51 protein-coding genes and 1 pseudogene (1 of these 52 running past the window's edge) are annotated in these 56165 nt (G+C 70.2%); 22 read left to right on the forward strand and 30 right to left on the reverse strand.

Going from position 1 to position 56165, the window contains the following annotated elements; genetic code table 11:
- Window position 1: 1 nt before the first annotated feature.
- Entirely contained in the window at window positions 2–505 is a 504-nt protein-coding gene (locus tag AC0IWM_RS12575; protein WP_471755417.1) for a hypothetical protein, read from the reverse strand.
- A gap of 443 nt (window positions 506–948) precedes the next feature.
- On the opposite strand from AC0IWM_RS12575, the gene glyA reads away from it, so the two are divergent.
- The 8 genes from glyA to AC0IWM_RS12615 all read left to right on the forward strand — a co-directional run bounded on the left by glyA (window position 949) and on the right by AC0IWM_RS12615 (window position 9485).
- Window positions 949–2253 (forward strand): serine hydroxymethyltransferase, encoded by a 1305-nt coding sequence (glyA, locus tag AC0IWM_RS12580; protein WP_471755419.1) that lies wholly within the window; start codon window positions 949–951, stop codon window positions 2251–2253.
- A 123-nt stretch (window positions 2254–2376) separates the two neighbouring features.
- A complete protein-coding gene (gene nrdR / locus AC0IWM_RS12585; protein ID WP_471755421.1) occupies window positions 2377–2958 on the forward strand; it encodes a transcriptional regulator NrdR in 582 nt (193 codons plus the stop codon).
- A gap of 41 nt (window positions 2959–2999) precedes the next feature.
- A complete protein-coding gene (ribD, locus tag AC0IWM_RS12590) occupies window positions 3000–4127 on the forward strand; it encodes a bifunctional diaminohydroxyphosphoribosylaminopyrimidine deaminase/5-amino-6-(5-phosphoribosylamino)uracil reductase RibD (RefSeq protein ID WP_471755423.1) in 1128 nt (375 codons plus the stop codon).
- 1 nt (window position 4128) lies between these two features.
- Window positions 4129–4773, forward strand: coding sequence for a riboflavin synthase (locus tag AC0IWM_RS12595; protein WP_471755425.1), 645 nt, complete (start codon window positions 4129–4131; stop codon window positions 4771–4773).
- A 207-nt stretch (window positions 4774–4980) separates the two neighbouring features.
- Window positions 4981–5487 (forward strand): 6,7-dimethyl-8-ribityllumazine synthase, encoded by a 507-nt coding sequence (gene ribH, locus AC0IWM_RS12600; protein WP_471755427.1) that lies wholly within the window; start codon window positions 4981–4983, stop codon window positions 5485–5487.
- 23 nt (window positions 5488–5510) lie between these two features.
- The gene (gene nusB / locus AC0IWM_RS12605; RefSeq protein WP_056474401.1) at window positions 5511–5987 is read left to right on the forward strand and encodes a transcription antitermination factor NusB; all 477 of its coding nucleotides are present in this window, start codon (window positions 5511–5513) and stop codon (window positions 5985–5987) included.
- Between the two features lie 5 nt (window positions 5988–5992).
- Entirely contained in the window at window positions 5993–6982 is a 990-nt protein-coding gene (gene thiL, locus AC0IWM_RS12610; protein ID WP_471755429.1) for a thiamine-phosphate kinase, read from the forward strand.
- Between the two features lie 355 nt (window positions 6983–7337).
- Window positions 7338–9485: a sodium-translocating pyrophosphatase gene (locus AC0IWM_RS12615; protein ID WP_471755431.1), complete on the forward strand. Its 2148-nt coding sequence runs from the start codon at window positions 7338–7340 to the stop codon at window positions 9483–9485.
- A gap of 563 nt (window positions 9486–10048) precedes the next feature.
- Here the strand turns inward: AC0IWM_RS12615 and AC0IWM_RS12620 are convergent.
- From AC0IWM_RS12620 to paoA, 5 genes are all read right to left on the reverse strand, one after another.
- Entirely contained in the window at window positions 10049–10981 is a 933-nt protein-coding gene (locus AC0IWM_RS12620) for a VOC family protein (protein ID WP_471755433.1), read from the reverse strand.
- A 12-nt stretch (window positions 10982–10993) separates the two neighbouring features.
- A complete protein-coding gene (wrbA, locus tag AC0IWM_RS12625; protein ID WP_471755435.1) occupies window positions 10994–11593 on the reverse strand; it encodes an NAD(P)H:quinone oxidoreductase in 600 nt (199 codons plus the stop codon).
- Between the two features lie 401 nt (window positions 11594–11994).
- Window positions 11995–14214 carry an aldehyde oxidoreductase molybdenum-binding subunit PaoC gene (gene paoC, locus AC0IWM_RS12630; protein WP_471755437.1) on the reverse strand — a complete coding sequence of 740 codons (2220 nt, stop codon included), beginning with the start codon at window positions 14212–14214 and terminating at the stop codon, window positions 11995–11997.
- Between the two features lie 3 nt (window positions 14215–14217).
- Window positions 14218–15168, reverse strand: coding sequence for an FAD binding domain-containing protein (locus AC0IWM_RS12635; RefSeq protein ID WP_471755439.1), 951 nt, complete (start codon window positions 15166–15168; stop codon window positions 14218–14220).
- Window positions 15165–15764 (reverse strand): aldehyde dehydrogenase iron-sulfur subunit PaoA, encoded by a 600-nt coding sequence (paoA, locus tag AC0IWM_RS12640; RefSeq protein WP_471755622.1) that lies wholly within the window; start codon window positions 15762–15764, stop codon window positions 15165–15167. The genes AC0IWM_RS12635 and paoA overlap by 4 nt, the downstream gene beginning before the upstream one ends.
- 606 nt (window positions 15765–16370) lie before the next feature.
- On the opposite strand from paoA, the gene AC0IWM_RS12645 reads away from it, so the two are divergent.
- A complete protein-coding gene (locus AC0IWM_RS12645) occupies window positions 16371–16787 on the forward strand; it encodes a hypothetical protein (protein WP_471755441.1) in 417 nt (138 codons plus the stop codon).
- Window positions 16788–16799: 12 nt separating this feature from the next.
- On the opposite strand, the gene AC0IWM_RS12650 is transcribed toward AC0IWM_RS12645, so the two are convergent.
- The 5 genes and pseudogenes from AC0IWM_RS12650 to AC0IWM_RS12670 form a co-directional block, all read right to left on the reverse strand.
- Window positions 16800–17060 (reverse strand): hypothetical protein, encoded by a 261-nt coding sequence (locus AC0IWM_RS12650; protein WP_471755443.1) that lies wholly within the window; start codon window positions 17058–17060, stop codon window positions 16800–16802.
- Between the two features lie 269 nt (window positions 17061–17329).
- Window positions 17330–18014 (reverse strand): annotated as a pseudogene (locus AC0IWM_RS12655) (MgtC/SapB family protein).
- Between the two features lie 43 nt (window positions 18015–18057).
- Window positions 18058–19068: an inorganic phosphate transporter gene (locus tag AC0IWM_RS12660; RefSeq protein WP_056473703.1), complete on the reverse strand. Its 1011-nt coding sequence runs from the start codon at window positions 19066–19068 to the stop codon at window positions 18058–18060.
- Between the two features lie 8 nt (window positions 19069–19076).
- Window positions 19077–19733, reverse strand: coding sequence for a DUF47 domain-containing protein (locus tag AC0IWM_RS12665; RefSeq protein WP_471755445.1), 657 nt, complete (start codon window positions 19731–19733; stop codon window positions 19077–19079).
- Between the two features lie 99 nt (window positions 19734–19832).
- Window positions 19833–20273 carry an Lrp/AsnC family transcriptional regulator gene (locus AC0IWM_RS12670; RefSeq protein WP_056473707.1) on the reverse strand — a complete coding sequence of 147 codons (441 nt, stop codon included), beginning with the start codon at window positions 20271–20273 and terminating at the stop codon, window positions 19833–19835.
- A gap of 198 nt (window positions 20274–20471) precedes the next feature.
- Here AC0IWM_RS12670 and AC0IWM_RS12675 point away from each other — a divergent pair, with 198 nt between their 5' ends.
- Window positions 20472–21728 (forward strand): D-amino acid dehydrogenase, encoded by a 1257-nt coding sequence (locus AC0IWM_RS12675; RefSeq protein WP_471755447.1) that lies wholly within the window; start codon window positions 20472–20474, stop codon window positions 21726–21728.
- 5 nt (window positions 21729–21733) lie between these two features.
- Here AC0IWM_RS12675 and AC0IWM_RS12680 read toward each other — a convergent pair whose 3' ends face one another.
- Entirely contained in the window at window positions 21734–22663 is a 930-nt protein-coding gene (locus AC0IWM_RS12680) for an AEC family transporter (RefSeq protein ID WP_471755449.1), read from the reverse strand.
- A 285-nt stretch (window positions 22664–22948) separates the two neighbouring features.
- On the opposite strand from AC0IWM_RS12680, the gene AC0IWM_RS12685 reads away from it, so the two are divergent.
- From AC0IWM_RS12685 to uraD, 4 genes are read left to right on the forward strand one after another with little or no spacing between them, the layout of a single operon-like run.
- A complete protein-coding gene (locus AC0IWM_RS12685; RefSeq protein WP_471755451.1) occupies window positions 22949–24289 on the forward strand; it encodes an MFS transporter in 1341 nt (446 codons plus the stop codon).
- Between the two features lie 18 nt (window positions 24290–24307).
- Window positions 24308–24799: a hydroxyisourate hydrolase gene (uraH, locus tag AC0IWM_RS12690; RefSeq protein WP_471755453.1), complete on the forward strand. Its 492-nt coding sequence runs from the start codon at window positions 24308–24310 to the stop codon at window positions 24797–24799.
- Window positions 24800–24850: 51 nt separating this feature from the next.
- The gene (gene uraH, locus AC0IWM_RS12695) at window positions 24851–25204 is read left to right on the forward strand and encodes a hydroxyisourate hydrolase (protein ID WP_471755455.1); all 354 of its coding nucleotides are present in this window, start codon (window positions 24851–24853) and stop codon (window positions 25202–25204) included.
- A gap of 5 nt (window positions 25205–25209) precedes the next feature.
- On the forward strand, window positions 25210–25740 hold the full coding sequence (uraD, locus tag AC0IWM_RS12700) for a 2-oxo-4-hydroxy-4-carboxy-5-ureidoimidazoline decarboxylase (RefSeq protein ID WP_471755457.1): 531 nt from the start codon (window positions 25210–25212) through the stop codon (window positions 25738–25740).
- A 6-nt stretch (window positions 25741–25746) separates the two neighbouring features.
- Here the strand turns inward: uraD and fghA are convergent, their stop codons facing one another.
- Together fghA and AC0IWM_RS12710 are read right to left on the reverse strand one after the other, a co-directional pair.
- Window positions 25747–26580, reverse strand: coding sequence for an S-formylglutathione hydrolase (gene fghA, locus AC0IWM_RS12705; RefSeq protein ID WP_471755459.1), 834 nt, complete (start codon window positions 26578–26580; stop codon window positions 25747–25749).
- 190 nt (window positions 26581–26770) lie between these two features.
- Entirely contained in the window at window positions 26771–27907 is a 1137-nt protein-coding gene (locus AC0IWM_RS12710) for an S-(hydroxymethyl)glutathione dehydrogenase/class III alcohol dehydrogenase (protein WP_056473718.1), read from the reverse strand.
- A 216-nt stretch (window positions 27908–28123) separates the two neighbouring features.
- Between AC0IWM_RS12710 and AC0IWM_RS12715 the strand changes: the two genes are divergently transcribed.
- The 3 genes from AC0IWM_RS12715 (at window position 28124) to AC0IWM_RS12725 (ending at window position 31822) form a co-directional block, all read left to right on the forward strand.
- On the forward strand, window positions 28124–28759 hold the full coding sequence (locus AC0IWM_RS12715) for a DUF938 domain-containing protein (protein WP_471755461.1): 636 nt from the start codon (window positions 28124–28126) through the stop codon (window positions 28757–28759).
- Window positions 28759–29778, forward strand: a complete 1020-nt coding sequence (locus AC0IWM_RS12720) for an arsenic resistance protein (protein ID WP_471755463.1) — start codon at window positions 28759–28761, stop codon at window positions 29776–29778. Before AC0IWM_RS12715 ends, AC0IWM_RS12720 begins: the two co-directional genes overlap by 1 nt.
- Window positions 29779–30157: 379 nt before the next feature.
- The gene (locus AC0IWM_RS12725) at window positions 30158–31822 is read left to right on the forward strand and encodes an OFA family MFS transporter (RefSeq protein ID WP_471755465.1); all 1665 of its coding nucleotides are present in this window, start codon (window positions 30158–30160) and stop codon (window positions 31820–31822) included.
- A gap of 57 nt (window positions 31823–31879) precedes the next feature.
- Here the strand turns inward: AC0IWM_RS12725 and AC0IWM_RS12730 are convergent, their stop codons facing one another.
- Complete coding sequence (locus AC0IWM_RS12730) at window positions 31880–33148, reverse strand: EAL domain-containing protein (RefSeq protein WP_471755467.1); 1269 nt, start codon at window positions 33146–33148, stop codon at window positions 31880–31882.
- Between the two features lie 177 nt (window positions 33149–33325).
- Between AC0IWM_RS12730 and AC0IWM_RS12735 the strand changes: the two genes are divergently transcribed.
- Window positions 33326–35452, forward strand: a complete 2127-nt coding sequence (locus tag AC0IWM_RS12735) for a CHASE2 domain-containing protein (protein WP_471755469.1) — start codon at window positions 33326–33328, stop codon at window positions 35450–35452.
- Window positions 35453–35481: 29 nt separating this feature from the next.
- On the opposite strand, the gene AC0IWM_RS12740 is transcribed toward AC0IWM_RS12735, so the two are convergent.
- The 10 genes from AC0IWM_RS12740 to AC0IWM_RS12785 all read right to left on the reverse strand — a co-directional run bounded on the left by AC0IWM_RS12740 (window position 35482) and on the right by AC0IWM_RS12785 (window position 45381).
- Complete coding sequence (locus AC0IWM_RS12740) at window positions 35482–35877, reverse strand: DUF3307 domain-containing protein (protein WP_056474413.1); 396 nt, start codon at window positions 35875–35877, stop codon at window positions 35482–35484.
- 122 nt (window positions 35878–35999) lie between these two features.
- Window positions 36000–36647 carry a FecR family protein gene (locus AC0IWM_RS12745; RefSeq protein ID WP_471755624.1) on the reverse strand — a complete coding sequence of 216 codons (648 nt, stop codon included), beginning with the start codon at window positions 36645–36647 and terminating at the stop codon, window positions 36000–36002.
- Window positions 36648–36967: 320 nt separating this feature from the next.
- A complete protein-coding gene (pyk, locus tag AC0IWM_RS12750) occupies window positions 36968–38389 on the reverse strand; it encodes a pyruvate kinase (RefSeq protein ID WP_056473733.1) in 1422 nt (473 codons plus the stop codon).
- 372 nt (window positions 38390–38761) lie between these two features.
- A complete protein-coding gene (locus AC0IWM_RS12755; protein ID WP_471755471.1) occupies window positions 38762–39004 on the reverse strand; it encodes a hypothetical protein in 243 nt (80 codons plus the stop codon).
- Between the two features lie 256 nt (window positions 39005–39260).
- Window positions 39261–39821, reverse strand: coding sequence for a helix-turn-helix transcriptional regulator (locus AC0IWM_RS12760; RefSeq protein ID WP_471755473.1), 561 nt, complete (start codon window positions 39819–39821; stop codon window positions 39261–39263).
- A gap of 236 nt (window positions 39822–40057) precedes the next feature.
- On the reverse strand, window positions 40058–40588 hold the full coding sequence (locus AC0IWM_RS12765) for a gamma carbonic anhydrase family protein (RefSeq protein WP_471755475.1): 531 nt from the start codon (window positions 40586–40588) through the stop codon (window positions 40058–40060).
- Between the two features lie 30 nt (window positions 40589–40618).
- The gene (locus tag AC0IWM_RS12770; RefSeq protein WP_471755477.1) at window positions 40619–41404 is read right to left on the reverse strand and encodes an enoyl-CoA hydratase; all 786 of its coding nucleotides are present in this window, start codon (window positions 41402–41404) and stop codon (window positions 40619–40621) included.
- Window positions 41401–42636 carry a CaiB/BaiF CoA transferase family protein gene (locus AC0IWM_RS12775; protein ID WP_471755479.1) on the reverse strand — a complete coding sequence of 412 codons (1236 nt, stop codon included), beginning with the start codon at window positions 42634–42636 and terminating at the stop codon, window positions 41401–41403. Before AC0IWM_RS12775 ends, AC0IWM_RS12770 begins: the two co-directional genes overlap by 4 nt.
- 64 nt (window positions 42637–42700) lie before the next feature.
- On the reverse strand, window positions 42701–43993 hold the full coding sequence (locus AC0IWM_RS12780) for an MFS transporter (RefSeq protein WP_471755481.1): 1293 nt from the start codon (window positions 43991–43993) through the stop codon (window positions 42701–42703).
- A gap of 212 nt (window positions 43994–44205) precedes the next feature.
- Window positions 44206–45381, reverse strand: a complete 1176-nt coding sequence (locus AC0IWM_RS12785) for a pyridoxal-phosphate-dependent aminotransferase family protein (RefSeq protein ID WP_471755483.1) — start codon at window positions 45379–45381, stop codon at window positions 44206–44208.
- Window positions 45382–45631: 250 nt separating this feature from the next.
- On the opposite strand from AC0IWM_RS12785, the gene AC0IWM_RS12790 reads away from it, so the two are divergent.
- On the forward strand, window positions 45632–46360 hold the full coding sequence (locus tag AC0IWM_RS12790; protein WP_471755484.1) for a GntR family transcriptional regulator: 729 nt from the start codon (window positions 45632–45634) through the stop codon (window positions 46358–46360).
- A 40-nt stretch (window positions 46361–46400) separates the two neighbouring features.
- Here the strand turns inward: AC0IWM_RS12790 and AC0IWM_RS12795 are convergent, their stop codons facing one another.
- Entirely contained in the window at window positions 46401–47447 is a 1047-nt protein-coding gene (locus AC0IWM_RS12795) for a threonine aldolase family protein (RefSeq protein WP_471755486.1), read from the reverse strand.
- A gap of 133 nt (window positions 47448–47580) precedes the next feature.
- Between AC0IWM_RS12795 and AC0IWM_RS12800 the strand changes: the two genes are divergently transcribed.
- Together AC0IWM_RS12800 and AC0IWM_RS12805 are read left to right on the forward strand one after the other, a co-directional pair.
- A complete protein-coding gene (locus tag AC0IWM_RS12800) occupies window positions 47581–50574 on the forward strand; it encodes an FAD-binding and (Fe-S)-binding domain-containing protein (RefSeq protein ID WP_471755488.1) in 2994 nt (997 codons plus the stop codon).
- A 109-nt stretch (window positions 50575–50683) separates the two neighbouring features.
- Window positions 50684–51514, forward strand: a complete 831-nt coding sequence (locus AC0IWM_RS12805) for an oxidoreductase (RefSeq protein WP_471755490.1) — start codon at window positions 50684–50686, stop codon at window positions 51512–51514.
- A 32-nt stretch (window positions 51515–51546) separates the two neighbouring features.
- On the opposite strand, the gene AC0IWM_RS12810 is transcribed toward AC0IWM_RS12805, so the two are convergent.
- Window positions 51547–52608 carry a hypothetical protein gene (locus AC0IWM_RS12810; protein ID WP_471755492.1) on the reverse strand — a complete coding sequence of 354 codons (1062 nt, stop codon included), beginning with the start codon at window positions 52606–52608 and terminating at the stop codon, window positions 51547–51549.
- Window positions 52609–52883: 275 nt separating this feature from the next.
- Here AC0IWM_RS12810 and AC0IWM_RS12815 point away from each other — a divergent pair, with 275 nt between their 5' ends.
- The gene (locus AC0IWM_RS12815; RefSeq protein WP_471755494.1) at window positions 52884–53171 is read left to right on the forward strand and encodes a hypothetical protein; all 288 of its coding nucleotides are present in this window, start codon (window positions 52884–52886) and stop codon (window positions 53169–53171) included.
- A 26-nt stretch (window positions 53172–53197) separates the two neighbouring features.
- On the opposite strand, the gene AC0IWM_RS12820 is transcribed toward AC0IWM_RS12815, so the two are convergent.
- The 3 genes from AC0IWM_RS12820 to AC0IWM_RS12830 all read right to left on the reverse strand — a co-directional run.
- A complete protein-coding gene (locus AC0IWM_RS12820; RefSeq protein WP_471755496.1) occupies window positions 53198–53917 on the reverse strand; it encodes a spermidine synthase in 720 nt (239 codons plus the stop codon).
- A 474-nt stretch (window positions 53918–54391) separates the two neighbouring features.
- Entirely contained in the window at window positions 54392–55828 is a 1437-nt protein-coding gene (locus AC0IWM_RS12825; RefSeq protein WP_471755498.1) for an MATE family efflux transporter, read from the reverse strand.
- Window positions 55821–56165: the 3' end of a monovalent cation:proton antiporter-2 (CPA2) family protein gene (locus tag AC0IWM_RS12830; protein ID WP_471755500.1), read on the reverse strand. The gene runs 1569 nt beyond the window's last position; the window shows 345 of its 1914 coding nt (coding positions 1570–1914); its start codon lies off the right edge, out of view; its stop codon occupies window positions 55821–55823. The genes AC0IWM_RS12825 and AC0IWM_RS12830 overlap by 8 nt, the downstream gene beginning before the upstream one ends.

The following is a 56165-nucleotide window of genomic DNA, read 5'->3' on the forward strand; positions in this document are numbered from 1 at the left end:
GTCATCTTCCCATCACCGACAGATAATCGATAATCGCGTAGATATAGCTCTTCGCGTCTAGACCTTTGACAATATGAAGCTCAATAACGGGGATATCGTCGCCGACGCCAAGACTTCGGCGGATATCCGCAGCGCGTTTCGGCTCGAGTTTTGCCCCACCAGTCTTGATGTCCCAAATGTCCAAGATAGGTGCCGCGATTTTCCGGCCATCCCGCAAGATAATATCGGTCCTGATACTTCCGGCAAATCCATACCGCACGGTATCACCGAGACTGAAACTCTGTTCGACGCCGCGTCGTCCAATTCCGGGCAAATCATAATCTGTTATGAGCCTGGCTGACTCGCTGTGAATGGCCATTCCGTAAAGAGGCCCCCGTCCCGTCCCGACATTGGCCACGGCCTCCTTGACGACCTCTATGAGGCGATCGGACGTCAGGTCGATCTTCGGATGACCGGTCCCGATCCCGGCGAACGACGACGACGCCCGGTCCACCGCGTCCGCCATTCCAGCGCCCTCTCTCGTCGCGAGGCTGGTCGGCGTTGAAGCCGGCCTTCACGGGATCGTAGGCGCTTCTCAACAGCGCCGGTCGCAAGCGGACGGCGGCGATCTCGCACCTTTGGAGAACAATCCGGGAATGCCGCGACATCATGCGCATCTCCGATTCATATGGACTAGTATTCCTATACCATCCCGAAAAATGCAACCTCTGCGTGCCGTCCGGCGCGTTTTCAAGCCCGTCCAGCGGTACATGGGTGGCATCGCGTCTTGTTTCGGGACTGTCTCCCTTGGACTTGCGGGGCGGGTGAAAGTTTTTTTGTAGGACACGCCAAATTCGTGTGCCTTGGCCTCGTCCGCCCGCGCGTGTAGTAAATTGCGCATTGCGCGTCCGCCCGCCTTACGCCAGCGGATAACGGACGCCTTCGCCCGTTCAACAATCGAGGCTTTCCATGAGCGCCGGTACTGCTGCCGACAAGCATTTCTCCAACTCGTTCTTCGCAGCCCCCCTCACCGAGGCGGATCCGGAGATCGCGCAGGCGGTGGCCCAGGAACTCGGCCGCCAGCAGCACGAGATCGAGCTGATCGCCTCCGAGAACATCGTCTCGCGCGCCGTGCTGGAAGCGCAGGGCTCGGTGCTCACGAACAAGTACGCCGAGGGCTATCCGGGCCGTCGCTACTACGGCGGCTGCCAGTTCGTCGACATCGCCGAGAATCTGGCCATCGAGCGCGCCAAGCGCCTCTTCAACTGCGGCTTCGCCAACGTGCAGCCGAATTCCGGCAGCCAGGCGAACCAGGGCGTGTTCCTCGCCCTCATGCAGCCGGGCGACACCTTCCTCGGCCTCGACCTCGCGGCCGGCGGCCACCTGACCCACGGCGCCCCCCCGAACGTCTCGGGCAAGTGGTTCAAGCCGGTCTCGTACACCGTGCGCCGCGACGACCAGCGCATCGACATGGAGCAGGTCGAGGCCCTCGCCCACGAGCACAAGCCCAAGGTGATCATCGCCGGCGGCTCGGGCTACCCGCGCCACTGGGACTTCGCCAAGTTCCGTGAGATCGCCGATGCCGTCGGCGCGTACTTCTTCGTCGACGCGGCTCACTTCGCGGGCCTGATCGCGGCGGGCGTCCACCCGTCGCCGTTCCCGCACGCCCACGTCGTCACCACGACCACTCACAAGACCCTGCGCGGCCCGCGCGGCGGCATGATCCTTACGAACGACGAGGCGCTGGCCAAGAAGTTCAACTCGGCGATCTTCCCCGGCATCCAGGGCGGCCCGCTCATGCACGTCATCGCCGGCAAGGCCGTGGCCTTCGGCGAGGCCCTGAAGCCCGAGTTCAAGATCTACGCTAAGCAGGTGATCGAGAACGCCAAGGCGCTGGCCGACACCCTGATGTCGAGCGGCTACAACATCACCTCGGGCGGCACCGACAACCACCTCATGCTGGTCGACCTCACCAGCAAGGGCCTGACCGGCAAGGCGGCGGAAGCGGCGCTGAGCCGCGCCGACATCACCTGCAACAAGAACGGCGTGCCGTTCGACACGCAGAAGCCCACCATCACCTCGGGCATCCGCCTCGGGACCCCGGCCGGCACCTCGCGCGGCTTCGGCGTCGCCGAGTTCAAGCAGATCGGCGGCTTCATCGTCGAGGTGCTCGATGGTCTCGTGGCCAAGGGCGAAGGGGGCGATGCCGCCGTCGAGGCGAACGTGAAGCAGCGGGTGCACGCCCTCACCGACCGGTTCCCCATCTACGGCTGAGGCGCAACGCCTCGACCGGGGGCGCTTGAACCGGCGCCCCTCACCATGCCATGCAACGGCCGCGGACCATCGGGTCCGCGGCCGTTGTCCGTTCCAACGTCCCCCTCCCCAGGTGTCCGTCCGATGCGGTGTCCCTATTGCGGCGGTCCCGACACCCAGGTGAAGGATTCGCGTCCCAGCGACGACGCGGCGGCGATCCGCCGGCGCCGGGTCTGCCCGGATTGCGGGGGCCGCTTCACCACCTTCGAGCGCGTGCAGTTGCGCGAGCTCACGGTGCTCAAGCGCTCGGGCAAGCGCGTCCCGTTCGACCGCGACAAGCTCCAGCGCTCCATCGGCGTGGCCCTGCGCAAGCGCCTCGTGGACCCGGAACGGATCGAGCGCCTCGTCAGCGGAATCACCCGGCAGCTGGAAAGCAGCGGCGAGGCCGAGATCGGCAGCGAGGCCATCGGCGAACTGGTGATGGAGGGCCTGAAGGGTCTCGACGACGTCGCCTATGTCCGCTTCGCCTCGGTCTACAAGAACTTCCGCGAGGCCAGCGACTTCAAGGCTCTGCTCGGGACGCTCTCGGACCCGGCCGCGCTCCCGTCCGAAGCGACCTCCGACGCGCTTATCGTCGAGGACGAGACCGACGAGCCGGCCGCCGCGGACCACGCGGCGAAGGTCACGCCCCTTCGCCCGAAGCGACAGCCGAAGTCCCGGCCGTGACGCGCGTCGGCTTACGGAACACGGGCATAGGGAGCACGGCCATGGGGAGCGCGTCGATGGGCGAGACCGACCGGCGCTACATGCGCCTCGCGCTCGCCCTCGGGCATCGCAACCTCGGCCGGACCTGGCCGAACCCCTCCGTCGGTGCGATCGTGGTCGCGGGCCCGCCCGGCGCGGAGCGGATCATCGGGCAGGGCGTCACCACCCCCGGCGGGCGGCCGCATGCCGAACCCCTCGCCCTCGCCATGGCGGGCGAGGCAGCGCGCGGCGCCACGCTCTACGTCAGCCTGGAGCCGTGCTCCCATCACGGCCGCACGCCCCCTTGCACCGACGCCATCGTCGCCGCCGGCATCGCCCGCGTCGTCACCGCCCTGGAAGACCCCGATCCGCGGGTGGCCGGGCGCGGCCACGGCCTCCTGGCCGCCGCCGGCCTCGCGGTGACCACCGGTCTCCTGGCGCCGGAGGCCGCACGGGACCATCGCGGCCACGTCACCCGGGTGACGCAGGGGCGCCCGAGCCTGCACCTCAAGCTCGCCCAGACCCAGGATGGCTTCGCCGGAGCCCCCACCGAGCGCCTGCGGATCACCGGCCCCGTCGCCGACGGCGCCGTGCATCTCTGGCGGGCGCACGCGGATGCGATCCTGGTCGGCATCGGCACCGCGCGCGCCGACGATCCTTCGCTCACGGTCCGGCTGCCCGGCCTGGCCGACCGCTCGCCCCTGCGGGTCGTGCTCGATTCGAACCTGCGCCTGCTGCCCTCCGCCACCCTGGTGCGCAGCGCCCGCGACGTCCCGACCCTCGTGCTCACCACACGCCGGGCTCCGGTCCATGCCAGGCGCATGCTGGCCTCCTTCGGCGTCGAGGTGATCGGCGTCGATGCCGACGGCGCCGGACAGGTCGACCTGCGCGCCGCGCTGAGGGCGCTGGCCGAGCGTGGCGTGACGCGGCTCTGCTGCGAGGGCGGCCCGCACCTCGCCGATGCCCTGGCGGACGCCGACCTCGTCGACGTCTTCACGCTCATCACCGGCCCGGGCACCCTCGGCGATACGGGCGGCCTTCCGGCCATCGGCCCGGTCCTGCGCGACCGGCTCGCGGGCGGCCACCTCCGGATCGTCGAGACCCGGATCCTCGGCCCCGACCGGGCCGTCACCCACGAGCGGAGTGCCTGAGATGTTCACCGGTCTCGTCACGGATGTCGGGGAAGTCGTGTCGGTCGCGGGCGACGACCGCCTGCGCCGCATCCGCATCCGCTCCCACTACGATCCCGCCACCATCGCGCTGGGCGCCTCGATCGCCTGCTCCGGTCCCTGCCTGACGGCGGTGGTGGTCGAGCCGGCGGAGGGCGGCTGCATCTTCGCCGTGGACGCGGCGGCCGAGACGCTGGCCCGCACCCATGTGGGGTCGTGGCGCGAAGGGCGGCGCCTGAACTTGGAGCGCTCCCTGAAGATCGGCGACGAACTCGGCGGCCACCTCGTCACCGGCCACGTCGACGGCCTCGCCGAGCTCGTGGCCCGTGATCCCGTCACGGGCGGCGACGACGATCCGCAATGGGCGCCCTCCGACCGCTTCACCCTGCGGGCGCCGCCTCAGCTGGCGCGCTTCATCGCCGAGAAGGGCTCCGTCTGCCTCGACGGGACCTCGCTCACCGTCAACACGGTGGAGGGCGACCTCTTCTCGGTGCTGCTCATCCCGCACACCCTAGCGGTGACCACCTGGGGCGAGCGCCGGGCCGGGGACCGGCTGAACCTCGAGGTCGACCTCATCGCCCGCTATGCCGCGCGCCTGTCCGAGAGCCGCGCCGCGGTCGAGCGCTGAGCGGCGGCCTGCCCGCGAATGCAGGTTCGATAGGCGGGCACCGCGCTTGTCGCCACGCCGCCTTCGGTCTATCGCTCGCGCCTGCGGGCGCAGGGCACGTCCGGCCGGTCGAGTCTTGCGCGCCGACGGAACCCCGCGGGTCCCGGCAAGCGCGTCCGGTCCCGGCCGCTGCGCCGTCCGCCGACCGCGTCCCGTGAAGGCCCCTCGATGGTATCGCTCGCCTACGCTTCCCGCACCGCTCCCGAGAACGTCAGGGGCGCGCGCGTCCTGGTGGTCGAGGCCCGCTACTACGAGGATCTCGCCGACGAGCTCCTGGCCGGCGCGGAGGGCGCCCTGGCGGCGGCCGAGGCGGTGGCCACGGTGGTGACCGTGCCGGGTGCCCTGGAGATCCCCGCCGCGATCGCGATCCTGGTCGAGGCCGCCACCCGCGCCGGCCAGCCCTACGATGCCGTCGTGGCGCTCGGCTGCGTCATCCGCGGCGAGACCGGGCATTACGACATCGTGGCGGGCGAGAGCGCGCGGGCGCTGATGGACCTGTCCGTCACCCTGCGCCTGCCGCTGGGCAACGGCATCCTGACGGTGGAGACCGAGGCCCAGGCCCAGGCGCGCGCGCGGGTCGCCGAATTGAACAAGGGCGGCGGTGCCGCCGAGGCCGCGCTCGCGGTGCTGTCGCTGAAGCGCGACGCGTCGGCGGCGTCGGTCGGAGAGGATTGAGCATCATGGCCAACGAACCCGGGATGAAGACCGCAGAGCGCAGCGGCGCACGCCTCTCCGTGGTGCAGGCGCTCTACGACATGGAGATCTCGGGCAAGGGCGTGATCGAGGCGCTCGCCGAGTTCGAGACCTTCTGGATCGGCCGTGAGGTCGACGGCATCGAACATCCGGCCGCCGAGATCGCCTTCTTCCGCGATCTCCTGCGCGGGGTCGTCGACGAGCAGCGCGCGATCGATCCGGTCCTCGACGGGGCGTTGGCGGCCGGATGGCCCCTCAAGCGCATCGAGGCGGTGCTGCGCGCCATCCTGCGGGCCGGCGCCTACGAGCTGATGTCCCGTCGCGACGTGCCGGCGCGGGTCGTGATCTCCGAATACGTCGACGTCGCCCACAGCTTCTACGGCGGCGACGAGCCCGGCATGGTCAACGGCGTCCTCGACAAGGTCGCCCGCGACGTGCGCGGCAACGAGTTCGCCGGCCTGCCGGCCTCCGGCCGGGCCTGAGCCCCGTGGCCCGGCCCGACGAGGACGGGCTGATCGCGCGCTACTTCGCGCCCCTCGCCGGACCGGGGGCGGATGGCCTGCGCGACGACGCCGCGACCCTGACGCCGAGCCCCGGCTGCGACCTCGTCCTGACCGCCGACGCCATCGTGGCCGGCGTGCATTACTTTCCCGACGATCCACCGGGCTCGATCGCCCGAAAGGCCCTCGGCGTGAACGTCTCGGACCTCGCCGCCAAGGGCGCGCGCCCGCGCGGCATCCTGCTCACCCTGGCCCTGCCCGACGACTGGACCGAGGCGTGGCTCGCCGGGTTCGCGGCCGGCCTCGGCGACGGTCTCGCGGATTTCGGCCTCGACCTCCTGGGCGGCGACACGGTGCGGGCCGCCGGACCGGCGCTGATCGGCGTGACCGCCATCGGCGAGGTGCCTGCGGGGGGCCTGGTCCGGCGCGGAGCCGCACGGGCCGGCGACCGGATCTGCGTCAGCGGCACGATCGGGGACGCTGCGCTGGGGCTGCGCCTGCGCGGCCCCCGGCCACCGGACTGGGGCCAGGCGCTCGCCGCGACGGACCGCGACGCGCTCGTCGACCGCTACTGGCATCCCCGCCCGCGCATCGCCCTGGCCCCGGTCCTGCGCCGGCACGCCCGGGCCGCCATGGACGTCTCGGACGGCCTCGCCGGCGATCTCACCAAGATGCTGAAGGGGGAGGGGCGCTCCGCCGAGATCGACCTGGCCCGCGTCCCGCTTTCCCCTGCCGCCGCCCGGGCTCTGTCGCTGGAGCCCGCCCTCATGACCCCGATCGTCACCGGCGGCGACGATTACGAGATCCTCTGCGCCGTGGCGCCCGAGAACCTGGACGCCTGCCTGGCCGAGGCCGCCGCGGCCGGCACGCCCCTGACCTGCATCGGCAGCGTCACGACCGGCTCGACGCCACCGGTCTTCCGTGAGGCGGACGGGTCCGCGCGCGCCCTTGGTCCCGGGTCCTTCAGCCACTTCTGAGACGGGCCGAGGCCTCTCGCATGTGCGTGCGAGGGGACCTTCACCGCAGTTTCCGGCCTGTCCCAGCCGCCAGCGGCAGCCCCATACCCTTGCGAAAACTTGCGCCAAGCTCGGCCGATGCTGCGTCGCACAACTATTCGTCGCGCAAAAAGCTAAGCAGCATTTGCAAGCGGGGGTGAAGTTTGGCACTCAGAGCAGGCATTCCTTGGGAGGAGATGCACAACCACGAAAAGTTCGGCGCGCGGCGCGAGACGCCTGCGCGAACGATCCGCGTCGCACTGACGGAAAGCACGGCCACAAAGTCCAACAACGCCACGACAGACCCGCACGGGCATCGCCAATCAAGGACGGTCGAATGACAGCTTTGTTGCTTATCATCCTGGGCGGGCTGTGCGCCGTCGCCTATGGCATCATCACGATCAACGACGTCATGAAGCGCGACGCCGGCACCCAGCGCATGCAGGAGATCGCGGGGGCGATCGCCGAGGGCGCGCAGGCCTATCTCCGGCGCCAATACGCCACCATCGCCATCGTCGGGGTCGTGCTGTTCGTGGCGCTCGCCTATTTCCTCGGGCTGAAGGTCGGCATCGGCTTCCTGATCGGCGCCGTGCTGTCGGGAGCGGCCGGCTTCATCGGGATGAACGTCTCGGTGCGCGCCAACGTGCGCACCGCCCAGGCGGCCTCGACGTCGCTCGGCGGCGGGCTCGACGTGGCCTTCAAGTCGGGCGCCGTCACCGGCATGTTCGTGGCGGGCCTCGCGCTCCTCGGGGTGGCGCTCTACTACGGCTATCTCACCCGCGTCGCCGGCCTGTCGCCGGCCAGCCGCGACGTCATCGACGCCCTGGTGGCGCTGGGCTTCGGCGCCTCGCTGATCTCGATCTTCGCCCGTCTCGGCGGCGGCATCTTCACCAAGGGCGCCGATGTCGGCGGCGACCTCGTCGGCAAGGTCGAGGCCGGAATTCCGGAGGATGACCCGCGCAACCCCGCCACCATCGCGGACAACGTCGGCGACAACGTCGGCGATTGCGCCGGCATGGCGGCCGACCTGTTCGAGACCTACGCGGTGACCGTGGTCGCCACCATGGTGCTCGCCGCGATCTTCTTCTCCGGCCAGACCGAGGTCGGCGGCCGCAACGTCCTCGAGGCGATGCTGCTCTATCCGCTGGCCATCGGCTCGGCCTGCATCCTCACCTCGATCGCCGGCACCTACGCGGTGCGACTCGGGGCCAACCAGTCGATCATGGGCGCGCTCTACAAGGGGCTGGTCACCGCCGGCGCCCTCTCGATCGTGGCCATCGCGGGCGTGAACTACGCCCTGTTCGGCGGCTTCGGCACGGCCTTCACCACCAATGCCGGCGTGACCTTCACCTCCGGCGGCCTCCTCGGCTGCGCGGTCATCGGCCTCGTCATCACCGCGCTGATCGTGGTCATCACCGAGTACTACACCGGCACCAACTTCCGGCCGGTGAAATCCATCGCCGACGCTTCCGTGACCGGCCACGGCACCAACGTGATCCAGGGCCTGGCGATCTCGCTCGAATCCACCGCGCTGCCCGCACTGGTCATCGTCGCGGGCATCATCAGCACCTACTCGCTGGCCGGGCTGTTCGGCATCGCCATCGCGGTCACCGCGATGCTGGCGCTCGCCGGCTTCATCGTGGCCCTCGACGCCTTCGGACCGGTCACCGACAACGCCGGCGGCATCGCCGAGATGGCCGGACTGCCGCCGGACGTGCGCAAGTCGACCGACGCCCTCGACGCCGTCGGCAACACCACCAAGGCGGTCACCAAGGGCTACGCCATCGGTTCGGCCGGCCTCGGTGCCCTGGTGCTGTTCGCCGCCTACACCTCCGACCTGAACTACTTCATCGCCCATGCGAGCCCGACCCAGTACCGCTTCTTCCAGGGCGTGACCGTCGATTTCTCGCTCTCCAACCCCTACGTCGTGGTCGGCCTGCTCCTCGGCGGCCTGATCCCGTTCCTGTTCGGCGGCATGGCGATGACCGCGGTCGGTCGGGCGGCCGGCGCGGTCGTCGAGGAAGTCCGCCGCCAGTTCCGCGAGAAGCCCGGCATCATGCAGGGGACCGACCGGCCGGATTACGGCCGCGCCGTCGACATGCTGACCCGGGCGGCGATCAAGGAAATGATCATCCCGTCCCTGCTGCCGGTGCTGTCGCCGATCGTGCTGTTCTTCGTGATCCAGGCGATCGCCGGCAAGAGCCAGGCCTTCGCCACGGTGGGGGCGATGCTGCTGGGCGTCATCATCACCGGGCTCTACGTCGCGATCTCGATGACCTCGGGCGGCGGCGCCTGGGACAATGCCAAGAAGTACATCGAGGACGGGCATCACGGCGGGAAGGGCTCCGAGGCTCACAAGGCCGCGGTGACCGGCGACACCGTCGGCGACCCCTACAAGGACACAGCCGGCCCGGCCGTGAACCCCGCGATCAAGATCACCAACATCATCGCCCTGCTGCTGCTGGCGGTGCTGGCCCATAGCTGAGCGACAGCCGATCCCAGGGTCCGCTCTCGAACAGCAGAGTTCCGTAGCGGATCAACCGAGAGCGAAGCAGGATGGCCCGGTGAGCGGGCCATCCTGTCCAAGCTGGGCCGATCGAACGGCATCCGCATAGGCGGCGTGGGTCCGATCCGTTCCGCATCCGGGACGCCGCGGCGCTGATCGAGAAGGATGCCGAACGCACGGCCTCCTACGCCGAGAGTCGCTCGTTCTAAATGCGGGCTTCGGACGAACAACCGGCAAAAAACGGACGCTCCACGATCGGCTGGACCCGGCCGCCGACAAGCGGACCGGTTCGGAGAATATCCGCCGCAAGAGCGCTGGTCGCTCGCCGCTGTCCCAAGGGCCGGGTGCAAGGCATTCCGGGGCTGACAGGCTTGGCCTCCGCCGGGCACGGCGGGAGGGCCGCCGCACGGATCGCACCCAGAGCCGAGCTTCCGCTCGCAGCCCCTGAACCGCTGATCTCAGGATGCGCGGAAGGGAGAGAGTCTCGTCGACGGCAGGCCGGCGTGTCCCGGACCTGTCGTCGCGTTCGATCCCCTGGCGCCTCAACGCGTGTCGCTGGGCCGAGCCTCGCTCCCCCGCGGCACCAAGCGAAGGCGGGTGCCCCAGGGATCCTGAAGCTCGAGGGCACCGTCGCCCTCGTCCGGCGTCAGACCGGCCTCCCGGCAGCGATCCCGGACCGCCGCCAGCGTCGGCGCATCGGCCAGCAACTCGACCTCGGCGAGGCCGGCCGTCTCGGTGGGCCGCCGGGGGGCGCCCCGGCTGTGCCAGACGTTGGTCGCAAGCTGGTGATGGTACCCGCCCGCGCCAAGGAAGGTCGCCCCCGGAAGGCGGATCATCACGTCGAACCCGAGCAGCCCCGCATAGAAGCGATCCGCCGGTTCGATCTCGCCCACCTGCAGGTGAACGTGCCCGACCCGGCCGCCCGGCGGCATACCGGTCCAGCGTCCCGCTGCGGCCTGCATGAGCGCGGCAGGGTCGAGGCGGTCCCTCTTCATGACGATCGAGCCGTCGTCCCACGTCCACACCGAACTCGGGCGGTCGGCATAGACCTCGATGCCGTTGCCCTCCGGATCGTCGAGGTAGACGGCCTCGCTGACGAAATGGTCGGACGCCCCCGACAGGCGGATGCCAAGCTCCGCCGCATGCGCGAGCCACGCGCCGAGATGCGCACGGCTCGGCAGCAGGAAGGCCGTGTGGTGGAGCCCCGCCTCCCGCGGGCTCCCGGGATGGGCGGCCGCGTTGTGCCGGAGTTCGAGCAGCACCGTAGGCCCCACGCCGAGGCGCACGACGCCTGCTTCCTGCGAGACGGTCACGAGGCCGATGACGTCGCGGTAGAAGCTGGCGAGGCCGTCGAGGTCCCGGACGACGAGGGTGACGCTCCCAATGCGGTAGGGCGCCGTGTCGAGCAGCGAGGCGGAAGCCGGATCGGCTTCCTCGCCGGAAGCCCGCGTCGGCGTGACGATGCTCTGGGCCATGCCGGGACCTCCTCAGGCGCGGAGTTTCGCTGCGGTCTCGGCGATGCGCTTGCCCTGGTGGCGGGCGCCGGCCAGCTCGACCGGGCTGGGCTGGCGGCTGCCGTCGCCCGCGATCGTGGTCGCGCCGTAGGGCGAACCGCCGCGGACCTCGTCGACACCCATCTGGCCCTGGAAGCCGTAATCCAGGCCCACGATGGTCAGGCCGTGATGCAGCAGGTTGGTGATGATCGAGAACAGGGTCGTCTCCTGCCCGCCATGCTGGCTGGCCGTCGAGGTGAAGGCGCCCCCGACCTTTCCGATGAGCTTGCCCTGGAACCAGAGGCCGCCCGTAGTGTCCCAGAAGCTCGCCATCTGGCTCGGCATCCGGCCGTACCGGGTCGGCGCGCCGACGACGATGGCGTCGTAGGCGGCGAGGGCGTCAGGCCCCTCGATCAGGGGATGCGCGGAATCCGTCTTGAAGTGCGCAGCTTCGACGACTTCCTTCGGTGCCGTCTCGGGAACGCGGCGGATGTCGACCTCGGCTCCGCCCTCGCGCGCGCCTTCCGCGACGGCATCCGCCATCTGCGCGATATGGCCGTAGGACGAGTAGTAGAGCACCAGCACCTTGGTCATCGCATGTCTCCTGTGGGGTCCGTCGTTCGGCCGACCCGGGTGTAGACGGCCGCCGCCGGCACGAGGGCCGGCGGGCGCCGTAGCAACCGACCCAGCACGTAGCCTCGCTCGCAGCTGGGTTTGAGCCCGATATCCGGCACTTCATGGTTGCGAGAACGGAAACCTCCGGGGGGCACCCTGGACGATCTGCGCGGATTCTGCGCGGTCGTCGATCTGGGCACCGTTGCGGCGGCGACAAGGGTCGTCCGCGGCGATCGGCGCGGGCGCGGTCGGTGGCCTGTGACGGACAACACCGGATCTCATCGTTCGCGATCCAGCCCTCCGGCTGGAGAGCGAGACGATGCGGTCGGTCGCCCGGGCAGCCCGGCGCGTCAGCGGATCATCGCTGCTTGGCGGTTCCGTCAGGCCGCGTCGGGCATCTGGCCGAGGAGCTTGTCGAGGGTGATCGGATAGCTCCGCACCCGCACGCCCGTGGCGTTGTAGACCGCGTTGGCCACGGCCGCGCCGACGCCGCAGATGCCGAGCTCGCCCACGCCCTTGGCCTTCATGGGCGAAGATTGCGGATCGACCTCGTCAAGGAAGATCACCTCTTGATGCGGGATGTCGGCGTGGACCGGCACCTCGTAGCCGGCCAGATCGTGGTTGACGAAGAAGCCCCGCTTGGTGTCGACGGCGAGTTCCTCCATCAGCGCCCCGCCGACCCCCATCGTCATGCCGCCGATGACCTGGCTGCGCGCCGATTTCGGGTTGAGGATGCGTCCCGCCGCGCAGACGGCCAGCATTCGCCGCACCCGGATCTCGGCGGTGTCGACGTCGACGCCGACCTCGACGAAATGGCCCGCGAAGGTCGATTGCTGCTGCTTCTTGGCGAGGTCGCCGTACTCGATCGAGTCCTCGGCCACGAGTTCGCCGTCGCTGGCCGCCTTCGCCAGCGCCTCGGTTCGGTTGCCGGAGCGGACCTGCCCTTCCGCGAACACGACGTCGGCCGAGTTGAAGCCGAGGCGCTGCGCCACCGCCTCGCGGAGCTGGACGCACGCGGCGTAGACGCCGGCGGTGGAGTTGTTCGCGCCGAACTGGCCCCCCGAACCGGCCGAGACCGGGTAGGACGAATCGCCGAGGCGCACCACGACCTTGTCGAGACCGACGCCCATCATCTCGGCGGCCGTCTGCGCGATGATGGTGTAGGAACCGGTGCCGATGTCGGTCATGTCGGTCTCGACCGTGACGATGCCGTCGCGCCCGAGGCGGACGCGGGCGCCCGACTTCATCAGCAGATTGTTGCGGAAGCCCGCCGCCATGCCGATGCCGACGAGCCAGCGCCCGTCGCGAACCTGGCCGGGCTTCGCGTTGCGGGCCGACCAGTTGAATCTCTCGGCACCGAGCTCGAGGCAGCCGACGAGGTTGCGATGGGAGAACGGCCGCTCGGGATGCCCCGGATCGACCTGGGTGTCGTTGCGGACGCGGAAGGCGACCGGGTCCATGCCGAGCTTCTCGGCCATCTCGTCCATGGCGATCTCGAGCGCCATCAGGCCCGGCGCCTCGCCCGGCGCCCGCATCGAATTGCCCTCGGGCAGGTCGAGATGGGCGAGCTTCATCGCCGTCAGGCGATTGGCCCCGGCGTAGAGGAGCTTGGTCTGATCCACCGCCGTCTCAGGCTTGCCCTTCGGCAGGTTGCCGGAGGTGCTCTCGTGCGCGATGGCGGTGATCGTCCCGTCCGGCGTCGCGCCGATGCGGATGCGCTGGATCGTGGCCGGCCGGTGCGTGGTGTTGTTGGCCACCAGCGGCCGGGTCAGCGCGACCTTGACCGGGCGACCGGCGGCCTTGGCGGCCAGCGCCGCCACGACGGCATCGGAGCGCACGAAGAGCTTGCCGCCGAATCCGCCGCCGATATAGGGCGAGTCGACGCGGATCGACTCCTCCGGGATGCTGAGGATCTTGGCGATGCTGCCCTTGGTCCAGGCGATCATCTGGTTGGACGTCCACAGGGTGAGCGTGTCGCCCTCCCAGGCGGCGATGGTCGCGTGCGGCTCCATCATCGCGTGGCTCTCGTCGGGGGTCGTGTAGGTCTCGTCGAACGTGACGGCGGCCGACGCGAAGGCGCCCTCGAAATCCCCATGCCGATCCTCGCCGCCGCCGCCGCTTCCCTCGCCGCTGTCGCCGGGCACGGGCTTGGCGGACGACGCCACGGCGGCGAGGTCGAACTGACCGGCCTCGCGGGCATAATCGACCTTGACGAGGAAGGCCGCGGCCCGGGCCTGCTCGAAGGTCTCCGCCACCACGATTGCGACGGCCTGGTGGTAATGCTGGACCACGTTCCCGCCGAAGAGGTTCGCGGCGTTCATCCGGCCGAGGCCGAGGGCGGGCATGTCGAGGGTGGTGACGATGGCGACGACGCCGGGCGCAGCCTTCGCGGCTTTCGTGTCGATGGCGCGGATGCGGCCCTTGGCGATGCCGGCGCCGAGGACGTAGCCGTAGGCCTGGTTCGCCACGACGTCGTGGCGCTCGTAGGCGTAGGGCGCGGTGCCCGTGGTCTTGAACTTGCCGTCGATGCGGTCCGTGGCCTTTCCGACGAGCTTCAGCTGGTCGATCGGGTTCTGGCCGGCGGGGGTGTCGAACTTCATGGCTCAGGCCCTCGCTTCGGTCAGCGCCGCGCCGAGCGTGCGCTCGGCCAACGTGAGCTTGTAGGCATTGTCGTGGGTCGGCTTGGCACCGGCGAAGGCCTGCGTGGTCACCGCCTTGGCGCCCCTCGCCATCTCGCCCTCGGCCGCCTCGACCCGCCAGGGCTTGTGCGCCACGCCGCCGAAGGCCGCCCGGCCGCTGCCGTCGGGCTGTACCACCGCCGCCACCGAGACCAGGGCATAGGCGTAGGAGGCCCGGTCGCGGACCTTGCGGTAGATGTGCGCGCCGCCCAGCGGCTCGGGCAACGTCACCGCCGTGATCAGCTCGCCCGGCGCGAGCGTGGTGTCGACCTCCGGCCGGTCGCCCGGCAGGCGGTGGAACTCGGCGATCGGGATCTTGCGCGTCCCGCCCTTGGCATCGACGGTCTCGACGGTGGCGTCGAGCACCCGCATGGCCACCGCCATGTCGCCAGGATGCGTGGCGATGCAGGCCTCGCTGGCGCCGATGACGGCGAGTTGGCGCGAGACGCCGTCGAGGGCCGAGCAACCGGAGCCCGGCTGGCGCTTGTTGCAGGCCTGGGCAGTGTCGTAGAAGTACGGGCAGCGGGTACGCTGCAGGAGGTTTCCGGCGGTGGTCGCCTTGTTGCGCAGCTGGCCCGAAGCACCCGCGAGCAGGGCGCGGGAGAGCACGGCGTAGTCCTTGCGGACGCGGGCATCGGCCGCGAGGTCGGTGTTCCGGACCAGCGCACCGACGCGCAGCCCGCCTTCCGGCGTGGCTTCGATCCGGTCGAGCCCGAGGCCGTTGACGTCCACGAGATGCGTCGGCGTCTCGATCTGCAGCTTCATCAGGTCGAGGAGGTTGGTGCCGCCGGCGATGAACTTGGCGTTCGGATCACGGGACACGGCAGCGGCGGCTTCCGCGGGCGAGGTCGGGCGCTCGTAGGTAAAGGACTTCATGCGGGCCTCCCGGCGACCTCGGTCATCGCCTCGACGATGTTGGAATAGGCGCCGCAGCGGCAGATGTTGCCGCTCATGCGCTCGCGGATCTCGGCATCCGTGACCTGCATCGGGGCGTTGAGGTCGGCGGTGACGTGGCTCGGAATACCGGCCTTGATCTCGGCGAGCACCGCGACGCCGGAGCAGATCTGGCCCGGGGTGCAGTAGCCGCACTGGTAGCCGTCGTGCTTGATGAAGGCGGCCTGCATCGGATGCAGGTTCTCGGGCTGGCCCAGGCCCTCGATGGTGGTGATCTCCGAATCCTGGTGCATGACCGCGAGGGTCAGGCAGGAATTGATGCGCCGGCCGTCGACGATCATCGTGCAGGCGCCGCACTGGCCGTGGTCGCAGCCCTTCTTGGAGCCGGTCAGGTGCAGGTGCTCGCGCGCGGCGTCGAGCAGGCTGGTCCGGGTGTCGAGCTCGAGCTCGCGGTGCTGCCCGTTCACCGTGAGCGACACCTTGGCGAGCACAGGCTGGTCGGGGCCGGCGGCGTCGGGGCGACCTTCGGCCCGCGCCGGGACCGCCGCGAGGGCCGCACAGGCCGTCGCGCCGGCCATGACGTCACGTCGACTCAATTCGTTCTCTCCGAAAACTGGCATGGCGTTCTCTGAACCTGTTGCGGGAGGAGGCTGCCAGCGGACGGGCGCCCGGAGACGTCGCAGGCCAGGAGAACGCATGACGAGGCGAACTTGGTCCGAGGCGTGACACGGCACCACGCAGGTTCCGTCCAGGCGTGCACCTGCCTTCTGCGAGGCGCGCTGACGGGAGAACGCGGAACGGCGGATACCGGTCCCTGGAATTTCTCCAGTCTGACTGCGCTCGCGTCTTCGTGTGCGCACGAACACTTCGCGGCGTCGCACACGGTCGCCGAATCGCGCGCTCGATCTTAACGAAATCGGCTCTGCATCGTCGGAACGAGAGCGAGGATCGCGCCTCGCGAGCGACGGACGCATCGGCCGGCTGAACACCCTGGAAACCCTCGGCATCATCCGCACGCCGATGCCGCCGATCGCGACCCGACGCGGCCTCGCCCTGACGGATGGGGCGCCCTAGCTCCTTGCGCAGGATCTCGAAGCAAGTCGTCCTGGCAGCAAGTCGTCCTGGCAGCAAGCCGTCCTGGCAGAAGGTGCATGATGCGAAACGGAATTCGGTTTTTCGTCCGGATGGCGCTGCCCGTCGGCGCGCTGATGGTCGGCGCAGGCGCGGCGAGCGCCGATTGCATACGGCACGTCTACAACCGGTCGCCCCTGACCTTGGTGGGTTCGCAGCAGGGCGGTCCGTCCTTCCTGGTGCGCCCCGGCGCGTCGCGCGCGATCCGGCTCTCGGGTCCCGGCAGCCTCGACCTGTCGGGCTACTGCTCGGCCTACGGTGTCCCGGGCGGGCCGGCCGCGGTCCAGACGTCCCTGCGCTACACCGCCGTCCTCGACCGCTGCTACGTCGAGATCGGGCACGACTTCTTCGACCGAGAGCTCGGCCGCGGCTTCCTGCCCCGCGAGAGCCGAGAGCCGTTCTCCGTCAACAACCCGAAGCAGGGTGACGTGGTGCTGTACACCGACCGCGCGATCTGCGGGCCGCGCTAGGCGGCGCGCTCTTCAGACCGGGCGCGGCACCTCCGGCTGCAGCTTGAGGGGCCGCGCCAGCTTCTTGGACAGGCGCCCCGCCGCCTCGACCGCGGCGCCCTCGGCGCTCGAAGCGGCCACGATGGCCAGGGCGTCGTCCTGGGAGGGCGCCTGCACGGCATAGACCCGCAGATCCTCGCGCCGCTGCTTCACCGCGACCAGGAAGACGTGGCCCTTGGCCCGCTTGCGCTTGTCCTCAGGGGTGGGAATCGGGATCTGGCTCCGATGGCTCACGGACGGACCGGCATCCGCTGGGGGTCGGCGACCCGCGCCGTCCGCGCCGCCATGCTTCGAAACCTCACGACTGAGCCTCCCTCGATTTCGTGGGTCGTGACGGCCCCCGGGAACCCGGGCGAAGCCAGGGCGCCGCTGCGCGGGGCACAGGATCCGGTTCCGGCCAGGGCCAACGATCTGCACAGCATCGAAGCCTTTCGCAAGCGTTGTGTTCCATCCGGCATGACGCCGCCGTCGTCCCGCCAGCATCCGCGTGCCATCATGCATGCCTAGCTGGCGTCCGGAAGATCTTCGACCTTGATGACACCGGGATGATCCCGAAGTTTCTGTGCGATATCTTCCACCGAACGGCGCGAGAGCCGCGCGAAGGTGATCAGCGTCTCGTCGAGTTCCGGATCGTCTCCGCGCCGGGTCACGAATTGTCGCACGCGGGAAGACCGCACCCCGGACACCGCCTGCAGGAGGTCGATGGAGATGCAGCCGGGCTCGGCGACCACCCGCAGGGGACGGATTCGCATCCGGTCGTGGTAGCGCTCCTGCAGCGGCTTCACGCCCGCGAGGATCACGAGCAGGATCACCGTGGTGGCGATGCCCGCCACGTAGAGGCCGCCGCCGACCGCGAGGCCCACCGCGGCGACCGCCCAGAGGCTGGCGGCGGTGGTGAGCCCCTTCACCACCTCGCCGCGCAGCAGGATCGTCCCCGCTCCGAGAAACCCGATGCCCGAGACGACCTGGGCGGCCATGCGCGAGGGGTCGAGGCCGACGTTCTGCGTCCCGAGCACGTCGGCGAAGCCGAAGGCCGAGACGATCATGATCAGGCAGGCGCCGACGCCGACCAGCATGTGCGTCCGCAGGCCCGCGGCCCAGAGCAGGCGCTCACGCTCGATGCCGATCAGCCCGCTCCAGGATCGCGGCCAGGAGCAGGCGCCAGACGATCTCGACATTGCTCAGCATGCCTCCGTCTCCTCCGGTCGAGGGGTCGCGAGCGGGCGCGGCCTCACCCGAGACGTGCGGTGAGCGCGTAGCAGGCCGCCGCGATCAGGGCGGCGGCCGGCAGGGTCAGCACCCAAGCGATCACGATGTTGCCGGCGATCCCCCAGCGCACCGCCGAGGTCCGGCGCGCCGCGCCGACGCCGATGATGGCGCCCGTGATGGTGTGGGTGGTCGAGACCGGGATGCCGAGCCAGGTCGCGGTGAACAGCGTGATCGCCCCGCCGGTCTCCGCGCAGAAGCCCTGCATCGGGTTCAGCCGGGTGATCTTCGAGCCCATCGTGTGAACGATGCGCCATCCGCCGAAGAGCGTGCCGAGCGCCATGGCCGACTGGCAGGAGATCACCACCCAGAGCGGGACGTGGAACGAGGTCCCGAGATGGCCCTGCGAGTAGAGCAGCACCGCTATGATGCCCATGGTCTTCTGGGCGTCGTTTCCGCCGTGCCCCAGGGAGTAGAGCGAGGCCGAGACGAACTGCAGGGCTCGGAAGCGCCGGTCGACCGCGAAGGGCGTCGCGCGGACGCAGAGCCAGGACACGATCAGCACCAGGAGCAGGGCGAGGAGGAAGCCGAGGAGCGGCGAGAGCACGATGGCCGCCGCCGTCTTGGTCAGCCCGCTCCAGACCACCGCGCTGAAGCCCGCCTTGGCGACGCCCGCCCCGACCAGGCCGCCGACGAGGGCGTGCGAGCTGCTCGACGGGATGCCGTAGACCCAGGTGACGATGTTCCACGCGATGGCACCCAGCAGCGCGCTGAAGATCACCCGCGGATCGATGATCCCGGCATCGACGATGCCGGTTCCGAGGGTCTGGGCCACGTGCAGGCCGAAGAACAGGAACGCGATGAAGTTGAAGAACGCGGCCCACAGCACCGCGTATTGCGGCCTCAGCACCCGCGTCGACACGATGGTGGCGATGGAGTTGGCCGCATCGTGCAGGCCGTTGAGGAAATCGAAGAACAGCGCGACGGCGATCAGGCCGGCGAGGGCGGGCAGGGCGAGCGCGGTGGCCTCGTTCATCGGGTCGCCTACACGTTCTCGATCACGATGCCGCTGATCTCGTTGGCGACGTCCTCGAACCGGTCGACCACGTCCTCGAGATGGCCGTAGATCTCGGCACCGATGAGGTAGGCCATGGTGTCGCCGTCGCCGCCGTCCTTGCGGTGGGCCTGGTAGAGGGCCTTCAGGCCCCGCTCCTGCATCTCGTCGGAGAGGCCCTCGACCCGGGTGATCTGCTCGGTCAGCGTGTTGATCCGCCCCGCATGGGTGCCGACGGCGGTCAGGAGCGGGATCGCCTCGGCGGTCAGCCGGGCCGCCTCGATCACGGTGCCGCCCATCTCCCGCATCAGCGGTTCGAAGCTGCGGACCTCGTACAGGGCGATGGTCTTCACCGTCTTGTTCATCTGGTCGATGGCGTCGTCCATCGACTGGATCAGGTCCTTGATGTCGCCGCGGTCGAAGGGCGTGATGAAGCTGCGGCGCACGGCGAGCAGCACCTCGGCGGTGATCGCATCCGCCTCGTGCTCGCGCTCCACCACCTGCTGGCAGTGGCGCGGAACGGCGTCGCCGCCCTGGAGCACGCCCTGCAGCGCCTCGGCGCCGGCCACGAGGGTGCGCGAATGCCGCTCGAAGAGGTCGAAGAACCGGTCCTCGCGCGGCATCAATGCCTTGAACCAACCCAGCATTCCGGACTCCGGCCTCGACCCGTTTCGTTAGCCAACTAGGGTTCTGGTATGTGCTGGACCAGGGCCGTCGCGTTCACGGCCACGCCAATCGGAGCGGAATCAGCGGCCGACGACGCTGCGGATGGTGAAACTCGACTGGATGCGGGCCACGCCGGGCAGCTTGGAGAGCACCGAGCGATGGAGCCGTTCGTACTCCGCCATGTCGGCGACGCGGATCTTCAGCAGGTAGTCGGAATCCCCGGTCATCAGGTAGCAATCCTGGACGTCCGGGCAGCGCCGCACGGCCGCCTCGAAGCGGTTGAGGCAATCCTCCGTCTGCCGTTCCAGGGAGATCCGGGTCATCACCACGAGGCCGGCGGAGCCGGGGCCGTCGAGGAGCACGGTGTAGCCGCGGATCGTGCCGTTGCGCTCCAGCATCCGCAGCCGGCGCAGGCAGGCGGAGGCCGAAAGTCCGACGCGCTCGGCCAGGGCGGCGTTCGGGATCCGCGCATCCTCGCGCAGGACCCGGACGATGGCGGCATCGATCTCGTCCAGAGGCACGACCGGTCCCGAACCCGTTTCACAAGGATCGTGCGTCGATTCGCAGGATCGTGCGCAGAATGGCGCAAGTGCCGCAGGATCTGCAACGCATTCGCGGCACCGCTCGCAGGATTCGGTGTCTCTGCCCCGGGGGGATCGAGGCCGACGCGTCCTGGCCCCACCCATGCTTGGGGCCTTCGGCTCTGCGGGAGACGTGCGATGCGGGTTCTGGTGCTCGGAAGCGGCGTGGTCGGTGTCACCACGGCCTATTACCTCGCCAAGGCCGGTCACGCGGTCACGGTGGTGGACCGGCAGCCCGCCGCCGGGATGGAGACCAGCTTCGCCAATGCCGGCCAGGTCTCGCCGGGCTACTCGGCCCCCTGGGCGGCCCCCGGCATCCCGATCAAGGCCATGAAGTGGCTGATGATGCGCCACCGGCCCCTGGTGCTGTGGCCGACGTTCGAGCCGCGCTTCTACGGCTGGCTCGCGCGCATGCTCGCGAACTGCACCGAGGACGCCTACATCCGCAACAAGGGCCGCATGGTCCGGCTCGCCGAGTACAGCCGCGACGTCCTGCGCGACCTGCGCGACGAGACCGGGATCGCCTACGATCACCGCACCGGCGGCACGCTCCAGCTCTTCCGCACGCAGAAGCAGCTCGATCATGTCGGCGACGACACCCGCGTCCTCGACACCTACGGCGTCGCCTATGCGGTGCTGGACCCCGCCGGGTGCATCGCGGCCGAGCCGGCGCTCGCCGCGGTGCGGGACACGATCGTCGGCGGCCTTCGCCTGACCGGCGACGAGACCGGGGACGCGCACCTGTTCACGCAGCGCCTGGCGGTCCTGTGCGAGCGGCTGGGCGTGCGCTTTCGCTTCGGCACCCGCATCGACGGCATCGAGACCGCGGGCGATGCGGTGACGGGCGTGGTCTGCGGCGGCGAGACCCTCCGGGCCGATGCCTACGTCGCCGCCATGGGCTCGTTCACCGCCGCCCTGCTGCATCCCCTCGGCCTGCGGCTGCCGATCTACCCGGTCAAGGGCTACTCGCTGACCCTACCGGTCACCGACCCCGACAAGGCGCCGGTCTCGACCGTCATGGACGAGACCTTCAAGGTCGCGCTGACGCGCCTGGGCGACCGGATCCGGGTGGGGGGCACGGCCGAGCTCGCCGGTTTCAGCGATGCCCTGCGCGCACCGCGCCGGGCGACCCTGGAGCGCTGCGTCCGCGACCTGTTCCCGGAGGGCGGCGACCTCTCGGCGGCCAAGTTCTGGACCGGGCTGCGCCCGATGACGCCGGACGGCACGCCCATCGTCGGCGCCACCCGCTACGCCAACCTCTACACGAATACCGGGCACGGCACCCTGGGCTGGACGATGGCCTGCGGCTCCGGGCGGATGCTGGCCGACCTGATGTCCGGCCGCGCGCCCGACATCGACCATTCCGACCTGGCGCTCGCCCGCTACGCCGCCTGAAGGCCTCAGGCGGTGAAGCCCTCCAGAATGAGCATCACCAGCGGAATGGCGAGCCCGGCGAGCACGGTCTGCAGGGCGAGGATGCCGGCCATCAGCGGGGCATCGCCGCCGAGCTGGCGGGCCATGATGTAGGACGAGGAGGCCGTCGGCAGGGTCTGGAACAGCAGGGCCGTGGCGGCGGCCGGGCCGTGCAGGCCGGCGGCGAGGCAGGCCAGGATCGTCACCGCCGGCATCAGGACGAACTTCGCGGCCGAGGCGACGAGGACCGGCCGAAGCCAGGTCCGCACCGTGCCGGGATCGAGGGCGGCGCCGACGCACAGTAGCCCGAGGGGGAGGGAGGCCTGGCCGAGTGCCTTCAGGGTCGGCTCGAGGCCCGGCGGCAGGCCGAGGCCCGTGGCCTGCAGGGAGATCCCGACGGCGCAGGCGACCACCAGCGGGTTGAGCAGGAGCTGCCGAAGGATCGCCCGCGGTGACAGCCGGCCGCCCGAACCGAAGCGGGCGAAGACGAGGACGCACAGGATGTTGACGGTGGGCACGATCGCTGCGTTGGCGACGGCCGCGAGGGCGATCCCCTGCGTGCCGAAGAGCCCGGCCGCCGCCGAGACCCCGACATAGTTGTTGAAGCGCACCCCGCCCTGGAACACCGAGGTGAAGGCCGCTCCATCGAGGCCGAGCCGTGGCCGGATCGCCAGCAGGACCAGCGCCACCACGAGGGTCGACGCCACGAGGACCCCGGCGAGCGCCAGGACCGGGACGCCGTCGAGCCTGGCGGTGGCGAGGCCGTGAACGAAGAGCGCCGGCAGCAGCACGTAGTAGCCGAGGCGCTCCGCCTGCGCCCAGAACGACTCGGCCAGGAGCCCGTTGCGGCGCAGATACACGCCGAGGCCGATCAGCAAGGCGATCGGCACGAGGGCGAGGACGACCGTCGCGGTCACGCGGCGCGGCCGGAGAGGGCGAGACCGGCGGCGAGGCCGGCTGCGGCGAGACCGGCTTCGGAAAGCATGCGCATGGGACGGGGCTCGGGGGGGAAAGCGATGCGTCCTCTTACAGGGAGCGGATCGCGGAAGGGTACCCGGGTCGGCGCATCATCGCCGCGCGGAGCCCGATCCGTGCACAGGCCTCGACGGGGACGTGACCGTCTCCAGCATCGCCATGGCCCCCGATTTGCATCATTTTGCTGCGTGACACCGGTGCGAATCGCCGGATCCGTGGAAGTCCTGATGGCGCCCGAACAGCCCTCGCCGGCCGGCCTCGACGAGACCTATCGCCGGATCACCGGGCGGCTGCTCCCCTTCCTGATGGTCCTCTGGATCCTGTCCTGGATCGACCGGGTGAATATCGGCTTCGCCAAGCTGCAGATGCTCGCCGACCTGAAGTTCAGCGAAACCGTCTACGGCATCGGCGCCGGGATCTTCTTCGTCGGCTACTTCCTCTGCGAAGTCCCGAGCAACCTGCTCCTCGAACGCATCGGCGCCCGCAAGACCATCGCGCGCATCACCCTGCTGTGGGGCCTGTGCTGCGTGGCGATGATGTTCGTCACCAGCGCCGGCCTGTTCTACGTCCTGCGCTTCCTGCTGGGGGTGTTCGAGGCCGGGTTCTATCCGGGCGTGATCCTATTCCTGACCTACTGGTACCCCACCGAGCGACGCGCGAAGGTGTTCGGCCTCTTCATGTCGGCCTCCGCCATCGCCGGGGTGATCGGCGGCCCGCTCGCCGGCACGATCATGACGGACCTCGACGGCGTGAACGGCTGGTCCGGCTGGCAGTGGGTGTTCCTCCTGGAGGGCATCCCGTCGATCCTCGCCGGGATCGTCACGCTGGTCTACCTCACCGACCGGCCGGAGAAGGCCGGCTGGCTGACGCCCGAGCAGCGCGCCCTGGTGAGCGCGGACCTCGCCCGCGACGCGGCGGCGCTCGGGCCGCGCGAGCACCGCATCCTGGCCTCCCTGCGCGATGTACGGGTCTGGCAATGCATCGCGATCTTCTTCTGCATCGTCACCGCGAACTCGGCCCTGACCTTCTTCGGGCCGAGCGTGGTCCGCGAGGCGGGCTACACCGATCCGCTCACCATCGGCTGGATCATGTCCGGCGCCTATCTCTGCGGCGCGGCCGGGATGATCCTCAACGGCCGCCATTCCGACCGCTCGGGCGAGGCGCGGCTCCATTGCGGCGTGCCGGCCCTGATCGGCGCCGTGGCGATCGCGCTCCTCGGCTTGCTCGTCCCGATCAGCCCGGTGCTGTCCATCGTCGCCCTGACGGTGGCGATCGTCGGCACCATGAGCGCCATTCCGGTGTTCTGGCAGATCCCAGGGCGGTTCCTGGCCGGGTCGGCCGCGGCGGCCGGGATCGCGCTGATCAACTCGGTGGCGAACCTCGCCGGGTTCGGCGCGCCGGCTCTGATGGGAGCCCTGCGCGAGCAGACCGGCTCGGCGGCGACCGGCCTCTGGATCGTCGCCGGCTTCGAGGTCGCGACGCTCCTCCTCATCCTCGCCTTCATCCCGCCGGAACCCGCGGCCCTGGCCCGCCGGGCCGCCGCGCGCGCCGCGCACGAACCCGCCTGACCCGGAGGAACGGACGCCATGGATCCATCGGCCCTCACGCGCCGCAGCCTCGTCGGGGCGGGCCTCGGCGCCGTCGCCGCCACCGGCGCGCGGGCGCAGGCCGGCCCGGCCCCGCCGAGCCCCCTCGCGACGGCGCCGAAATCCCAGGCCGGCCTCGGCCCGCGCCTGACCCTGCACGCCATCGACAACTTCCACGGCACGCCCGGCGCCGGCATGGTCTGCGACCTCGCGATCCGCGAGGGCGACGCCTACCGGACGATCAAGACCGTGACGACCGCCGCCAACGGCCGTCCGGCCGAACCGCTCCTCCTCGACGAGGCCCTGAAGGTCGGCCAGTACGAGGTCCTCATGCATTTCGAGGCGTACTTCGCCGGGTTCGGCGTGGCGCTGCCCCAGCCGAACTTCCTCAGCCTCGTGCCGGTGCGCTTCGTGATCCGGGATGCCGGGCAGCGCTACCACCTGCCGGTGCTGTTCACCCCCTGGGGCTATTCCTACTATCGCGGCAGCTGACGCGCCGGCAGACCCGCCCGAGACCAGACCCTTCGCGGAGCCCGAGACATCATGGCCGGCATCACCACACATGTCCTCGACGCGGATCGCGGGCGCCCGGCGCCGGGGGTCCGCATCGACTTCTCGGTGCGGGAGGGCGGCGCCTGGCGCCTCGTGAAGAGCGTCGTCACCAACGCCGACGGGCGTACCGACGCGCCGATCCTGCCCGCGGCGGAGGCGAAGGTCGGGCAGTACCAGCTCGAATTCCACATCGACGCCTACCTGAAGGCCAAGCCCGGCGTGGCCGAGGCCGACATCTTCGTCGACAACCCGGTGGTGCGCTTCGCGGTCTTCGATGCCGCGCAGCACTACCACGTGCCGATGCTGTGCGCGCCCGGCACCTGCGCCACCTATCGGGGCAGCTGACGGCCATGGCCGATCCTGGGAAGCTCGACCTCGCCGCCGTCAACCGGCTCGATGCCGCCGGCTTCGTCATCCGGTTCGGCGGGGTGTTCGAGCATGCGGCCTGGGTGGCCGAGCGTGCCCATGCGCACGGCCCCTTCGCCAGCGTCGACGCCCTGCATGGGGCCATGATGCGGGCCGTTCGGGCGGCGCCGGCCGAGACCCGCATCGCCTTCCTGAACGGGCATCCGGAACTGGCCGGCCCCGAGGCGCGGGCCCGCGGCATGACGGCGGATTCGGCGAGCGAGCAGGGCAGCGCCGGGCTCGACCAGATGCCGGCCGCGGATGCGGAGGCCTTCGACCGCCTCAACGCCGCCTATCGCCGGCGCTTCGGCTTTCCCTTCATCGTCGCGGTCCGCGGACGGGCGCGGGCCGAGATCCTGCGGATCTTCGAGGCGCGCCTGCGCGGGACCCCCGCCGAGGAGGAGCGGGCCGCCCTCGACGAGATCGCCCTGATCACCCGGATGCGCCTCGACCGCCTGGTCGCCGCATCCGGGTAGGAGCGCCTACTTCAGGCGGGCGGCCGCCCAGGCGATGTGGTCGGCCATGAAGGTCGAGATGAAGTAGTACGAGTGGTCGTAGCCCTCGCGCATGTTCAGGGTCAGGGGAATGCCCGCCGTCTTGCAGGCCTCCTCCAGCAGCCACGGACGCAAACCGTCGTCGAGGAAGCTGTCGGCGGTGCCCTGGTCGACCAGGAACTCGGAGAAGCGGTGGCCATCGGCGATCAGCGCGGTGGCGTCGTGGGCGCGCCAGGCGCCCGCATCGGGGCCGAGATACTTCTCGAAGGCCGGCTTCGACCAGCCGGCGGTGGAGGGCTGGGCGATCGGCGCGAAGGCCGAGCAGGACTTGAAGCGGTCGGGATAGGTGAGGGCGATGGTCAGCGCCCCGTGGCCGCCCATCGAATGGCCGAAGATGCCCTGGCGGGACATGTCGGCCGGAAACGCCTTCGCGATGAGGGCGGGCAGCTCCTCGGTCACGTAGCTCCACATCCGGTAGTTCGTGGCGTAGGGGGCCTGGGTGGCATCGAGGTAGAACCCGGCGCCGGAACCGAACTGCCAGTTATCCGCCTCGTCGGGGATGCCGGCACCGCGCGGGCTGGTGTCGGGGGCCACGATGATCACGCCGTGCTCGGCCGCGGCCTTCCGGTACTCGCCCTTGTCCATGACGTTGGCGTGGGTGCAGGTCAGGCCCGACAGGTACCACAGCACGGGCACCGGACCGGCCTCGGCCTGCGGCGGCACGAACACCGCGAAGGTCATCGGGCAGCCCGTGGTCTGGGCATCGTGCTTGTAGACGCCCTGCGTGCCGCCATGGGCGCGGGCCTTCGAGATGGTTTCCATGAAGCTGCTCTCCTGATGGGGGCGAGGCTGTCGCCGTCGCCGAACGCGTCTCGGATCCGCGCCGCTCCTCCCCCCTGCGGGGAGGAGTTGGAGGTGGGGGTGGTCGGGCGACCCTGAAGCTCCGGAGGCTGGCGGAGCCGCCCCCACCCCCGGCCCCTCCCCGCGAGGGGGAGGGGAAAGCGCGTCGTTCCTAGTAAACCACCACCGACCGGATCGACTTGCCCTCGTGCATGAGGTCGAAGCCGTGGTTGATCTGGTCGAGCGGCATGGTGTGGGTGATCAGGTCGTCGATGTTGATCTTCCCCTCCATGTACCAGTCGACGATCTTCGGCACGTCGGTGCGGCCGCGGGCGCCGCCGAAGGCCGAGCCCTTCCAGACGCGGCCGGTGACGAGCTGGAACGGACGGGTCGCGATCTCCTTGCCGGCCTCGGCCACGCCGATGACGATCGACTCGCCCCAGCCGCGGTGGCAGCACTCGAGGGCCTGGCGCATCACGTTGACGTTGCCGGTGCAGTCGAAGGAGAAGTCCGCGCCGCCGCCGGTCACGTCGAGGATCGCCTGGACGACGTGATCGTTGCCGACCTCCTTCGGGTTGATGAAGTGGGTCATGCCGAACTTGCGGGCCATCTCCTGCTTGTCCGGATTGATGTCGACGCCGATGATCTTGTCGGCGCCGACCATGCGGGCGGCCTGGAGCACGTTGAGGCCGATGCCGCCGAGGCCGAACACCACGACGTTGGCGCCGGGCCAGACCTTGGCGGTGTAGATCACCGCGCCGATGCCGGTGGTGACGCCGCAGCCGATGTAGCAGATCTTGTCGAAGGGGGCGTCTTCCCGGATCTTGGCCAGCGCGATGGCCGGCAGCACCGTGAAGTTCGAGAAGGTCGAGCAGCCCATGTAGTGGAACAGGGTGTTCGACCCGTTCGGGCTGCCGCCGGTGGAGACGCAGGAGAAGCGCGAGGTGCCGTCCGGCATCACACCCTGGCCCTGCGTCGCCCGGATGGCGGTGCAGAGGTTCGTGCGCTGCGACAGGCAGGACTTACAGTTGCGGCATTCCGGGGTGTAGAGCGGGATGACGTGGTCGCCCGGCTTCAGCGCGGTCACGCCGGCGCCGACCTCGCGGACGATGCCCGCACCCTCGTGGCCGAGGATCGCCGGGAACTTGCCCTCGGAATCGAGGCCCGAGAGGGTGTAGGCGTCGGTGTGGCAGATGCCGGTGGCCATCAGTTCGACGAGAACCTCGCCGGCCTTGGGTCCCTCGATGTCGATGGTCTCGATCGTGAGAGGCTTCTTGGCCTCCCACGCGACCGCGGCGCGCGTCTTCATAGCGTTGTCCTTAAAGCTGTGATGATCACGGACGGCGGCGATGGATGCCGGCGCTTCGCCTCGCTGCACCCGGAGGGTGGCAAGCCGAACGGCCCGAAAATCTGGGTGGTGTTTGATGCCTCCGGCGTCGAGATGCAACAGCCGTGCTCGCCCGTTTGCGCCAGGGATGCGAATTTGGAATGACGGGCGCGGCGCGGCGGCGGGATCGGACGGACCATGAAGGACTGGGATGTGGGACACAGCGCACTGGTCGCGCCGGCGGTGGCGCGCAACCGCGCGGCGATCCTCGCCGTGCTGCGGGACGTCCTGCCCGAGACCGGTACGGTCCTGGAGATCGCCAGCGGGTCGGGCGAGCACGCCGTGCACTTCGCCGCCGCCCTGCCGGGGCTGACCTGGCAGCCGAGCGACCCCGAGCCGGCCTATCGCCGCAGCATCGCGGCCCATGCGGAGGCCGCGGGCCTCGCCAATCTCCGGCCGCCCCTCGACCTCGACGCCGCTTCACCGGCCTGGCCGATCCCGCACGCCGACGCCATCCTGTGCATCAACATGGTCCACATCGCGCCGTGGTCCGCCACCGAGGGGCTGATGGCGGGGGCGGCTCGCACGCTTTCGCCGGGCGGCGTCCTGTTCCTCTACGGCGCCTTCCGCGAGAACGGGCGGCACACCGCGGAGAGCAACGCCGCCTTCGACCAGGACCTGCGCGCGCGGGACCCGCGCTGGGGCGTGCGCGACCTCGAGGCGGTCGTCGACACGGCCGCACGGCGCGGCCTGCGCCTCGATTCCCGCCTGACCCTGCCGGCGAACAATCTGGCGCTGGTCTTCCGGCGCGATGCGTCGGCGGAGGGGTCCTGATGGCCGCCGCCCGCGAGAACCGATCCCTGCGCGACCGCATCGGCACGCTCCGGGACGCGTTCGAGGGCCGCCAGATCGGGATCTACTTCTCCGCCATCGCCGCCGCCATCGGCGCGGCGCTCACCGTGCCGGGAACCGCCGCGCTGGAAGCCGGGATCAACCCGGCCCTGGCATTGATGCTGTTCGTGACCTTCCTGCAGGTGCCCCTGCGGGAGCTCGGCCGTGCCTTCACCCGTGCCCGCTTCCTGGCCGCCCTCATGGCCGTCAACTTCCTCGCGATCCCGCTGCTGGTCGCCGGTCTGGTTCAGCTGCTCCCGGACGACCCGATGCTGCGTCTCGGCGTGCTGATGGTGCTGCTGACGCCCTGCATCGACTACGTCGTGACGTTCGCGCATCTCGGGCGCGCGGATGCCGGAATCCTGCTGGCCGCGACCCCGGCGCTCCTCGCGGCGCAGATGGCGTTGTTGCCGCTCTACCTGACCGCCTTGCTCGGCGAGGACGCGGCGCGGTTCGTGCCGGTCGGGCCGTTCGTCCATGCCTTCGTCTGGTTGATCGCCCTTCCGCTGGCGGCGGCCGTCCTCGTGCAGGTCTGGGGAGCACGGAGCCGCACCGGCCGACGGGCCGCCGCCGTGCTGGGGCTTCTGCCGGTGCCCGCGACGGCCCTGGTCCTGTTCGTGGTCATCGCGGCGGTGCTGCCGCAGCTCGGCCCGGCCCTGCCTCAGGCCGCACGGGTCGTTCCGGTCTACGCGGCCTTCGCCGTCGCGGCGCCGCTCATCGGCTGGGGAACCGGACGCCTGTTCGGGCTCGATGCGTCCACCGGCCGGACCCTGGCCTTCAGCGCCGCGACCCGCAACTCGCTCGTCGTCCTGCCGCTGGCCTTCGCGGTCCCGGGCGGCATTCCCCTCCTGCCGGCCGTGATCGTCACGCAGACGCTGGTCGAATTGGCGAGCGAGCTGATCTATGTGCGGCTGCTCCCGAGACTGGGGCGCGGGGAAGCGGGACCGGCGCCCGCGGAATGAAGAGCTTCCGGCTCTTCGCCGATCAGCCTGCATCGGATGTTCGCAAGACGGCCGCGCAACGATGAACGATCGTCGAACCGCGCCCGATCGCTTCGGTCGATCGCTTCGCCCGATCGCTTCGGCTGATCTCTTCGGCTGATCTCTTCGGCTGATCTCTTCGGCGCGAAACATCCCCGAGCCGTGACATGTCATGCGGCTGGGGATCGCCCTAAATCCAAGATGGGCCTGCGTTCAATCCGTCGCAGCCCGTCACGCCGCGCTGACAGGGTAAGCAGTTCGTTCGACGAACGCGGCTGCTCGCCATGGCGTTACGTTTTTCCGCGTGCTTTAATCCTTCGAAATAGCCGAATGGCGGCATATCCGGGGAGCAAAGCCAGCGATGAACGTTCGCGTAGCAGACGGGTCCTTGTCGGACGCACACACGCCAGGGTGGCTCTCCCGCGAAGCGATCGTCGCCAAGCCCGGCTTCAACCGGTGGCTGGTGCCGCCCGCGGCCCTCGCCATCCATCTCTGCATCGGGATGTCCTACGGGCTGTCGGTGTTCTGGCTGCCCCTGTCCCGGGCGCTCAGCGTCGGCCAGCCGGCACCGGCCGCCTGCCCGGACATGAGCATCGCCACGGCGCTGTTCACCACCACCTGCGACTGGCGCGTCAGCGACCTCGTCATCGTCTTCTCCATCGGCATCGTCATGCTCGGCCTCTCGGCGGCGGTGTTCGGCGGCTGGCTGGAGCGGGCCGGACCCCGCAAGGCCGGCCTCGCCGCGGCCCTGTGCTGGGGCGGCGGCTTCCTGATCGGAGCCTTCGGCGTCTACAGCCACCAGCTCTGGCTGATCTGGCTCGGCATGGGCCTGATCGGCGGCATCGGCCTCGGCCTCGGTTACATCTCGCCGGTCTCGACCCTGGTGAAGTGGTTCCCGGACCGCCGCGGCATGGCCACCGGCATGGCCATCATGGGCTTCGGCGGCGGCGCCATGATCGGTTCGCCCCTCGCCACCCTGCTGATCAACACCTTCAAGACCCCGGATTCGGCCGGCGTCTGGCAGACCCTCGCGGTCATGGGCGGGCTCTACATCGTGGCGATGCTCTGCGGGGCCTTCGGCTACCGCGTGCCCCCCGCCGGCTGGCAGCCGGAGGGCTTCACCGCACCGGCGGCCAAGAGCGCGATGATCACCTCGGGCCACGTCCACCTCGACCGGGCGCACCGGACGCCGCAGTTCTGGCTGCTCTGGGCGGTGCTCTGCCTCAACGTCTCGGCCGGCATCGGCGTGCTCGCCCTCGCGTCGCCGATGCTGCAGGAGATCTTCGGCGGCGCGCTGATCGGCCAGCCCGGGCTCGGCTTCGGCCAGCTCGATGCCGGACAGAAGACCCAGATCGCGGCGGTGGCGGCCGGGTTCGTCGGGCTGCTGTCGCTGTTCAACATCCTGGGGCGCTTCTTCTGGGCCTCGATGTCGGACAAGATCGGCCGCAAGGTCACCTATGCGACCTTCTTCGCCCTCGGATGCCTGCTCTACGCGGGGGCGCCCTGGGCGGCGTCGATCGGCTCGAAGGCACTGTTCGTGACGTTCTTCTGCGTGATCCTGTCGATGTATGGCGGCGGCTTCGCCACGATCCCGGCCTACCTCGCCGACATCTTCGGAACGCAGTTCGTCGGCGCCATCCACGGGCGGCTCCTCACCGCCTGGTCGACGGCGGGCGTGGTCGGGCCCTTCGTCGTGACGGCGATCCGCCAGGCCCAGGTCGATGCCGGCATCCAGGGTGCGGCGCTCTACACACGCACGATGTACATCCTGGCGGGCTTCCTGGCGGCGGGCTTCGTCGCCAACCTCCTGGTGCGACCGCTCGCGGCGCGCTGGTTCATGAACGACGCCGAACTCGCCGCGACGAGCAAGGGCGGCACCGCCGCGGCGGCGGGCCGGTCCGGCGATTACGGCATCGGCCGCGGCGGCGTCACGCCCCTCGCGGTGCTGGCCTGGGTCGCCGTCGGCCTGCCGATCGCCTGGGGCATCTGGAGCACGGTCTCGAAGGCCATGATCCTGTTCGGCTGACCCGCGCAGGCACGCCGCCGGATTCCGGCGCCGCCCGGCCTCCGGGCGGCGCGCCGGTCAGGCGATCAGGCGGAGGCCGGCCGGCGCCGGCGGTGTCGCCGGCCAGTCGCGGATCGCCTGGAGCGCGCCGTCCAGGGGCGCCGGCCGTCCGAAATGGTAGCCCTGGCCGAAGGCGCATCCCATGCCCGCCAGGAGGTCGGCCTCGGCCGCCTGCTCGATGCCCTCGGCCACCACGGTGACGGCGAGGTCGTCGGCCAGGCGCAGGATCGTCTGCACGATGCCCCGGCTGGTCTGGTCGGCGAGCAAGGTCCGCACGAAGGCCCGGTCGATCTTCAGCGTCGTCACCGGGAGGGTGCTGAGGTAGCTCAGCGAGGAATAGCCCGTCCCGAAATCGTCGATGGCGATGCCCAGTCCGGCCTGCCGGCACTGGGTGAGGGCGGCCGCGGCGCGTTCCGGATCGTCCATCAGCATGCTCTCCGTCACCTCGATCTTGAGGCTGGCGGGCGCGATCTCGGTGCGGTCCAGGAAGTCGGCGATCATCTGCGGGAACGAGGCGCCGGCGAGGTCGCGGCCCGAGACGTTGACCGTCATGAACAGGGGGCCGTCGAGCGCATCCTGATGGCTCTGCGCGGCGAGCATCAGCTCGGGGAAGACGCGGCCGACCTCGTCGAAGGCATGGGCCGTGAGGTCGACGATGAGGCCGGACGCCTCGGCCGCCGGGATGAACTCGATGGGGGCGACCAGACCGCGGGTCGGGTGGCGCCAGCGCATCAGGGCCTCGAATCCGGCGAGGCGCCGGGACGACAGCCGCACGATCGGCTGGAAGTACAGCTCGAACTCGCCGTTGCGCAGGCCGGCGCGGATCTCGCGCTCCAGGGACAGGGCGCCGAGGGCGGCCGCGAAGGTTTCGGAGGGCGGCGCATCGGCGCCGAGGATGGGCGGCGGCGCGGCGCCCTTCATCTGCTCCAGGATCGTCACGGTCTGGCGGTAGCGGGACAGCACCACGCCGAGGCACATGCGCAGGATCGGATCCGTCTGGGCGATCCGGTGGGAGAGCTGCTCCTCGGTGATGACGACGAGTTCGCTGGCTTCCAGGGCGCGGACCGCGGCCGAGCGCGGCTGGTGGTCGAGGATCGCCATCTCGCCGACGATCTCGCCGGGACCGCGATGGGCGAGGATGAGGTCGCCCTCCGGGCGCTCCAGGACGATCTCCAGCCGGCCGCTGACGATCAGGTAGGCGGCGTCGCCCACGTCGCCGGCCGAGAACAGGCGCGCGCCCGCGGGCAGGTGAAGATGGTCCAGGGTCGTCGCTTGGGAACGCGGCACGGAAGGTTCCAGGCAAGGCGCAGGGGTGGCCCGAGCCGGACCGTGGCCGTCGCCGGTTAAGGGCTGGCGAACGGCAAGCGCTTTCTCCCGCGCGCCGCGTCCTATCCTTAACGGGATCTCAGCACCGCGGCGCGAGACTGTGCGCGAAGACGTCCCCGCGCGGAGCCCGACACCCCGATGATCCTGTCACGACGCCTCGTCCCGGTGGGCGCGGCCCTTGCGCTGGTGCTGGCGCTGCTCGGCCTGCGCAGCGCGGTCCCGGCGCCGTTCGAGCGCCTGCGGCAGGCCACCTTCGACAGCTTCCAGCGTCTCAGCCCCCGGGTCACCCCGGACAGTCCGGTCCGGGTCGTAGACATCGACGAGGCGAGTCTGAAACGGTACGGCCAATGGCCCTGGCCCCGTCACGTGGTGGCGGATCTCGTCGCGGCCCTGCAGGATCTCGGGGCCGGCGTCGTCGCCCTCGACATGGTCTTCGCCGAGCCCGACCGCACCTCTCCGGCGCTCCTCGTCCCGGAATGGGCGCAGCGATTCGGCTTTCGCGCGGCCGAATCCGCGACGGCCCTGCCGGATCACGACGCCGCCCTGGCGGCGGTCTTCGCGCGCGGGCGGGTCGTGGCCGGCTTCGCGCTCACCCCGGGGGCGCAGGGCGCTCCCGTCACGCGCAGCGCCGGCTTCGCGACGATCGACGGCGATCCCGTCGCCACCGTCCCGCGTTTCGGCGGCTCCGTCCCCAACCTGCCGGTGCTCGATGCGGCGGCGGCGGGCCACGGCAGCTTCGGCGTCGGAGCGGGCAGCGACGAGATCAACAGGCGCCTGCAGCTCCTCATGTCGGTCGGCGGGCGCCTGGTCCCGTCCCTGGCCCTCGACGCCCTGCGGGTGATGCAGGACGAGGAGATCCTCAAGGTGCGGGCCGAGCGCGACGGCGCGGTCCTGACCGGCTACACGATCCGCGTCGGCGCGGTCGACGTCGCCGTGGACACCACCGGCGCCCTGGCCCTGCGCTTCCCGGCGGCCGGCTCGACGCCCACGATCCCCGCCTGGACGGTCCTCGATCCCGCGACGCGCGCCGGCCTGCGCGACGAGATCGCGGGCCGGGCGATCTTCGTCGGCACCAGCGCACTCGGCCTGTCGGACCTGCGCCCGACGCCGATGTCGGCGTTCGAGCCGGGCGTGAACCTGCACGCCATCGGCCTCGACCAGATGCTCACCGGAGAGGCGCTGATCCGCCCGGCCTGGGCGCTCGGCGCGGAGGTCGTGGCGGCGCTGCTGCTGGGCCTCGCCGCGGCCCTGGCCTGCGCCTTCGCCCGCCTGCGCAGCGCCGGGCTCGGCATCGCCTTCCTGGCGCCCGTGCCGGCCTTCGCCGCCGTGGCGCTCTTCGCCCGAGGCGGCCTGCTCCTCGACCCGACCCTGCCGACCTTCGGCCTCCTCGTCGCCCATGCGGGCGGGAGTCTCGCCCGCTATGCCGGATCGGAGCGCGCGGCCCAGCGCCTGCGCGCGGCCTTCACGCACTACCTCTCGCCGGACCTCGTGGCGGTGCTGGCGAGCGATCCCGGCCGGCTCAAGCTCGGGGGCGAGAGCCGCGAGATGACGTTCCTGTTCACGGACCTCGAGGGCTTCACGGCGATGACCGAGGCCTCCGGCGCCGAGGCCCTGGTCAACCTGCTCAACGCCTATCTCGACGGAATGTGCTCCATCGCGATGGCCCATGGGGGCACCGTCGACAAGATCGTCGGCGACGCGGTGCACGTGATGTTCAACGCGCCCCTCGACCAGCCCGACCATGCCGAGCGGGCGGTGGCCTGCGCGCTCGCCCTCGACGACTTCGCGGAGACGTTCCGGCGGGGGCAGCGGGCCGGGGGCGTGCCCTTCGGCGCGACGCGCATCGGCATCAACACCGGGCGCGCCGTGGTCGGCAATTTCGGCGGCACGCGGCGCTTCGACTACACGGCCCACGGCGACGCCATCAACACGGCCGCGCGGCTCGAATCCGCCAACAAGGCCCTGGGCACCCGCATCTGCATCGCCCGCACCACCTGCGACCAGGTCTCCGGCGTCAGCTTCCGCCCGATCGGAACCCTGATGCTGAAGGGCAAGTCCGTGGGCGTCGAGGTGTTCGAGCCGACGCGGCAGGCCGCCGGCACCCTGAGCGCCTATCGCGAGGCCTTCGGACGCCTGGTCGCCGGCGAGGCGGGGGCCGCCGAGGCCCTGCTGCGCCTGCACGAGGCCAACCCGGACGACCCGATCCTGGCGCTGCATGCCCGCCGGATCCGCGCCGGCGAGCGCTCGGTCCGCATGGCGGCCTGACCGGCGGCCCGAAGCGCCCGGCCGCCGGCTCAGCCGACGATCAGCAGCACCACGAGGGCGATGTTCGTGACCTGGTGCAGGAATTGGTCGAAGCCCATCAGCCACCAGAAGCGCGGGTCGGTCATGGGCCAGCGCGTCCGCTGGGCGACCAGGGTCTTGCCGCGGTCGATCAGCCCGTGGACGACGAAGTCGAGGAGGGCGAGCCACCACAGGGCCGGCCGGTAGAGCAGGGCGATCGCCAGGGTGCCGAGGGCATGCGTGCCGGCATGGACGGCGAGCGGCGCGGCCCAGCCGTCGACCCGCTCCTTGCCGCGGGCCATCCAGTCGGTCTGCGCGACGAAGTCGATGAGGTAGTGCTTGGCCGCCATCGCGACCATGAGGGCGGCCAGCGTCGACAGGGGGACGGGCGTGTCGAGGGCCTGCACCAGGACGATCTCCAGGGGGTCGGGCGGACCGGGATCACCGCACCGCCCGGCTCCGACGTGGTCGAAAGGCTACCGGAACGGCAGGCGAAATCCCACCGCCCGGCATCCGGTTGCGCGGGGCGTCAGCGCCTCAGGGTCGGAACGAAGCGGGCCTGGTCGCTGATCGTGATCGTCGCCACGGCCCGCTTGGTGCGGTCCTCCGGCCAGGGGGCGGCCGCCTCGGGCGCCCGGCCGCCATACACCATGGTGCCCTGGCCCTTGCGCATCAGCACGCTGCCGCGCTTGGTCTTCAGCACCACCTCGCCGTCGAGGACGAGCACGCCGTAGCCCCCGTCGATGGCGCCGCCCCAGACCGTGGTCCCGCGCACGCCGAGGGTCCCGACGGCGGTCTTGATCGCGACGTTGCCGCCGCTCGGCCCCTCGATCTTGCCGCCCACGAAGAGGAAGGCGCCGCGGGCCACCGAGAGGGCGAGCTTCCCGCCCTGGGCGCCGGGCTTGTAGACGAATTCGTCCACCGTGATCTTGCCGTTCTCGCCGAGGGTCAGGACGGTGTCGTCCGCGAGCTTCGCCTCGAGGCGGGATTCGGCGCCGGTGCGGATCATGTCCTTGAAGAACACCGGTCCCTGCGGAGCCATGTCGCGGGCTTGGCCGGCCTGGGAGGCCACGGCCTGGCGGTCGACCTTGGCGACGACGCCGACCTGCTGAGGGGCGGCCTGGGCCGGCGCGAGCGCGGCGAGGGACAGGGCAGCGAAGGCGCCGGCAACTTTCATCGTCACGGTGATCGTCCACGAAACAGGAGGAGGGGATGGGGGAGGGGCAAGGGAACCGGGCACGTCGACGGCGCGACGCGCCCGTCCGCCGGGGCGAGGGACGGGACGGCATCGGTGCACGTCCTGCCTGCCTACGGCCGATGCCCTTAAGGCATCGCTAAGTCATCGCACCCGGCCGAGATGATCTGGCCGCTCTGCTTCACGAATTCCTGAGCGTGACCGGGGAATCCAAGAACAAGGCAAGGTTGTTGCGGCCGGGCGAACGTTGTGCCCGGTGTAGAGAGCCCCGCTGCGCCGGCGGTGCCAGGCCGTGGCAGCGCTCAGGCGGGGGGAACCTGCGCGACGCGGATGTTGTTCGTGGTGCCGGCCACCGCGAAGGGGATGCCGGCGGCGATCACCACGCGGGCATGGGGCAGGGCGAAGCCCTCCTCCACCGCGTGGGCGAGGGCGTTCTCCACCATCGCCTCGTAGGAGGCCACCTCGTCGGCGCGCAGGCTGTGCGCCCCCCAGAGCAGGCTCAGGCGGCGCGAGGTCGCCAGGTCCGGCGTCAGCGCCAGGATCGGCACCTGCGGCCGGCGCCGCGCGATCCGGGCCGCGGTGGTCCCGCTGAGGGTATAGGCCACGATCGCCGCCGCCCCCACCGCGTCGGCCAGGGTCGCGGTGGCGCTGGCGACCGCGTGGGGCGGAGTCTCCTCCTCGCCCGGCTCGGTGGCGGTGATCAGCGAGCGGTAGAGCTTGTGCGTCTCGGTCCGGTGGATGATGCGCGCCATCATCGCCACGGTCTCGACCGGGTACTGCCCCGTGGCGGATTCCGCCGAGAGCATCACCGCGTCCGCCCCGTCGTAGATGGCGGTGGCCACGTCCGAGGCCTCCGCCCGGGTGGGGGTCGGGGCCGAGACCATCGAGTCGAGCATCTGGGTGGCCACGATCACGGGCTTCGCCGCCAGCCGGCAGGCGCGGATCAGTTCCTTCTGGCGCCCCGGCACGTCCTCGTGCGGGATCTCGACCCCGAGGTCCCCGCGGGCCACCATCACGGCATCGGAGAGGCGGATGATGTCGTCGATGCGCTCCAGGGCCTGGGGCTTCTCGACCTTGGTCATCACCCCGGCCCGGTCCCCGATCAGGGCGCGCGCCTCGATGAGGTCGGCCGGCTTCTGCACGAAGGAGAGCGCCACCCAGTCCACCCCGAGCTCGAGCCCGAAGGCGAGGTCGGCCCGATCCTTCGCGGTGAGGGGCGAGAGGTCGAGGAGGGTGCCGGGCAGGTTCACGCCCTTGCGGTTCGAGATCGTGCCGCCGGTGATCACCTCGGCGTCCAGGCTGTCGCCGGTCAGGCCGGTGACGCGCACGCGCACGCGCCCGTCGTCGATGAGCAGGTCCTGGCCCGGAGCGACCGCCAGGAAGATCTCGCGATGGGGCAGGGGGATGGCGTCCCGGTCGCCCTCGGCGCCGTCGAGCACGAAGCGCAGGGTCTCGCCGGGCACGACGTCGAAGCGTCCGCCCGCCAGGGTACCGACGCGGATCTTGGGACCCTGCAGATCCTGCAGGATGCCGATCGGACGGCCGGTCTCGCGCTCCAGGGCGCGGATCGCCGCGTGGACCCGGGCGTGATCGTCCTGGGTGCCGTGGCTGAAGTTGAGGCGGAAGGTATCGACTCCCGCCAGGAACAGGCGGTGCAGCATCTCCGGCGTCGAGGAAGCCGGCCCGACGGTGGCGACGATCTTGGCGTGGCGGTTGCGGCGCATCTGTCCCGCGACCGCGCGCGGCCGCCTCCCTGGAATCGAGGGCGGAGGTTCGCGGCGAGGCGCACAGTCGCGTCCCCGCCCACGCCTCCCAGGCGCCCGACCGCGACGGCCCGAAGGTCGCCGCGACCGAACACGTGCCATGTTCCCGGAAGCCGGCCCGGCTGTAAACCGCCGGAGGGGCCGATGCTGGGGCTTTGGTGGCGCGTAGGGCCGTCCCGCAGGGCTGCCCGCGGAGGTGGAGACGCGCGCAGGGGGCCCGCGCCCGGTCGCCCGGGGCGGGACTCCGATCCGATGCGGGTCCTTGATTCGGTGCAGGTCTTGATCCGGTGCAGGTCTCGATTCGGCGCAGGTCCGTCTCACCGGCTCGCTTCTTCAGAGGTGACCTTCGCCGTGATGGCCATCCTGCAGGCGGATCGCGATGTCGGTGCCGTCGCCGCCGAAGTCCTGGGCTGCGGTGATGGGCTGGACCGGCACGGTCGGTGTGGTGCGCTCCGCGTTCATCGAGGTGTATTGCGCCGGGGGACGGTGACGTTTCGCGGCGGCCGAGGCGGGTACGAAGGCCGTGGCGGCCAGGGACAGGCCGGCCAATACGATCACAGGAACTGAATGTTTCATCGTTTCCTCCCGTCGTCTTTGCGACAGCGCGAGAATCGATCAATCCGAAAACTTGTCATCCCCCATATTGATTACAGACGAACAATATTCGAAAATATATATAGAACACCGATCTCCGAATACACGCTACCGTAGACGCCGGTATTCCAGATCTCGGCAACCGCCCGGGTACCATGACTGGAAATGGCAGTCCGAAGACGGATTGGCACCAAGACTTGCAGCGCGGTCGTCGATGGACGCGAAGGCAGCCTTCCCGTCAGGGAAGGCTGGAGAGGCGCGAGACCAGCATCACCAGTTCGGCCTGCCGATGGGTCTGCGTCTTGGTGAAGATCGAACGGAGCTGCGCCCGCACGGTGGCGACGCGCAAACCCTGGAGCGCGGCCGCTTCCGCCAGGGTGGCGCCCTGAGCCATCAGGATGGCGAGCTTCGCCTCGCTCGGCGTCAACCCGAAGATCTGCTTGAGCGCCCCGCAATTCAGGGCCGGCGTCGCGTCGAGGTCGATCAGGAGGAGGATCGAACGCGGCCCGTCGTCGCCCGCCAGCGGGACCGGAACGGCATTCATGATCAGCGGGCGCTGGTCGGCGCGTTCGACCAGGATCCAGCTCTCGCCGTCCAGCTGGACGCGGGGCTGGCCCTGACCGAGCAGCCGCTTGACGATCCCGCGTCCGAGGCCGTTCAACACATCGACCTCGACCTCCGAGCGGCTGAGGCAGAAGAGATTTTGAAAGATGCGCCGCGCGTGGTCGTTCATGGCGAGCACGTCGCCGCCGGTCGAGATGACGAGCCCGCCGTAGCCCATCCGGTCGAAGACCTGCAAGAATGGTATCCCGACAAGCATGGTCGCGACACGTCCCCCGTATGCCGGTTCGGCACAGAGCCTGTCATACGGGAGGTTAGGCAATATCCGGGTCGGGTCAATACACCCGCACTGTCATGGATACTTGTCGTTCCGACGGATCGTTTTTCCGCGACTGCCGGATTCGCGATGAGGTCTCGATAGATCGGAAATCGCGCCCGGCCGCGCCTCCCGCCGCGCGGGGACCGGTGAAGGGTTCAGTCGAGTCCGCGCAGGTCCTGCCGGAAGCGGCGGCCATTGGCGACGTAGTTCCCGGCGGTCTGCGCGAGCCGCGCGGCGGCCTCGGCGTCGAGGGCGCGCACGGCCTTGGCGGGGGCGCCGACGATGAGGCTGTTGTCGGGAAACACCTTGCCCTCCGTGACCAGGGCATTGGCGCCGACGAGGCAGTTGCGCCCGATCCGGGCGCCGTTGAGGATGGTGGCGCCCATGCCCACCAGGGTCCCGGCCCCGATGGTGCAGCCATGCACGATGGCGCGGTGGCCGACCGTGACGTCCTCGCCGAGGTCGAGGGGAAAGCCGGGATCGGCGTGCAGCACGGCCCCGTCCTGGATGTTGGTGCGCGCGCCGATCCGGATCGTGTCGTTGTCCCCGCGGATGACCGCCCCGAACCAGACCGAGACGTCGAGTCCGAGATGGACCTGCCCGATCACGTGCGCACCGGGCGCGATCCAGAGGCGGGCGGCATCGGCGATCTGCGGCCGGTGGGGGCCGAGGGCGTAGAGGGTCATGCGGAATCCATGCTGCTTCGGGGGGCCGGATCAGGACCCGGACCAGGCGGCGGGGCGCTTGGCCAGGAAGGCCGCGACGCCCTCGGCGAAATCGCCGCTGCCATAGCATTCCGCGATCAGGTCCGTCGCCTCGGCACCGGGATCGCGCTCCAGCCGGCGTAGCATCTCCCGCGTCACCCGCATGGTCACGGGGGCGTGGCCGAGGAGCCGATCGCAGATCGCCGTCACCGCGGCGTCGAGCTCGCCCGGTTCCGCCACGGCGGCGAGGTAGCCGAGCGGCGCCAGGGTCTCGGCGGCGGGCATCTCGGCCAGCAGCATCATGCGGGTGACGAGGCCCTGGCCCAGGGTCGCGGTCAGGCGCCGCAGGTTGGCCGGTGAGAGGCAGTTGCCCAGGGTGCGGGCGATCGGCACGCCGAACCGCGCGCCGGCCTGCGCCACCCGGATGTCGCAGGCATTGGCGATGGCGAGGCCTCCGCCCACCGCGAAGCCCTCGATCACCGCGACGGTCGGCACGCGGCAGCGCTCCAGACCGGCGACGTAGCCCTCGATGCGGGCCTCGTAGGCGACGCCGTCCGCCCCCGTGAAGCCGACGAACTGCTCGATGTCGGTGCCGGCCACGAAGGCCTTGCCGCCGGCGCCGCGCAGGACGGCCACGCGCACGGACGGGTCGGCCTCGATCCGCGCGAGGCTCTCCGCCAGCGCGTCGTACATCGCGAAGGTGAGGGCGTTGCGGGCGGCCGGGCGGTCGAAGGTGAGGTGGGCGACGCCGCCCTCGACCCGGTAGCGGACGGCGCCCGCGGCGTGACTCTCGCTCATGCGGCGAAGGCCCCCTCCGCGCGCAGGCGCTCGACCGCCTCGTCGGACAGGCCGAGTTCGGCCAGGATCTCGTCGGCATGCTCGCCCAGCAGCGGCGCGTGGCGGCGCACCTGCGCTGGCGTGCCCGAGAGCTTCACCGGGAAGCCGATGTTGGGCACGCTGCCCTCGATCGGATGGGGCACCGCGATGCGCATCTCGCGGTGCTGGCCATGCGCGCTCTCGAAGGCCTCCGGGTAGGTGTTCATGCGCCCGGCCGGGATGCCGGCGGCCAGCAGGTCGGCGACCCAGTCCTCGGCGTTCCGGGCGGCGAAGCTCGTCTCCAGCTCGGCGATCAGGGCCTCGCGGTGGGCGAGCCGTCCGGCGATGTCCCGGAAGCGGTCGTCGGCGAGCAGGTCCTCGCGGCCGAGCACGTCGCAGAGCAGGCGCCAGAGCTTCTGGTTCGTCGCCCCCATGACGAAGTAGCCGTCCGCCGCCCGCACGGCCTGGTAGGGCGCACTCATGCGGTTGGCGGTGCCGAGGGGCTCCGGAACCCGGCCGGTGCCCCAGTACTCGGACACGTCCCAGATCGAGAAGGCCAGCGCGGAATCGAACAGCGAGGCGTCGACGTACTGGCCCTCGCCGCCGGCCTGCCGGCCGATATAGGCGCTGAGGATGCCGTAGACCGCGAACAGGGCGCAGCCGATATCGGCCACCGGCACGCCGGCCTTCACCGGCGGCCCGCCGGGATGGCCGGTGACGCTCATCACGCCGGACATGGCCTGGGCCATCAGGTCGTAGCCGGGGCGCTTGGCCCAGGGGCCGGTCTGCCCGAAGCCCGAGATGCTGGCGTAGATCAGGCCGCGGTTGCGCGCCCGCATGGCCTCGTAGCCGAGGCCGAGCCGGGCCATGACGCCGGGGCGGTAGTTCTCGACCACGATGTCGGCCCCCTCCGCCATGTCGAGGAGGAGGTCGCGCCCGGCCGGGCTCTTCAGGTTGAGGGCGAGGCTGCGCTTGTTCCGGTTCATGTTGAGGAAGCCCATGCTGTCGGGCCCCTTCATCTTGAACCCCATGGCGCCCCGGGTCTGGTCGCCGGTGCCGGGCGGCTCGATCTTGATCACGTCCGCCCCGAGATCGGCGAGCAGCATGCTGCAGACCGGCCCCGCCATCACCTGCGTGACGTCGAGGACGCGCAGGCCGGAGAGGGGCAGGGGGCGGGAACCGGGGCGGGGGGTGTCGTGCACGGGTTCGTCCATCGTGCTCAGGTCCTGTGTGTTGCGCGACGCGGCCCTCCTCCCCCTCGCGGGGAGGGGAGGCCCGCTACTCCGCCGGGACGGCCCGCGCCAGCGGGGCCGCGGGCTCCTCCACGAAGGGGCGCTCGGGATGCATGGTGAAGGCGAGGCCGGCGCCCAGCAGGCAGAGGAAGATCGAGCCGACGAAGGGCAGGGTCCAGCTCCCCGTCATGTCGACGATCATCCCGAAGACGATCGGCGAGATGATCGCCGCCACCGCCGAGCCGGTGTTCATCAGGCCGGCCGCGGTGCCCGAATAGGTCGGCGCGATGTCCATCGGCACCGACCAGATCGGGCCGATGACGAGCTCGGCGAAGAAGAAGCCCGAGCTCAGGAGCAGCGCCACCAGGGTCAGGTCCTTGGTGAAGAACACCCCCGTCAGGCTCGCCGCCGCCCCGAGGAAGCCGACCACGATGACGCTGAGCCGGGCGAGCTTGAGATCGCCGGTCCGCTTGAGGATGCGGTCGCTGAAGACGCCGCCCAGGGTGTCGCCGACGACGCCGGCGAAGAACACGCCGGAGGCGAACAGGGCCGAGTTCTTCAGGTCGAGGCCGTAATTGAGCTTGAAGAAGCTCGGCAGCCAGCCGAGGAACAGCCACAGGGTCCAGCCGTAGCAGAAATAGGTCAGGGTGACGGGCAGGATCCGCATCGTCAGGCGGCTCCAGGGAATGTTCTGCTTGGCGCCGACCTTGCGCGGCTCGGGCAGCACCGCGAGTTCCTCCGGGGTGATCGCCGGATGATCCTTGGGATCGTCGCGGAAATACAGGTACCAGACCACGACCCAGGCGAAGCTCGCGACACCCAGGACGACGAAGCCGAGGCGCCAGCCCACATGGTAGATCAGCACCGCGACGATCGGGGGCGCCACCGCGTTGCCGAGCCGCGCGAAGGCATGGGTGATGCCCTGCGCGAAGCCGCGCTTGCCCGGCGCCGTCCAGTTCTGCATGGCGCGGGTGGCGGTCGGGAAGGTCGCGCCCTCGCCGAAGCCGAGCAGCACGCGGGCGAGGAACAGGCTGACCAGCCCGCCGACGAGGCCGGTGAGGATCGTGGCCGAGGCCCAGATCAGGCCGCAGACCAGCAGCGTGCGCCGGGCGCCGAACTTGTCGCCCACCGAGCCGCCGATGACCTGGAAGATGGCGTAGGGATAGGCGAAGGCGGACAGGATCAGGCCGAACTGGGTGTTCGACATGCCGAGATCCTTCATGATCTCGCCGCCCGCCGTCGCGATGTTCACCCGGTCGAGATAGGTGACGAAGTACATCAGGCAGAGCAGGAACAGGACCATGTTCGACGCGGAGACGCGTCTTTTGGCTGGCGTCATCGGGGTTTCCTCCGTTTGAACGCGTCCCCCCGCCCGATCTGATCGCCGGGCTTTTCGCGAAGGGCACGCGGGTGGTGTGATCGGCGCGGCTCTCCTCCCCCTTGCGGGGAGGAGTTGGAGGTGGGGGTGGTTGGGTGACCCTCAGGCGGCGAAGGCCGGCGGCGCCACCCCCACCCCTGACCCCTCCCCGCAAGGGGAGGGGAACCTGTCTCTCAATCGTCGAGGCCGGAGCGGAGCGCATCCATCGCCGCCAGCACGCCGCCGCGCGTATGGGGCACGCCGCCGGCCTTGAGACCCATCTCGACGCCGGACAGGGCGGCCATCAGCGTGAGATCGTTGGTCTCGCCGAGATGGCCGATGCGGAAGACCTTGCCGGCGACCTTGGCGAGGCCGGTGCCGAGGGAGAGGTCGTACTTCTCGAGGATCAAGTTGCGCAGGGCGTCGGCGTCGTGGCCGTCGGGCATCACCACCGCGGTCAGCACCGGCGAATACTCGGACGGCTCCCGGCACAGCACTTCGAGGCCCCAGGCCTCGACGGCGGCGCGGGTGGCGGCGGCGAGGCGCTGGTGGCGGGCGAAGACCTGGGGCAGGCCCTCCTCCAGCAGCATGGCGATGGCCTCGCGCAGGCCGTAGAGCAGGTTGGTGGCCGGGGTGTAGGGGAAATAGCCGGCCGCATTCGGCTTCAGCATGTCCTGCCAGTCCCAGTAGGAGCGCGGCAGGGTCGCGGTCTTGGTGGCGGCGAGCGCCTTGTCGGAGAGGGCGACGAGGCCGAGGCCCGGGGGCAGCATCAGGCCCTTCTGCGAGCAGCTCACCGAGACGTCGACGCCCCAGGCGTCGTGGGCGTACTCGGCCGAGCCGAGGCCCGAGATGGTGTCGACCAGGAACAGGGCCGGGTGGTTGGCCCGGTCGATGGCCTTGCGGATCTCCGCGATGCGGCTCGTGGCGCCGGTGGAGGTCTCGTTGTGCACCACCATCACGGCCTTGATCGACTTCGCGCGGTCCTCGGCCAGGATCGCCTCGACCTTGGCCGGGTCGACGCCCCGGCGCCAGTCGCCCGGCACGAACTCCACCTCGATGCCCCAGCGGGCCGCCATCTGGCGCCAGAGGGTGGCGAAGTGCCCGGTCTCGAACATCAGCACCCGGTCGCTGGCCGAGAGCGTGTTGACGATGGCGGCCTCCCAGGCCCCCGTGCCCGAACCCGGATAGAGGATCACCGGCGCGCGGGTCTGGAACACGGCCTGCGCGCCCTCCAGCACCGCCCGCCCGAGCTTGGCGAAGTCGGGACCGCGATGGTCGATCACCGGCATGTCCATGGCGCGCAGGACGCGCTCGGGCACCGGGCTCGGGCCCGGAATGTGCAGGAAGTGGCGTCCGGTCCGTGTCGTCATCGGGGGCCTCGCAGGCTTTCAGGGGCGCCAGAGGAAGCTGGCAGATCGCGGCCGGCAAATCGCTGCCGGCAGGTCGCGGGACGGGAGCAGCGCCGGGGCGTATGATCGCGAGCGGCGCCGTATTGTCGTCGATACGATCCGCGTCCGATTTGGTCGACCAAAAATTTGCATTCATTTCTGCGTGACACAAGCATTATTTTGCGCTCGATCGCCCTCGACCCCGGCGCCGCCGGCTGATAATTCTGGAACGATGATGCTCGATTCCGTCCCGGATGCCGCGGTCGACCCGGAGGCTCCGTCCCTGCCCCGGATCGCCGGAACGGTCGCCGCCTCCTTGCACGGGACCCTGCTGGCGCAGCTGCGCGACTACGTCGTCGAGGGCAACCTCGCCCCCGGTGCCCGGGTGCCGGAACGGCTCCTCTGCGAGCGCTTCGGAATTTCCCGCACGCCCCTGCGCGAAGCCCTCAAGGTGCTGGCCTCGGAGGGTCTGATCGACCTGCTCCCGAACCGGGGCGCCCGGGTCCGCCAGCTCGGCGCCGAGGAGATGGTGGCGCTGTTCGACGTGATGGGCGGCCTTGAGGCTCTGGCCGGGCGGCTCGCCTGCGAGAAGATCACCGAGGCGGCCTTTTCCGAGATCGAGGGCCTGCACCACGCGATGTACGCCGCCTACCTGCGGCGCGACCTGCACGGCTACTTCACCGGCAACCAGGCGATCCACGACCGGATCGTCGAGGCCGCCGACAACGAGCCCCTGCGGACGACCTACGCCAATTTCGCGGGCCGCCTGCGCCGGGTGCGCTACGCGGCCAACCTCGACAAGGACCGCGACCGCTGGGGCGAGGCCATGCGCGAGCACGAGGAGATCCTCGACGCCCTGCGCCGGCGCGCCGGCCCGGAGCTCAGCGACATCCTGTTCCGCCACCTGCGCAACAAGCGCCGCGCCGCGGCGGTGCGGGAGTCCGCGGCGGCCGAAGCCTGATGGCGGCGCCGGGAGTCGCCTCCAGAAGCCGCCGGACCGATCAGCCGGCGCTCGCCGACAGGCGCTCGGCCTCGGCGCGGATCACCTCGGCCGCCCGGAGCACGCCGGCTTCGTCCACCTCGAGATGGGTCGTGGCGCGGATCTGATGTGCGCCGATCGCCCGGACCCGGACATCCTGATCGAGGCAGGCCTTCGCGAAGGCGGCGGCCGTCACTCCCAGGGGCTCCACCGAGAAGCACAGGATGTTGGATTGCGCCGCGCCGGCATCGACGACGAGTCCGGGCGCCTCGGCGATCCGGTCGCGCAGCAGGGCCGCGTGGGCGTTGTCGCGGGTCAGTTGCTCGACGTGGTGATCGAGGGCGTAGAGGCCCGCCGCCGCCAGGATGCCGGATTGGCGCATGGCCCCGCCGAGGCGGTACTTCCAGCGCCAGGCTTCGGTGATGAAATCCTGCTTCCCGCACAGGACGGCGCCAACCGGGCAGCCGAGGCCCTTGCTGAGATCGATCCAAGAGCTGTCGAAGCCCTGGGCATAGTCCTTCGCGGCGATGCCGGTGGCCGCCACCGCGTTGAGGAGCCGGGCCCCGTCGATATGCGCCCGCAGACCCTTCTCGTGGGCGATGTCGCGGATGCGCCGCATGTCCGGAAGCGCCCAGACCGAACCGCCCGAGAAGCTCGTCGTCTGCTCGATCGACACCAGGGCCGAGCGCGGCGCCGTCCGGGCCGCCGGGCGGATCGCGGCCTCGAAGGCCTCCGGCGTGTAGACCCCCGCCGGGGTCTTCAGGGCCGCTACGGAGATGCCGCCGATGGCGGCCGAGCCGGCGGCCTCGGTGTTGTAGATGTGGGACTGGTCGTCGACGATGATCTCGTCGCCGGGCCGGGTCTGGACCAGGATCGCCACCAGGTTGCACATCGTGCCGGAGGGCATGAAGACGCCCGCCTCCTGGCCGAGCAGGTCCGCCACCCGCGCGCAGAGTGCGAGGGTCGTCGGGTCGGAATCCGACTGCTCGTCACCCACCTCGGCCCGCGCCATGGCGTCCCGCATCCCCACCGTGGGCCGCGTCTGGGTGTCGCTGAACAGGTCGATCATCTTGCAAGCCCGTTTGCATTCAAAATATCACCGGTATCTTAGCTTCGGTGGCCCCGGCCGCCACCCCATCCGGCTCGCCGCACACCGGCATTCCGACCCGGATGGCCCATTCGCCACGCGAGGACGATGACGCATGACCGCCACGGCTGAGCCATCGACCACACCCCGCGCGGCCACCCGCCAGAACGCCGGACTCGCCCGCAGGCTGGCCGAGGCGCTGCAGGGCGAGGCCCGATTCGATCGCTTCACCCGCGGACGCTACGCCACCGACGCCTCGATCTACCAGATCATGCCGGCCGGAATCGTCCTGCCCCGCTCCGCTGCGGACATCGCCGCGACGCTGAAGATCGCGGCCGAGCACGACGTGCCGGTCATCATGCGCGGCGGCGGCACCTCGCAGAACGGCCAGCCGATCGGGCACGGCCTCGTGGTCGACTGCTCGCGCCACTTCAACGGCATCATCGCCTACGATCCCGAGGGGGGCACCATCACGGTCGAGCCCGGCATGGTGCTGGAGCGCCTGAACACCCGGGTCAAAGCGGATGGCTGGTTCTTTCCCGTCGAGCCCTCCACCGCCACCCGCTGCACCATCGGCGGCATGGCCGGCAACAATTCCTGCGGCGCGCGCTCGCTCCGCTTCGGCAAGATGAGCGACAACGTCCTGGCGGTGGACGCGCTGTTTCCCGACGGCACCCCCTTCGGCTTCGGGCTGACCGGCAACGACGGCAGCGGCGTGACGGGTCCGGACCGGGCCGGGCACCTCGCCGCGGCGATGCGGGCGCTGGCCGAGTCGGAGCGCGACGAGATCCTGGCGCGCTACCCCCGGGTCCAGCGGCGGGTCGGCGGCTACAACCTCGATGCGCTCATCGAGCCCCGGCCGAACCTCGCCCATCTCCTCGTCGGCTCCGAGGGGACGCTGGCGGCCACCACCGGCGTCACCCTCAAGCTGTCGCGGCTGCCCGCCCACCGGGTCATGGGCGTCTGCCACTTCCCGTCCTTCCGCTCCGCCATGGAGACCACGAAGGCGCTGGTCGACCTCGACCCGGTGGCGGTGGAACTCGTCGACAACAACGTCCTGGTGCTCGGCGCCGACATCCCGCTGTTCCGCACCACCCTGGCCGACATCACCCGCGGCACGCCGAACTGCCTGCTGCTGGTGGAATTCGCCGGCGACGACCGCGACGCATTGCTGGCCGATCTCGGGCGCCTCGACGCCTGCATGAGCGACCACGGCTTCCGGGACGCCGTGGTGGAGGTGCCCGAGCCCGTCCGCCAGAAATCGGTCTGGGAGGTGCGCGAGGCCTGCCTCAACATCATGATGTCGATGAAGGGCGACGCCAAGCCGGTCTCCTTCATCGAGGATTGCGCGGTGCCCCTGGAGCATCTCGCCGACTACACCGACACCGTCACCGAGGTCTTCACCCGGCACGGCACCCGCGGCACCTGGTACGCCCACGCATCGGTCGGCTGCCTGCACGTGCGCCCGATCCTCGACATGAAGCAGGGCGGCGACGTCGCCAAGATGCGGGCCATCGCCGAGGAGGCCAGCGCCGCCGTCCGCCGCTTCAAGGGCTCCTACTCGGGCGAGCACGGCGACGGCATCTCGCGCTCGGAATACATCGAGCCGATGTTCGGCGCCCGGCTCACCCGCGCCTTCGAGGCGGTGAAGGACGGGTTCGACCCGGACAACCGCCTCAACCCCGGCAAGATCGTCCGGCCCCTGCGCATGGACGACCGCGCGCTGATGCGCTTCCAGCCGGGCTACGCGGTGACGGCGCCCGCTGCGCCCGCCCTCGACTGGTCGGACTGGGGCGGGTTCGGCCCGGCCGTCGAGATGTGCAACAGCAACGGCACCTGCCGGAAGCTCGCCGGCGGCGCCATGTGTCCCTCCTACCGCGTGACCAAAGAAGAGCAGCACCTCACTCGCGGCCGGGCCAATTCCCTGCGGCTGGCGATCTCGGGCCAGCTCGGGCCGGACGCCTTCACCAGCCCCGAGATGAAGCGGACCCTGGATCTCTGCGTCTCGTGCAAGGCCTGCCGGCGCGAATGCCCCACCGGCGTCGACATGGCCAAGATGAAGATCGAGTTCCTGCACCATTATCACGCCCGTCACGGCCTGCCCCTGAAGGAGCGGCTGGTGGCGGCGCTTCCGCTCTACGCGAGCACGGCGGCGCGGCTGGCGCCCCTCCTCAACCTGCGCGACCGGCTGCCGGCCCTGGCCCGGCTGTCCGAGCGCTGGGTCGGTCTCTCGGCCCGGCGGACTCTGCCCCGATGGCGCCGGCCCTGGCACGAATCCGGGGAGCCCGCGCATCCGGGCGACGTCTCCGGCGACTTCCGCGACGTCGTCCTGTTCGGCGACACCTTCAACCGGGCCTTCGAGCGCGAGAACCTGGAGGCCGCCGAGCGGGTGCTGGTCGCGGCCGGCTACCGCCTGCACCGGGTCTTCCCGCATCGCGGCCGCCGCCCGCTCTGCTGCGGACGGACCTACCTCGCCTCCGGCCAGACCGACCGGGCCCGCGCCGAGGCCCGGCGGACGCTGAGCGCGCTGCTGCCCTTCATCCGCGCCGGCGCCCGTGTCGTCGGTCTCGAGCCGTCCTGCCTCCTCACCTTCCGGGACGAGTTCGCCTCGCTCCTTCCGGGCGCCGAGGCCGCCGAGCTCGGGCGCGCGAGCTTCCTGTTCGAGGAGCTGCTCGCCGCCGACCTCAAGGCGGGGCGCATCGACCTGCCGCTCGCCGACCAGGGCGGCCGGGTCGCCCATCTCCACGGCCATTGCCATCAGAAGGCCTTCGCCGCCATGGGGGCCGTGGAGACGGTCCTGCGCGCGGTGCCCGGTCTCGACGTCCGCCCGATCGAGTCGAGCTGCTGCGGCATGGCCGGCGCCTTCGGCTACGGCGCCGAAACCATCGACGTATCCCTGGCCATGGCCGAGCTGTCGCTGTTCCCGGCCCTGCGGCAGGCTGGACCCGACGATCTCGTCGTGGCCGACGGCACGAGCTGCCGCCACCAGATCCACGACGGCCTCGGCCTGACCGCACGGCACGTCGCGCGCGTTCTCGACGAAGCCCTCGTGACCTCGACACGTCCTTCGCCCGCGTTGCGAAACGGAAAGCCCTTTTTGCCGCTGTAATACCGACGATGCGCGTGTGCCACGGCACCCGCATCGGCTTGCTGTTTTAAATTATATACGTCATTTAAAAAGGGAGGGGCCGGCGGATCGGACCCGCCGGGAGAGCGTCATGAGCCAAGCCAATCGCAACCAAACCATTCGGAAGACCGCCATCGTCACCGGAGCCTCGTCCGGTATCGGACTCGCCACCGTGCGGGCCCTGCACAAGGCCGGTTACCGGGTGTTCGGGACGAGCCGGCGCAGCAGCACGGTCCTGGGCGATGCCGGCACCCTCCTGACCTGCGACATCACCGATGAGGCGTCGGTCGCCGCCATGGTGAAGACGGTCCTCGACGAGACCGGCCGGATCGATCTTCTCGTCAACAATGCCGGCTTCGGCATCAGCGGCGGCGCCGAGGAATCCTCGATCGCCCAGGCACAGGACCTCTTCGACGTGAACCTGTTCGGCGTGATCCGGGCCATCCGTGCGGTGCTTCCGACGATGCGCGCGCAGAAGAGCGGCCGCATCGTCAACATCAGTTCCGTGCTCGGCCTGATCCCAGCCCCCTACATGGCGCTCTACGCCGCCAGCAAGCACGCGGTGGAAGGCTATTCGGAGTCGCTCGACCATGAAATCCGCAATCACGGGATCCGCGTCGTCCTGATCGAACCGGCCTATACGCGCACGGCCTTCGACCAGAACCTGGTCTCTCCCGATGCTCAGCTGAGCCTCTACGCCGAGGCCCGGGCCGGCGCCGACCGGACGATGCGGGAGGCCATGGCGACGGCCGACGCGCCGGAGGTCGTGGCCGATACCGTACTCGCCGCAGCCGAGGCTTCCGTCCCGCGCCGCCGCTACACGGCCGGCAAGGTCGCGCGCCAGATCAGCCTGCTTCGGCGCTTCGTCCCCGCCCACCTCTTCGACAAGAGCCTCAGGAAGCAGATGAAGCTGCCGAACTGAAGCGCCTCCGGCGACAGTCCTGCCGGCACCGCTCAGAACTCCATGCCGAACTTGACCCGGACATTGTGCCGCTCGAATTGGTTCAGTCCGAGGGCACGACCGGCCAGGGTCGGGTCGGCATCGCGACCCCAGACCTGTCCGGCATACGCCACCGTCAGCCAGATCTTCTCGGTGAAGCGATGGTGCAGGGCGGGGCCGACGAACAGCGCCTCGCTCTCCAGCTCGTTGAGGAAGGTGCCGTTGTAGCCGCGCAGGTAGCGAACTTCCGGCCCGAGATAGGTGTTTTCTCCGACGCGAGCGACCAGGGCGTTGGACCAGAGAAAGGTCGATGAGCGGTAACCGGGTGCACCCGGGCCGCGCTGGCGACCGGCCGCCGGCTCGAAGCTGATGTTGCTGCCGTACCAGAGCTTGTCCGGCACGATTTGGAGATCGAGCTGGAGCACGGTCTCCATGTCGAAGATGTCGGCTCCATGTCCCTCGATGGGCAGGACGCGCGAGAAGCGCGGCCGGAGTTCGAGGGCGACTCCGAGCGGCTGATCCTTGTCGCCCTTCAGAAACTGGTACTTCACCTCCACGGAAACCCCATCGAACGTCCCGTAGGACTTGTCGTCCAGATCGACGATGTTGCGGACCTGGCGAAAGGTGCCGAACGCGCCGAACTCGATGCTCAGGCGGTCGATCGGGTCGAACTGGTAGCCAAGCTTGGTGTCGAGTACGCGATATCGCCCCCCGCCGGGTCCGGACAGCCGCTTGCCCAGCCGTGAGACCGTATCGACGGTGACTTCCTGCTCGCCCTTCTCGCCCGCATCCGAGCCTTCGGTGAAGCCGAAGAGATGCTCGGTGTCGACGTCCTTGGATTGCCCGCCATCGCCACCGCTTCCCTTTGCGTCCTTCAAGGACCCGCCCGCCTTGGAGCCTTGGCCGCCGGTCTGATCCTTCCGTGCCTGAGGACCCTTGCGTGCCGTGCCGGATCGCCTGTCCTTCGACGCTTGCGCCGTAGCCTTGGTGGCGGCTGGAGCGTCGGTGTCAGTGGCATCGGCCGCATGTGAACACAGTGCCACGACGACACTGATGATGCATAGGGTCGGACGCACGCAACCGGAAGTCATCTGGCGAAATCCTGTCCCGGCCCCCGCTGCGATGACTGGTGGACCCTGTTCTTCACCTTAGACACGCCCTCGCTTATCCTGCCTGCTGCGAATGAGACACAGATCGAGAAATTGGCGATGGCCGCGGATTAAGAACACAGCTTCCTGCTCGAGCGGGCTTCGGTGGAGATCGGACCAAGAATTTCTCGGATCCTCCCAGGCCGGTCGGAACGCGAAGAGTGCGGGACGGTTTCCTCGACGCATCAGCCGGGAGATTGAACATGCGGATCATTGCGACAGCGTCGGCCCTCGCGCTCCTCACCTTCAGCAGTGTCGGCGCGGCCGAGGCCAAGGGCTGCATCAAGGGCGCGATCATCGGCGGGATCGCCGGGCACTACCTCGCCGAACGCGGCGTGGTCGGCGCGGTCGCGGGATGCCTCGGCGGTCGCTACCTTGCGAATCGTCAGGCGAAGCGTCAGCGGGACATCGACTACGGCTCTCGGGTCGAGCCGCGCGGGGCCGGCTACGGGCAGGTCCAGGGCCCGGCGCGCCGCAACTACAGCTACTGACGCGCCACCCAGGGCCGCAGACGGCATCAGGCCCTGTTTTCCGGCGACGCGAACCGCAGCGGTGCGGCGGGGCGCGTCGCCATCCAGAGAACGTGGCGGGGCCCGTCCGTGCCGCCCTTGGCGTGGATGCGGAACTCGTCGACTTCGAAGCCGTGCAGGCGCAGCCGCGCCTTGAAGCGTCGGTCCGGTTTGCCGGACCAGACGGCGAGGATGCCGCCGCTCCGCAAGGCGTAATGGGCACGCCTCAAGCCCCAGGCATCGTAGAGGCGGTCGTTCTCCCGCCGGGTCATACCCGAAGGACCATTGTCCACGTCGAGCAGGATCGCGTCGAACAGCTCGGGTCCCGACTGGATCACGCGATTGACATCCGTCTCGGTGATCTCGACCCGTGGATCGTCGAGGCTGTCGCCGAAGAGATGGGCGAGGGGGCCGCGCGCCCAGGCCACAACGGCCGGGATCAGTTCGGCGACGACGACCTTCGCCTCCGGTCCGAGGGCGCCGAGGGCGGCCCGAAGCGTGAAGCCCATGCCCAAGCCACCGATCAGGATGCGGGGCGCCGAACGACCGGTGAGGCGTTCGCAGGCGATGATCGCCAAAGCCTGCTCGGAGCGGCGGTCCAGATTGGTCATCAGCTCCGCCGTCCCGACCTGAATCGAGTAGGCGTCGCCCTGCCGCAGAAGGTTCAGGCGGGCGGAACTGCCGGGAATGGCGCTGGTGTCGCAGAGGACCCAGGGTGTTGAGGACATCGACGCTGGGCTCCCTCCACGACTCCGTACGGCCGTGGCTGCCACCGCGTCATCCGAAACACCACGCAGGTCAACCGGACCGAGAACGTATCCGATGGCTGGGCGGCTTTCTGGCGTTGCATGAAGCCCGTCGATGCGCCGGCTTGCGCGATGCACGCGCATCTCTGGAGATCGGGGGCCAATCGGGGGCGGTTGGATCCCAGGCGGCATACCGATCGCCCAGCATTTCCACGATTCCGATGTCCGCGACAACGCTGCCACGTCCCCTTTGACCTCGAAGAACCACGTCGCCACCAAGCCTGGGCCAATGGTCTCTGCGATCGCCGCTGCTCCCGGCATCGCCGCCGACGCGGACGCCGAGCTTGCAAACTCATCCGAGACGTCGCTCTCAACGTCGTCCTCGATACCGGCGAAAGGAACGGCTTCGGCACGGTCCTGAGGCGTTGTTCTCGGAGAAGTCGCGGGTGGCGGCGTTCAGACCAGCGCCCCCGATTGCGCCGGTGCGGCAGCCCGCGCGGCATCCGTGCCGGGATTGGGCGGCTCCGCGGCGTCGAGTTGGCGGGCTGCGGTACCGGCGCGCCGCTCGAGGGTGACCACCGTGCGGAAGGCGAGGGTGATACCGACGAGGCCGAAGAGGACGGAACCGAAGCCAACCCCAGCAATGACACCCTTCGGACCGTAGAAATGCGCGCCGATCAGGGCCGGCGGCACGGTGCCGAGGGTGGCACGCCCCCAGTTCAGGGCAGTGGAGTAGAACGGGAATCCGAGGTTGTTGAACGAGGCGTTGGCCAGGAACAGGAGCCCGGTGAAGAACCAGACGCCTCCGCTGACCATACAGAAGAACCCGAACAGGTCCGCCGCGACGCCCTCGAGGGCGAAGAGACGGGTCAGGGGACCGGCCCCTAGGATCAGCGCGACCCAGACGACCAGCACGTAGGCGGCGGTCACCAGGGTGCCGTCGCGCAAGACGCCGCGCATCCGGTCGAAGCGGGCCGCCCCCCAGTTCTGGCCGAGGATCGGGCCGATCGAGCCCGACATGGCGAAGAGGCCACCGAAGGCCACGGGAGTGAGGCGGTCGACCACGACGTTGCCGGCCACCGCCACGGCGCCGAATTGCGCCAGCGCATGAGCGATGAACGCACTTGCCACCGATGGGGCGAGGTTCGTCAGCACCGCCGGCAGGGCGATCCGCATGACGATGGGCGCGTCGGCGATGACGTCGGTGAGGTTCGGGCGAGCGAGCATGCGATGCTGGCGCACGCCCCATAGGCCGATGACCGCGAAGGTGGCCCGGGCAAGGCAGGTGGTGATGGCCGCTCCGTCGACACCGAGGCCGGCGCCGAAGATCAGCAGCGGATCGAGACCGGCAGTGACGATAGCGCCGCCGAGGGTGACGTACATGGCCTGACGGGCGGCCCCGACCGCGCGCAGCAGGCCGGAGAACATCATCCCCGGTCCCATCAGCAGGTTGGAGGGCAGGGTGATCCAGAGGAAGCGGGTCGCCACCGGCAGGGTCTCGGCATCGGCGCCGATCCAACCGAGGAAGGTGGGCAGGAACGGGAGCATCACCAAGACGAGGAGACCGGAGACGACGATGCCCTGGATGGTGCCCGAGGTAGCGAGGCGCCGGGCTCCCTCCGCGTCACCGGCCCCGATCGCCCGCGAGACCAGCGCCCCGGCCGCGATCATCAGGCCGATATTGATGGCGATAGCAAAGAACTGGACGATGGTGGCAAAGCCCACGGCCGCTGTCAGCGTTGGATTGCCGAGCTTGGAGACGTAGAGCAGGGACAGAAAGTCGACGACGAAGATTGCCATCAGCCCGACCGAGCCGGTGGCGCTCATCGTCACCACGTGACGCAGGATCGAGCCCTCGACGAACCGCGCCGAACCGGATGTCGTCTCAGGCATCCGTGCGGGCATCCTGGTGCTCGTCGTTCTGCGCGTCCTGGCGCTCCAGGGTCCGGGTGGCGGCCTCTCTCCGCTGGGATCCGATGATGTCGCGGGTCTCGGCGTTGAGCGCGCGCGAGGGCCTCTTCGGCTCGGTCAACGGCTCCGGCTTTATCTCGTTGAGGCCGCGCGCCCAGGTCATCGCGTCCGGAAGCGCCCCCGCCTGCTGCAGCACGAGCCGGGCGACGTCGCGCTTGCGTACGTCCTCGGCGGTCGCGGCGGCCGCCTCGGCGCCGAGGCCGAGGCCTTCCAGGGTGGCACGCCCGAAGGCGAGGGCGGATTCCACCGTCTCGCGCAG

It is taken from the genome of Methylobacterium sp. AC433 (assembly GCF_979253015.1).

Excerpts from the sequence above, each read along its gene's own strand:
- AC0IWM_RS12575 (WP_471755417.1), bottom strand. The coding sequence starts at position 505 with ATGGCGGACGCGGTGGACCGGGCGTCGTCGTCGTTCGCCGGGATCGGG.
- glyA (WP_471755419.1), top strand. The coding sequence starts at position 949 with ATGAGCGCCGGTACTGCTGCCGACAAGCATTTCTCCAACTCGTTCTTC.
- nrdR (WP_471755421.1), top strand. The coding sequence starts at position 2,377 with ATGCGGTGTCCCTATTGCGGCGGTCCCGACACCCAGGTGAAGGATTCG.
- ribD (WP_471755423.1), top strand. The coding sequence starts at position 3,000 with ATGGGGAGCGCGTCGATGGGCGAGACCGACCGGCGCTACATGCGCCTC.
- AC0IWM_RS12595 (WP_471755425.1), top strand. The coding sequence starts at position 4,129 with ATGTTCACCGGTCTCGTCACGGATGTCGGGGAAGTCGTGTCGGTCGCG.
- ribH (WP_471755427.1), top strand. The coding sequence starts at position 4,981 with ATGGTATCGCTCGCCTACGCTTCCCGCACCGCTCCCGAGAACGTCAGG.
- nusB (WP_056474401.1), top strand. The coding sequence starts at position 5,511 with ATGAAGACCGCAGAGCGCAGCGGCGCACGCCTCTCCGTGGTGCAGGCG.
- AC0IWM_RS12615 (WP_471755431.1), top strand. The coding sequence starts at position 7,338 with ATGACAGCTTTGTTGCTTATCATCCTGGGCGGGCTGTGCGCCGTCGCC.
- AC0IWM_RS12620 (WP_471755433.1), bottom strand. The coding sequence starts at position 10,981 with ATGGCCCAGAGCATCGTCACGCCGACGCGGGCTTCCGGCGAGGAAGCC.
- wrbA (WP_471755435.1), bottom strand. The coding sequence starts at position 11,593 with ATGACCAAGGTGCTGGTGCTCTACTACTCGTCCTACGGCCATATCGCG.
- paoC (WP_471755437.1), bottom strand. The coding sequence starts at position 14,214 with ATGAAGTTCGACACCCCCGCCGGCCAGAACCCGATCGACCAGCTGAAG.
- AC0IWM_RS12635 (WP_471755439.1), bottom strand. The coding sequence starts at position 15,168 with ATGAAGTCCTTTACCTACGAGCGCCCGACCTCGCCCGCGGAAGCCGCC.
- paoA (WP_471755622.1), bottom strand. The coding sequence starts at position 15,764 with ATGGCCGGCGCGACGGCCTGTGCGGCCCTCGCGGCGGTCCCGGCGCGG.
- AC0IWM_RS12645 (WP_471755441.1), top strand. The coding sequence starts at position 16,371 with ATGGCGCTGCCCGTCGGCGCGCTGATGGTCGGCGCAGGCGCGGCGAGC.
- AC0IWM_RS12660 (WP_056473703.1), bottom strand. The coding sequence starts at position 19,068 with ATGAACGAGGCCACCGCGCTCGCCCTGCCCGCCCTCGCCGGCCTGATC.
- AC0IWM_RS12665 (WP_471755445.1), bottom strand. The coding sequence starts at position 19,733 with ATGCTGGGTTGGTTCAAGGCATTGATGCCGCGCGAGGACCGGTTCTTC.
- AC0IWM_RS12675 (WP_471755447.1), top strand. The coding sequence starts at position 20,472 with ATGCGGGTTCTGGTGCTCGGAAGCGGCGTGGTCGGTGTCACCACGGCC.
- AC0IWM_RS12685 (WP_471755451.1), top strand. The coding sequence starts at position 22,949 with ATGGCGCCCGAACAGCCCTCGCCGGCCGGCCTCGACGAGACCTATCGC.
- uraH (WP_471755453.1), top strand. The coding sequence starts at position 24,308 with ATGGATCCATCGGCCCTCACGCGCCGCAGCCTCGTCGGGGCGGGCCTC.
- uraH (WP_471755455.1), top strand. The coding sequence starts at position 24,851 with ATGGCCGGCATCACCACACATGTCCTCGACGCGGATCGCGGGCGCCCG.
- uraD (WP_471755457.1), top strand. The coding sequence starts at position 25,210 with ATGGCCGATCCTGGGAAGCTCGACCTCGCCGCCGTCAACCGGCTCGAT.
- fghA (WP_471755459.1), bottom strand. The coding sequence starts at position 26,580 with ATGGAAACCATCTCGAAGGCCCGCGCCCATGGCGGCACGCAGGGCGTC.
- AC0IWM_RS12710 (WP_056473718.1), bottom strand. The coding sequence starts at position 27,907 with ATGAAGACGCGCGCCGCGGTCGCGTGGGAGGCCAAGAAGCCTCTCACG.
- AC0IWM_RS12715 (WP_471755461.1), top strand. The coding sequence starts at position 28,124 with ATGAAGGACTGGGATGTGGGACACAGCGCACTGGTCGCGCCGGCGGTG.
- AC0IWM_RS12720 (WP_471755463.1), top strand. The coding sequence starts at position 28,759 with ATGGCCGCCGCCCGCGAGAACCGATCCCTGCGCGACCGCATCGGCACG.
- AC0IWM_RS12725 (WP_471755465.1), top strand. The coding sequence starts at position 30,158 with ATGAACGTTCGCGTAGCAGACGGGTCCTTGTCGGACGCACACACGCCA.
- AC0IWM_RS12735 (WP_471755469.1), top strand. The coding sequence starts at position 33,326 with ATGATCCTGTCACGACGCCTCGTCCCGGTGGGCGCGGCCCTTGCGCTG.
- AC0IWM_RS12745 (WP_471755624.1), bottom strand. The coding sequence starts at position 36,647 with ATGAAAGTTGCCGGCGCCTTCGCTGCCCTGTCCCTCGCCGCGCTCGCG.
- pyk (WP_056473733.1), bottom strand. The coding sequence starts at position 38,389 with ATGCGCCGCAACCGCCACGCCAAGATCGTCGCCACCGTCGGGCCGGCT.
- AC0IWM_RS12755 (WP_471755471.1), bottom strand. The coding sequence starts at position 39,004 with ATGAAACATTCAGTTCCTGTGATCGTATTGGCCGGCCTGTCCCTGGCC.
- AC0IWM_RS12765 (WP_471755475.1), bottom strand. The coding sequence starts at position 40,588 with ATGACCCTCTACGCCCTCGGCCCCCACCGGCCGCAGATCGCCGATGCC.
- AC0IWM_RS12770 (WP_471755477.1), bottom strand. The coding sequence starts at position 41,404 with ATGAGCGAGAGTCACGCCGCGGGCGCCGTCCGCTACCGGGTCGAGGGC.
- AC0IWM_RS12775 (WP_471755479.1), bottom strand. The coding sequence starts at position 42,636 with ATGGACGAACCCGTGCACGACACCCCCCGCCCCGGTTCCCGCCCCCTG.
- AC0IWM_RS12780 (WP_471755481.1), bottom strand. The coding sequence starts at position 43,993 with ATGACGCCAGCCAAAAGACGCGTCTCCGCGTCGAACATGGTCCTGTTC.
- AC0IWM_RS12785 (WP_471755483.1), bottom strand. The coding sequence starts at position 45,381 with ATGACGACACGGACCGGACGCCACTTCCTGCACATTCCGGGCCCGAGC.
- AC0IWM_RS12790 (WP_471755484.1), top strand. The coding sequence starts at position 45,632 with ATGATGCTCGATTCCGTCCCGGATGCCGCGGTCGACCCGGAGGCTCCG.
- AC0IWM_RS12795 (WP_471755486.1), bottom strand. The coding sequence starts at position 47,447 with ATGATCGACCTGTTCAGCGACACCCAGACGCGGCCCACGGTGGGGATG.
- AC0IWM_RS12800 (WP_471755488.1), top strand. The coding sequence starts at position 47,581 with ATGACCGCCACGGCTGAGCCATCGACCACACCCCGCGCGGCCACCCGC.
- AC0IWM_RS12805 (WP_471755490.1), top strand. The coding sequence starts at position 50,684 with ATGAGCCAAGCCAATCGCAACCAAACCATTCGGAAGACCGCCATCGTC.
- AC0IWM_RS12815 (WP_471755494.1), top strand. The coding sequence starts at position 52,884 with ATGCGGATCATTGCGACAGCGTCGGCCCTCGCGCTCCTCACCTTCAGC.
- AC0IWM_RS12820 (WP_471755496.1), bottom strand. The coding sequence starts at position 53,917 with ATGTCCTCAACACCCTGGGTCCTCTGCGACACCAGCGCCATTCCCGGC.
- AC0IWM_RS12825 (WP_471755498.1), bottom strand. The coding sequence starts at position 55,828 with ATGCCTGAGACGACATCCGGTTCGGCGCGGTTCGTCGAGGGCTCGATC.